Origin of the sequence: Herbidospora cretacea (assembly GCF_001570605.1) — a bacterium.
Lineage (GTDB): Bacteria > Actinomycetota > Actinomycetes > Streptosporangiales > Streptosporangiaceae > Herbidospora > Herbidospora cretacea.
Window position 1 is genome coordinate 1 of the sequence record NZ_BBXG01000024.1, and the last position, 57671, is coordinate 57671.

50 protein-coding genes, 3 tRNA genes, 1 rRNA gene and 1 pseudogene (1 of these 55 running past the window's edge) are annotated in these 57671 nt (G+C 70.2%); 32 read left to right on the forward strand and 23 right to left on the reverse strand.

Features of this window, described 5'->3' with window-relative positions; translation table 11 throughout:
• Positions 1 to 259 (reverse strand): 16S ribosomal RNA (locus AW270_RS32700); the annotation flags it as partial.
• Between the two features lie 429 nt (positions 260 to 688).
• Between AW270_RS32700 and AW270_RS32705 the strand changes: the two genes are divergently transcribed.
• Positions 689 to 2740 (forward strand): S9 family peptidase, encoded by a 2052-nt coding sequence (locus AW270_RS32705; protein ID WP_061300004.1) that lies wholly within the window; start codon positions 689 to 691, stop codon positions 2738 to 2740.
• Positions 2737 to 3762: an L-glyceraldehyde 3-phosphate reductase gene (gene mgrA / locus AW270_RS32710; protein WP_061300005.1), complete on the forward strand. Its 1026-nt coding sequence runs from the start codon at positions 2737 to 2739 to the stop codon at positions 3760 to 3762. The genes AW270_RS32705 and mgrA overlap by 4 nt, the downstream gene beginning before the upstream one ends.
• Here the strand turns inward: mgrA and AW270_RS32715 are convergent.
• Positions 3759 to 6164 (reverse strand): lysylphosphatidylglycerol synthase transmembrane domain-containing protein, encoded by a 2406-nt coding sequence (locus AW270_RS32715; RefSeq protein ID WP_245674979.1) that lies wholly within the window; start codon positions 6162 to 6164, stop codon positions 3759 to 3761. The genes mgrA and AW270_RS32715 overlap by 4 nt on opposite strands.
• 210 nt (positions 6165 to 6374) lie before the next feature.
• Here AW270_RS32715 and AW270_RS32720 point away from each other — a divergent pair, with 210 nt between their 5' ends.
• Together AW270_RS32720 and AW270_RS32725 are read left to right on the forward strand one after the other, a co-directional pair.
• Positions 6375 to 7652, forward strand: coding sequence for a M20/M25/M40 family metallo-hydrolase (locus AW270_RS32720; protein ID WP_157522963.1), 1278 nt, complete (start codon positions 6375 to 6377; stop codon positions 7650 to 7652).
• Between the two features lie 4 nt (positions 7653 to 7656).
• Positions 7657 to 9666 carry a molybdopterin-containing oxidoreductase family protein gene (locus tag AW270_RS32725; protein WP_061300007.1) on the forward strand — a complete coding sequence of 670 codons (2010 nt, stop codon included), beginning with the start codon at positions 7657 to 7659 and terminating at the stop codon, positions 9664 to 9666.
• On the opposite strand, the gene AW270_RS32730 is transcribed toward AW270_RS32725, so the two are convergent.
• On the reverse strand, positions 9653 to 10111 hold the full coding sequence (locus tag AW270_RS32730) for a GNAT family N-acetyltransferase (protein ID WP_061300008.1): 459 nt from the start codon (positions 10109 to 10111) through the stop codon (positions 9653 to 9655). The two genes, AW270_RS32725 and AW270_RS32730, sit on opposite strands and share 14 nt — an antisense overlap.
• A gap of 88 nt (positions 10112 to 10199) precedes the next feature.
• On the opposite strand from AW270_RS32730, the gene AW270_RS32735 reads away from it, so the two are divergent.
• Together AW270_RS32735 and AW270_RS32740 are read left to right on the forward strand one after the other, a co-directional pair.
• A complete protein-coding gene (locus AW270_RS32735) occupies positions 10200 to 10646 on the forward strand; it encodes a hypothetical protein (protein ID WP_061300009.1) in 447 nt (148 codons plus the stop codon).
• A gap of 125 nt (positions 10647 to 10771) precedes the next feature.
• On the forward strand, positions 10772 to 12589 hold the full coding sequence (locus tag AW270_RS32740) for an acyl-CoA dehydrogenase (protein WP_061300010.1): 1818 nt from the start codon (positions 10772 to 10774) through the stop codon (positions 12587 to 12589).
• On the opposite strand, the gene AW270_RS32745 is transcribed toward AW270_RS32740, so the two are convergent.
• The 5 genes from AW270_RS32745 to pdhA all read right to left on the reverse strand — a co-directional run bounded on the left by AW270_RS32745 (position 12586) and on the right by pdhA (position 17159).
• Complete coding sequence (locus AW270_RS32745; protein WP_061300011.1) at positions 12586 to 12882, reverse strand: Dabb family protein; 297 nt, start codon at positions 12880 to 12882, stop codon at positions 12586 to 12588. The genes AW270_RS32740 and AW270_RS32745 overlap by 4 nt on opposite strands.
• 10 nt (positions 12883 to 12892) lie before the next feature.
• Positions 12893 to 13630, reverse strand: coding sequence for a hypothetical protein (locus AW270_RS32750; protein ID WP_061300012.1), 738 nt, complete (start codon positions 13628 to 13630; stop codon positions 12893 to 12895).
• 189 nt (positions 13631 to 13819) lie between these two features.
• Positions 13820 to 15094 (reverse strand): dihydrolipoamide acetyltransferase family protein, encoded by a 1275-nt coding sequence (locus tag AW270_RS32755; RefSeq protein WP_061300013.1) that lies wholly within the window; start codon positions 15092 to 15094, stop codon positions 13820 to 13822.
• Positions 15095 to 15105: 11 nt separating this feature from the next.
• Positions 15106 to 16080, reverse strand: a complete 975-nt coding sequence (locus AW270_RS32760) for an alpha-ketoacid dehydrogenase subunit beta (protein WP_082802015.1) — start codon at positions 16078 to 16080, stop codon at positions 15106 to 15108.
• Positions 16077 to 17159 carry a pyruvate dehydrogenase (acetyl-transferring) E1 component subunit alpha gene (gene pdhA / locus AW270_RS32765; protein WP_061300014.1) on the reverse strand — a complete coding sequence of 361 codons (1083 nt, stop codon included), beginning with the start codon at positions 17157 to 17159 and terminating at the stop codon, positions 16077 to 16079. The genes AW270_RS32760 and pdhA overlap by 4 nt, the downstream gene beginning before the upstream one ends.
• A gap of 310 nt (positions 17160 to 17469) precedes the next feature.
• Between pdhA and purS the strand changes: the two genes are divergently transcribed.
• From purS to AW270_RS32800, 7 genes are all read left to right on the forward strand, one after another.
• Positions 17470 to 17715 (forward strand): phosphoribosylformylglycinamidine synthase subunit PurS, encoded by a 246-nt coding sequence (gene purS / locus AW270_RS32770; protein ID WP_061300015.1) that lies wholly within the window; start codon positions 17470 to 17472, stop codon positions 17713 to 17715.
• A 223-nt stretch (positions 17716 to 17938) separates the two neighbouring features.
• The gene (locus AW270_RS32775) at positions 17939 to 18337 is read left to right on the forward strand and encodes an ATP-binding protein (protein ID WP_051760628.1); all 399 of its coding nucleotides are present in this window, start codon (positions 17939 to 17941) and stop codon (positions 18335 to 18337) included.
• A gap of 118 nt (positions 18338 to 18455) precedes the next feature.
• Positions 18456 to 19130 carry a phosphoribosylformylglycinamidine synthase subunit PurQ gene (gene purQ / locus AW270_RS32780; RefSeq protein ID WP_061300016.1) on the forward strand — a complete coding sequence of 225 codons (675 nt, stop codon included), beginning with the start codon at positions 18456 to 18458 and terminating at the stop codon, positions 19128 to 19130.
• Positions 19127 to 21382: a phosphoribosylformylglycinamidine synthase subunit PurL gene (gene purL / locus AW270_RS32785; RefSeq protein WP_061300017.1), complete on the forward strand. Its 2256-nt coding sequence runs from the start codon at positions 19127 to 19129 to the stop codon at positions 21380 to 21382. Before purQ ends, purL begins: the two co-directional genes overlap by 4 nt.
• Positions 21383 to 21671: 289 nt before the next feature.
• Positions 21672 to 23768: an adenylate/guanylate cyclase domain-containing protein gene (locus AW270_RS32790; protein WP_061300018.1), complete on the forward strand. Its 2097-nt coding sequence runs from the start codon at positions 21672 to 21674 to the stop codon at positions 23766 to 23768.
• Between the two features lie 26 nt (positions 23769 to 23794).
• Positions 23795 to 24460: a Crp/Fnr family transcriptional regulator gene (locus tag AW270_RS41585; RefSeq protein WP_061300099.1), complete on the forward strand. Its 666-nt coding sequence runs from the start codon at positions 23795 to 23797 to the stop codon at positions 24458 to 24460.
• The gene (locus tag AW270_RS32800; RefSeq protein ID WP_061300019.1) at positions 24457 to 25842 is read left to right on the forward strand and encodes an MFS transporter; all 1386 of its coding nucleotides are present in this window, start codon (positions 24457 to 24459) and stop codon (positions 25840 to 25842) included. Before AW270_RS41585 ends, AW270_RS32800 begins: the two co-directional genes overlap by 4 nt.
• On the opposite strand, the gene AW270_RS32805 is transcribed toward AW270_RS32800, so the two are convergent.
• Complete coding sequence (locus AW270_RS32805; protein ID WP_157522966.1) at positions 25781 to 26461, reverse strand: TetR/AcrR family transcriptional regulator; 681 nt, start codon at positions 26459 to 26461, stop codon at positions 25781 to 25783. The two genes, AW270_RS32800 and AW270_RS32805, sit on opposite strands and share 62 nt — an antisense overlap.
• Before the next feature lie 81 nt (positions 26462 to 26542).
• Here AW270_RS32805 and AW270_RS32810 point away from each other — a divergent pair, with 81 nt between their 5' ends.
• Positions 26543 to 27946, forward strand: a complete 1404-nt coding sequence (locus AW270_RS32810) for an MFS transporter (protein ID WP_061300020.1) — start codon at positions 26543 to 26545, stop codon at positions 27944 to 27946.
• Here AW270_RS32810 and AW270_RS32815 read toward each other — a convergent pair.
• Positions 27943 to 30033: a PhoX family protein gene (locus AW270_RS32815; RefSeq protein WP_061300021.1), complete on the reverse strand. Its 2091-nt coding sequence runs from the start codon at positions 30031 to 30033 to the stop codon at positions 27943 to 27945. The two genes, AW270_RS32810 and AW270_RS32815, sit on opposite strands and share 4 nt — an antisense overlap.
• A 127-nt stretch (positions 30034 to 30160) precedes the next feature.
• Here AW270_RS32815 and AW270_RS32820 point away from each other — a divergent pair, with 127 nt between their 5' ends.
• The gene (locus AW270_RS32820; protein ID WP_061300022.1) at positions 30161 to 30616 is read left to right on the forward strand and encodes a sterol carrier family protein; all 456 of its coding nucleotides are present in this window, start codon (positions 30161 to 30163) and stop codon (positions 30614 to 30616) included.
• Here the strand turns inward: AW270_RS32820 and AW270_RS32825 are convergent.
• Positions 30599 to 30961, reverse strand: coding sequence for a hypothetical protein (locus tag AW270_RS32825; RefSeq protein WP_061300023.1), 363 nt, complete (start codon positions 30959 to 30961; stop codon positions 30599 to 30601). The genes AW270_RS32820 and AW270_RS32825 overlap by 18 nt on opposite strands.
• Positions 30962 to 31653: 692 nt before the next feature.
• Here AW270_RS32825 and purF point away from each other — a divergent pair.
• Positions 31654 to 33090, forward strand: coding sequence for an amidophosphoribosyltransferase (gene purF / locus AW270_RS32830; RefSeq protein WP_061300024.1), 1437 nt, complete (start codon positions 31654 to 31656; stop codon positions 33088 to 33090).
• Positions 33087 to 34112, forward strand: coding sequence for a phosphoribosylformylglycinamidine cyclo-ligase (purM, locus tag AW270_RS32835; RefSeq protein ID WP_061300025.1), 1026 nt, complete (start codon positions 33087 to 33089; stop codon positions 34110 to 34112). The genes purF and purM overlap by 4 nt, the downstream gene beginning before the upstream one ends.
• Positions 34113 to 34340: 228 nt before the next feature.
• On the opposite strand, the gene AW270_RS32840 is transcribed toward purM, so the two are convergent.
• Positions 34341 to 34571 (reverse strand): DUF3073 domain-containing protein, encoded by a 231-nt coding sequence (locus tag AW270_RS32840; RefSeq protein ID WP_061300026.1) that lies wholly within the window; start codon positions 34569 to 34571, stop codon positions 34341 to 34343.
• A 151-nt stretch (positions 34572 to 34722) separates the two neighbouring features.
• Positions 34723 to 35808 (reverse strand): Leu/Phe/Val dehydrogenase, encoded by a 1086-nt coding sequence (locus AW270_RS32845; protein ID WP_061300027.1) that lies wholly within the window; start codon positions 35806 to 35808, stop codon positions 34723 to 34725.
• A gap of 128 nt (positions 35809 to 35936) precedes the next feature.
• On the opposite strand from AW270_RS32845, the gene AW270_RS32850 reads away from it, so the two are divergent.
• The 6 genes from AW270_RS32850 to AW270_RS32875 all read left to right on the forward strand — a co-directional run bounded on the left by AW270_RS32850 (position 35937) and on the right by AW270_RS32875 (position 41514).
• On the forward strand, positions 35937 to 36800 hold the full coding sequence (locus AW270_RS32850; protein ID WP_061300028.1) for a DUF8083 family protein: 864 nt from the start codon (positions 35937 to 35939) through the stop codon (positions 36798 to 36800).
• 321 nt (positions 36801 to 37121) lie between these two features.
• Positions 37122 to 37325, forward strand: a complete 204-nt coding sequence (gene bldC, locus AW270_RS32855; RefSeq protein WP_013133571.1) for a developmental transcriptional regulator BldC — start codon at positions 37122 to 37124, stop codon at positions 37323 to 37325.
• Between the two features lie 247 nt (positions 37326 to 37572).
• Positions 37573 to 38670, forward strand: coding sequence for a LacI family DNA-binding transcriptional regulator (locus AW270_RS32860; RefSeq protein ID WP_061300029.1), 1098 nt, complete (start codon positions 37573 to 37575; stop codon positions 38668 to 38670).
• Between the two features lie 79 nt (positions 38671 to 38749).
• Complete coding sequence (locus tag AW270_RS32865) at positions 38750 to 38995, forward strand: hypothetical protein (protein ID WP_061300030.1); 246 nt, start codon at positions 38750 to 38752, stop codon at positions 38993 to 38995.
• A 104-nt stretch (positions 38996 to 39099) separates the two neighbouring features.
• Entirely contained in the window at positions 39100 to 39927 is an 828-nt protein-coding gene (locus tag AW270_RS32870) for an N-acetylmuramoyl-L-alanine amidase (protein WP_061300031.1), read from the forward strand.
• A 15-nt stretch (positions 39928 to 39942) separates the two neighbouring features.
• Entirely contained in the window at positions 39943 to 41514 is a 1572-nt protein-coding gene (locus AW270_RS32875) for a beta-N-acetylhexosaminidase (protein ID WP_061300101.1), read from the forward strand.
• On the opposite strand, the gene AW270_RS32880 is transcribed toward AW270_RS32875, so the two are convergent.
• The 4 genes and pseudogenes from AW270_RS32880 to AW270_RS32890 all read right to left on the reverse strand — a co-directional run bounded on the left by AW270_RS32880 (position 41485) and on the right by AW270_RS32890 (position 43948).
• Positions 41485 to 42549, reverse strand: a complete 1065-nt coding sequence (locus tag AW270_RS32880; protein ID WP_061300032.1) for a quinone-dependent dihydroorotate dehydrogenase — start codon at positions 42547 to 42549, stop codon at positions 41485 to 41487. The genes AW270_RS32875 and AW270_RS32880 overlap by 30 nt on opposite strands.
• Before the next feature lie 34 nt (positions 42550 to 42583).
• Positions 42584 to 42859 (reverse strand): annotated as a pseudogene (locus AW270_RS42205) (STAS domain-containing protein); the annotation flags it as partial.
• Positions 42834 to 43553: a GAF and ANTAR domain-containing protein gene (locus AW270_RS32885; RefSeq protein WP_061300033.1), complete on the reverse strand. Its 720-nt coding sequence runs from the start codon at positions 43551 to 43553 to the stop codon at positions 42834 to 42836. The pseudogene AW270_RS42205 and the gene AW270_RS32885, both read right to left, overlap by 26 nt.
• Before the next feature lie 62 nt (positions 43554 to 43615).
• Positions 43616 to 43948, reverse strand: coding sequence for a GAF domain-containing protein (locus AW270_RS32890; RefSeq protein ID WP_061300034.1), 333 nt, complete (start codon positions 43946 to 43948; stop codon positions 43616 to 43618).
• 180 nt (positions 43949 to 44128) lie between these two features.
• Here AW270_RS32890 and AW270_RS32895 point away from each other — a divergent pair, with 180 nt between their 5' ends.
• Positions 44129 to 44734 carry a hypothetical protein gene (locus AW270_RS32895; RefSeq protein WP_061300035.1) on the forward strand — a complete coding sequence of 202 codons (606 nt, stop codon included), beginning with the start codon at positions 44129 to 44131 and terminating at the stop codon, positions 44732 to 44734.
• Here the strand turns inward: AW270_RS32895 and AW270_RS32900 are convergent.
• The gene (locus tag AW270_RS32900) at positions 44688 to 45482 is read right to left on the reverse strand and encodes an SDR family NAD(P)-dependent oxidoreductase (RefSeq protein WP_061300036.1); all 795 of its coding nucleotides are present in this window, start codon (positions 45480 to 45482) and stop codon (positions 44688 to 44690) included. The two genes, AW270_RS32895 and AW270_RS32900, sit on opposite strands and share 47 nt — an antisense overlap.
• Positions 45483 to 45563: 81 nt before the next feature.
• Entirely contained in the window at positions 45564 to 47243 is a 1680-nt protein-coding gene (locus AW270_RS32905) for a polysaccharide lyase 8 family protein (protein ID WP_061300037.1), read from the reverse strand.
• A gap of 22 nt (positions 47244 to 47265) precedes the next feature.
• On the opposite strand from AW270_RS32905, the gene AW270_RS32910 reads away from it, so the two are divergent.
• From AW270_RS32910 to AW270_RS32935, 6 genes are all read left to right on the forward strand, one after another.
• Positions 47266 to 47901 carry an alpha/beta fold hydrolase gene (locus tag AW270_RS32910; RefSeq protein ID WP_061300038.1) on the forward strand — a complete coding sequence of 212 codons (636 nt, stop codon included), beginning with the start codon at positions 47266 to 47268 and terminating at the stop codon, positions 47899 to 47901.
• A 72-nt stretch (positions 47902 to 47973) separates the two neighbouring features.
• Positions 47974 to 48726 (forward strand): neutral zinc metallopeptidase, encoded by a 753-nt coding sequence (locus tag AW270_RS32915; RefSeq protein ID WP_157522969.1) that lies wholly within the window; start codon positions 47974 to 47976, stop codon positions 48724 to 48726.
• A gap of 1 nt (position 48727) precedes the next feature.
• On the forward strand, positions 48728 to 49471 hold the full coding sequence (locus AW270_RS32920) for a neutral zinc metallopeptidase (protein WP_061300040.1): 744 nt from the start codon (positions 48728 to 48730) through the stop codon (positions 49469 to 49471).
• Entirely contained in the window at positions 49472 to 50218 is a 747-nt protein-coding gene (locus tag AW270_RS32925) for a neutral zinc metallopeptidase (protein ID WP_061300041.1), read from the forward strand.
• A gap of 16 nt (positions 50219 to 50234) precedes the next feature.
• Complete coding sequence (locus tag AW270_RS32930; protein ID WP_061300042.1) at positions 50235 to 53945, forward strand: nSTAND1 domain-containing NTPase; 3711 nt, start codon at positions 50235 to 50237, stop codon at positions 53943 to 53945.
• A gap of 278 nt (positions 53946 to 54223) precedes the next feature.
• Complete coding sequence (locus AW270_RS32935; RefSeq protein WP_061300043.1) at positions 54224 to 54625, forward strand: hypothetical protein; 402 nt, start codon at positions 54224 to 54226, stop codon at positions 54623 to 54625.
• Between the two features lie 71 nt (positions 54626 to 54696).
• Here the strand turns inward: AW270_RS32935 and AW270_RS32940 are convergent.
• The 4 genes from AW270_RS32940 to AW270_RS32955 all read right to left on the reverse strand — a co-directional run bounded on the left by AW270_RS32940 (position 54697) and on the right by AW270_RS32955 (position 56558).
• Positions 54697 to 54770: transfer RNA gene (locus AW270_RS32940), tRNA-Phe, on the reverse strand.
• A gap of 4 nt (positions 54771 to 54774) precedes the next feature.
• Positions 54775 to 54849, reverse strand: a tRNA-Asp gene (locus AW270_RS32945).
• A 98-nt stretch (positions 54850 to 54947) separates the two neighbouring features.
• Positions 54948 to 55020 (reverse strand) — tRNA-Glu (locus AW270_RS32950).
• Between the two features lie 20 nt (positions 55021 to 55040).
• Positions 55041 to 56558, reverse strand: a complete 1518-nt coding sequence (locus tag AW270_RS32955; protein ID WP_245674980.1) for a metallophosphoesterase family protein — start codon at positions 56556 to 56558, stop codon at positions 55041 to 55043.
• 124 nt (positions 56559 to 56682) lie between these two features.
• On the opposite strand from AW270_RS32955, the gene AW270_RS32960 reads away from it, so the two are divergent.
• Together AW270_RS32960 and AW270_RS32965 are read left to right on the forward strand one after the other, a co-directional pair.
• Positions 56683 to 57024: a metallopeptidase family protein gene (locus tag AW270_RS32960; protein WP_061300044.1), complete on the forward strand. Its 342-nt coding sequence runs from the start codon at positions 56683 to 56685 to the stop codon at positions 57022 to 57024.
• Between the two features lie 91 nt (positions 57025 to 57115).
• Positions 57116 to 57671 carry the 5' end (the start) of an MFS transporter gene (locus tag AW270_RS32965; protein ID WP_061300045.1) on the forward strand. The gene runs 731 nt beyond the window's last position, so only the first 556 of its 1287 coding nucleotides appear in the window; its start codon is at positions 57116 to 57118; its stop codon lies off the right edge, out of view.

A 57671-nucleotide genomic window follows, 5' to 3' on the forward strand; every position in this document is an offset into this window, starting at 1 on the left:
CCACTACCCCACCAACAAGCTGATAGGCCGCGAGCCCATCCCTGACCGAAAAAACTTTCCACACCCATCCGATGCCGGAAGATGTCGTATCCGGTATTAGACCCAGTTTCCCAGGCTTATCCCAGAGTCAGGGGCAGGTTACTCACGTGTTACTCACCCGTTCGCCGCTCGAGTACCCCGAAGGGCCTTTCCGCTCGACTTGCATGTGTTAAGCACGCCGCCAGCGTTCGTCCTGAGCCAGGATCAAACTCTCCAAAAGATGTCTTCAGAGATGTTCTCCCAGCCAACATTCGTCATGAATGTCAACCAAAGGAATCCGTCATCAAATGACGGGGTTGTGCATCATGCACTGGCTTTTAGCACACTGTTGAGTTCTCAAGAAACGGTCTTGCTTTTTAAGATTGTGTTTCGTGTTGCTGTTGTGCCTTTAGCTTTTCAGCGTTTCCCGCTAGTGTCAAACTGGCACTTTTTGCGGTTCCTGCCGAAGAGCAACCCCTCTAACTTACCCGCATCCCCGGCGATGTCAAATCGCCCGGTTCCCCGGGTGGTGTTGGAGGGGGTTCGCCGGGGGCGTCCCCGACTCCTCAAGATTAGCAGCCCCTCAGGGGCCGTCGAACCGTTTTCAACGACGACACCGCCCGGCGCATTCCCACGGGAGATCAAAGTATGGGTGCCTAGACTCGACCGCGTGAGTAGTGAGCAGCCACCGACGGCGAAGAAGGACCCTGTTGAGCGTACGCATCACGGCGACACCGTGATCGACGAATACGCCTGGCTCGCGAAGAAGGACGACCCCGGCGTCGTCGCCCATCTGGAGGCCGAGAACGTCTTCACCCAGCAGGTCACCGGACGCCTCAAGCCCCTGGCCGACAGCATCTTCCAGGAGATCAAGGGCCGCACCCAGGAGACCGACCTCTCGGTCCCGACGCGGCTCGGGGCCTGGTGGTACTACTCCCGTACCGAGGAAGGGAAGCAGTACGGCATCCAGTGCCGCGTACCGGCCGAGGGAGAGGACCCCCCGACGGTCGAGCCCGGCAGCAAGCTCGACGACGAGCAGGTCGTGCTCGACGGGAACGAGCTGGCCGGCGACAGTCCCTATTTCAGCCTCGGGGTGAGCAGGGTCAGCCCTGACGGCACGATGCTGGCGTACTCGACGGACTTCGCGGGGGACGAGCGGTTCACCCTGCGCTTCAAGAACCTGGCGACCGGCGAGCTGCTGGCCGACGAGATCACCGGGATCTTCTACGGCGGCGCCTGGTCGAAGGACGGCGGCACGTTCTTCTACACGACGGTCGACGACGCCTGGCGCCCTGACCGCGTGCACCGCCACACGCTGGGCGAATCGGAGGACCACGAGGTCTTCCACGAGGCCGACGAGCGCTTCTGGGTCGGCATCGGCCTGTCCCGCAGTGAGCGCTACCTGCTGCTGAACGCGCACAGCAAGATCACCAGCGAGGTCTGGTTCCTCGACGCGCTCGACCCGTCGGGCGAGTTCCAGGTGGTCCGCCCCCGCGAGAAGGGGCTGGAATACCACCTCGACCACCAGGGCGAGCGCTTCCTGATCCTGCACAACGAGAACGCCGAGAACTTCGAGCTCGCGAGCGCGCCGGTCTCCGACCCCTCGGCGTGGACGCCGCTCATCCCCCACCAGGAGACCACCCGGCTGCTCGACGTCGACGCCTTCGCCTCCCACCTGGTCGTCCACTTCCGCAGGGAGGGGCTGACCGGCATCCGCATCCTGCCGGACGGGCAGGACCCGTACGAGATCGAGTTCCCCGAGCCGCTCTACGACGTGGCCCCGAGCGGGAACGGCGAGTTCGTCACCAACCGGCTGCGCCTCGGCTACACGTCGATGATCACGCCTCCTTCCGTGTACGACTACGACCTCCGGTCCCGCGAACTGATCCTGCTGCGCCGGCGGCCGGTCCTCGGCGGCTACGACCCCGGCGACTACGAGCAGTTCCGCGAGTGGGCCGTCGCCGACGACGGCACGAAGATCCCCATCTCGCTCGTGGTGAGGAAGGGCACGCCCGACCGGGCGCCGACGCTCCTCTACGGCTACGGCAGCTACGAGACCTCGATCGACCCCTACTTCTCGGTCGCCCGGCTGTCCCTGCTGGACCGGGGCCTGGTCTTCGCGGTCGCGCACGTGCGGGGCGGCGGCGAGATGGGCCGCCGGTGGTACGAGGACGGCAAGTTCTTCGCGAAGAAGAACACCTTCACCGACTTCGTGGCCGTGGCGCGGCACCTGAAGACCACCCGGTCCAGCGCGATCGTGGCGCGGGGCGGCAGCGCCGGCGGGCTGCTGATGGGCGCGGTGGCCAACCTCGCCCCCGGCGAGTTCGCCGGGGTCCTCGCCGAGGTGCCGTTCGTCGACGCGCTCAACACGATCCTCGACCCGTCGCTCCCGCTGACCGTCATCGAGTGGGACGAGTGGGGCGACCCGCTGCACAACCCCGAGGTGTACGAGTACATGAAGTCGTACTCGCCCTACGAGAATGTGCGTGACGTGACGTATCCGCCGATACTCGCGATCACCTCGTTCAACGACACCCGGGTCTTCTACCACGAGCCGGCCAAGTGGATCGCGCGGCTGCGCGACACCGCGAAGGGCGGGCCGTTCCTGCTGAAGACCGAGATGGGGGCCGGGCACGGTGGTCGCAGCGGGCGCTACGACGCGTGGCACGAGGAGGCGTTCGCGCTGTCCTGGATTCTCGACCGACTTGGAGTGACCGCATGACGTATGTCGCCGCCGCCGACCGCTATGGGCCGATGCCCTACAACCGGACCGGGCGCAGTGGGCTGAAGTTGCCGGCGGTGTCGCTGGGGCTGTGGCACAACTTCGGTGACGACAAGCCGATCGAGTCGCAGCGGGCGATCCTGCGCCGCGCGTTCGACCGCGGGGTGACCCACTTCGACCTGGCCAACAACTACGGCCCGCCCTACGGCTCGGCGGAGAAGAACTTCGGCACGATCTTCGCCCAGGACTTCCGGCCGTACCGCGACGAGCTGATCCTGTCGACCAAGGCCGGCTACGACATGTGGCCGGGGCCCTATGGCGAGTGGGGTTCGCGCAAATACGTGCTGGCCAGCCTCGACCAGTCGCTGAAGCGGATGGGCGTCGACTACGTCGACATCTTCTACAGCCACCGGTTCGACCCGGAGACCCCTCTTGAGGAGACGATGGGCGCGCTCGACACGGCCGTCCGGTCGGGGCGGGCGCTGTACGCGGGCATCTCGTCCTACTCCCCGGAGAGGACCGTGGAGGCGTACGAGATCCTGAAGTCGCTCGGCACGCCGCTGCTGATCCACCAGCCGTCCTACTCGATGCTCAACCGGTGGATCGAGGGCGGGCTGCTCGACAGCCTCGGTGACCTGGGTGTCGGGTGCATCGCGTTCTCCCCGCTGGCGCAGGGCATGCTGACCGACCGCTACCTGAACGGCGTGCCCGAGGGGTCGCGGGCCTCGCAGGGCAAGTCGCTCAGCCCCGACCTCCTCACCGAGGAGACGCTGCGGCACATCCGTACACTCAACGATCTGGCCAAGGAGCGCGGCCAGACGCTGGCGCAGATGGCCCTGGCCTGGGCGCAGCGCGACGAGCGGGTGACCTCGGTGCTGATCGGGGCGAGCAGCGTCAAGCAGCTCGACGACAGCCTCGACTCGGTCAAGAACCTGCGGTTCACCGACGCGGAGCTCGACGCGATCGACAAGGACGCGGTCGAGGCCGGCATCAACCTGTGGAAGCGCAGCAGCGACGGCTAGAGCTGGTCGTTGCGCTGGAGCCAGGTGAACGAGGCCCACCCCGGGAGGACCGGGAGCCAGAAGGTCATCAGGCGGAACAGCAGCACGGCCGAGGCGGCCACCGGCTGGGGCAGCCCGGCGACGGTGAGACCCGCCGTGAGGGACAGTTCGACCGCGCCGAGGCCACCGGGCGTCGGCGCGGCCGAGCCGATGGCGTTCCCGGCGAGGAAGACGACGGCGACGGCGGTGATGCTCAGCTCACCGCCGAACGCCTTCACGCAGGCGGCCAGGCAGATGACGAAAGAGACCGTGACCAACACTGTCCCGGTCACGGCCTCGATGATCTTCGCAGGCGATTGGAGCACGTCGAGCAGCCGGGGCACCACGCCGCTGAACAGCGACCTGACCCGCGTCGAGAGCATCCGCCGCAGCGGCGGCACGGCCAGGATGATCACCATCACGACGGCGGCGGCGAGCAGGGAGATCAGGATCCCGCGTGACGGGGTGAGCGAGGGCGCCGCCTGGGTGCCGGTCAGATATCCCGACAGCACCAGCAGCAGGATGTGGGAGGCCAGCCCGATGAGCTGCGAGGCGCCCACGCTGGCCACCGCCTGCCCGGCGGGGATTCCGCGTTTCTGCAGGTAGCGCGTGTTGATCGCGACACCGCCGACGGCGGCGGGCGCGACCAGCTTGACGAACGACGAGGCGAGCTGGACCAGCACCGTGCGCCCGAAGGGCAGCTGCTCGGGCACGAACCCGCGCAGCATCGAGGCGGCGGCCAGGTAGCTGGCCGCGGCGGCGACCAGGGCGACCCCGCCCCAGCCCCAGTGGGCGCTGGTGATCACCGTGATCAGGTTGACCTGGCTGAGCTGCGACAGCACCAGATAGGCGGCGATGGCGCTGGCGATGATCGTGACGAGGGTCCGGGGCCGGAACCGTTCGAGCCGGACCTCCTCGACGGCGGCCTGCGGCTTGAGCGCGACGATCTGCTCGCGCAGGGCGGGCAGCAGGTTCTTGTGCTTGCGGGCGGCGGTCCGGGTCTCGCGGGCGAGCGCGATGCGCTGGAGCAGCGGCAGCGCCGAGGCGACGGTGTCGGCGCCGAGCACGGCCGCGCCGGTCTTGACGGCCCGTTCGGGGCCGACCCGCAGGCCCAGGTAGGCCAGCAGCTGCGCGACGTCGAGGCGCAGCAGCAGGTCACCGGCGGCGATCTCGCCCGACCGGGCGTCGACGAGCACGATGCGGCCGTCGGCCGACAGGTGGATCGACTCGCCGGTCAGGTGGCGGTGGGCCAGCCGGCGGGCGTGCAGCAGGCGTACCTGCTCCCACATCTCGGCCAGGAGTTCGTCGCCGAGGTCCTCGTCGGGGAGGTCTTCGATCGGGCGGCTCTCGACGTGTTCGTAGGCCAGCAGGGCGGCCTCGGTGCCGATCTCGCTGGTGCCGAGCAGTTTGGGGGTGCTGGCCCCGGCGGCCTGGGCGGCGTACGCCATCAGGGCCTCGCGCTCCAGCTCGGCCCGCAGCGACCGGATGGCCCTTCTGCGGGTCTCGCTGTTGAGCCGCAGCCGCCGCCAGAGGCGGTAGACGACCCCGGCGACCTGCCGGTCGCGGTCGAGGACGGTCACCGACAGGCGGCTGGTGTCGGCCGTGCCGACGATGTAGCGGCGGCTGCCGGAGCTGTCGTCGTCGATCCGGCGGGCGCTGACGATCGAGAAGCCGAGACGCCTGAGCGCGGCCACGACGGCGCTGCCGGGCGGCCGGGTGTTGGCGCTGCCGACGCCGTAGAGGGTGGCGAAGCCGACGAACAGCCCCACCAGGTAGGTCACGATCGCGCCCAGCACGGTGATCTTCGCGGACGTGAACAGCGCGAAGAAGTCGAGGATCAGGGCGACCCACATCAGCGCCCGCCAGCGTGGCCGCCGGGACATCCGCACGGCCGTGGCGTAGGCGATCGCCGGGGTGAGGACCGTGTTGAGCGGCTCCACGTCGCGGTTGCCGGTGAGGAGCTGGCGCAGCTCGACCGGGCCGGAGTTGACCACCCACTCGCCGAGCGCGTAGGAGAGCAGCAGGGCCAGGATCGCCGCGATCAGCCCCTGGGCGACCCGCATGCCGTCGCGGTGGAAGACCCGTTCGACGGCGAAGGCGACCGGCACGGCCAGCACGGCGACGCCGCCCAGCAGCCCGGCGATCGAGGAGATCCACTCGGGCGCCCGGCCGGTGCCCGCCTGGACGTCGTTCTCCAGCCCGTTGAGCGTCCGCTGGGCGACCAGGGCGAGCAGCACGACCGCCGTGATCGCCAGCAGCGTCATCAACAGCCGGAGCAGGTCGGACGGCCGGCGGATGCGCTGCGGCAGCAGGGGCTCGACGACGAGGACGACCCCGGAATCCGGGGACGTCAGCGAGTCGTCCTTTTCTTTGATGCCCCTCACCACCGTGATTGTCTGCGATCTTTGTTGCCAGTGTCCACAATCGGATGTCACGGCTCAGCGACCTGACCCCCCGAGTCCCCCCGAGGACGAGTCTATGGATCGGGGCCCGTTTCGCGCCGACGCGCCGTAACCCCGGAACCTGGCCGGAAACATTGTGCGACTGCCAGTCTGGTGCCGCCTTCCCCCGGCCCGTTCGTCAAGGGGGAAACTGTGCGCATTGTGGTGACTGCGGCTCTGGTGCTGACAACGACCGGTCTGTCGGCCGATCCGGGGCTGGACGAGGCGGTCACCGAGCCGAACGTCTTCGCCCACGTTCAGGCCCTGGCCGAAATAGGCGAGCTGCACGGCAACCGGGCGGTCGGCAGCGCAGGTTACGAGGCCTCGGCCCAGTACGTCGAGCGCGTGCTCCGCGCGGCCGGCTACCAGGTGACCTCGCAGACGTTCACGCTGCCGCACTACCGCGAGGTGAGCCCGGCGGTGGTGACCGCGGCCGGTGTCCCGGTCACCGCGGCGACCTTCGCCTATTCCCCGTCGGGCCGGGTCTCGGGGCCCGCGCAGGCCGCCGGGACCGGCTGCCACGAGGCCGACTGGGCCGGGTTCCGGCGCGGCTCGATCGCGGTGACCAACCGGGGCGGCTGCCCGTTCCGGGTGAAGGCCGACTGGGCCGTCTGGGCCGAGGCGGGCGCGCTGATCGTGGTCAACTCCAAGCCCGGTGAGCTGAAGGGGTCGCTGAGCGAGCCGGGCGTGACGCTCCCGGTCGTGGGCGTGGCCCCCGAGGCGCGCTTCGAGGGGACGGTGACGGTGGAGACCAGCACCGCCTCCTCCACCAAGTCCACCCGGAACGTGATCGCGCAGACCACCCAGGGCGACCCCGACGACGTGCTGGTCCTCGGGGCGCATCTCGACTCGGTGGAGGCCGGGCCGGGGATCAACGACAACGGCTCCGGGGTCGCGGTCGTGCTGGAGATCGCCACCCAGATGGCCCGGATGCGGCCCGAGCGGGCGGTCCGGTTCGCGTTCTGGGGGGCCGAGGAGGTCGGCCTGATCGGGTCGACCCACTACGTGAAGGGCCTGTCGCCGCAGGAGAAGGCCAAGATCGCCGGTTACGTCAACCTCGACATGGTCGCCACCAAGAACCACGCCAACGGGATCTACGACAGCGACAACGCGATCGAGGACGCCGCCAGGGAGTTCTACGAGCGGCGCGGGCTGCCCGCCGAGGAGGTCGCGTTCGACGGCCGGTCGGACTACGGGCCGTTCATGAAGGCCGGGATCCCGGCGGGCGGCATCTTCACCGGCGCGGAGGACATCAAGACCCCGGAACAGGCCCAGCGATACGGCGGCTCCGGGAACCAGGCGTACGACCCGTGCTACCACAAGCTCTGCGACACGATCGAGAACGTGAACCGGCAGGTCCTCGACGTGAGCGGCGACGCCGTGGCCTCCATGGTGGAGAAGCTCGCCTTCGACAGGGGCCCCGTACGATGACGAGATGGAATTGCGGGTTCTGGGGGCATGTCCTCTTGATTGTCCGGATACGTGCTCGTGGGTGGTGACCGTCCGGGACGGTGAGGCCACCTCGTTGCGGGGCAACAAGGAGCAGCCCTACACGCGGGGCGCGCTCTGCGTGAAGGTGAACCGCTACCTGGAACACGCCGCCTCGCCCGAGCGGATCCTCCACCCGATGAAGCGAGTCGGGCCGAAGGGCTCCGGGGAGTTCGAGCGCATCAGCTGGGACGAGGCGCTCGACATCCTCGCCACGAAGCTGCGGGAGATCGTCGACGAGCACGGGGGCGAGGCCATCTGGCCCTACCAGGGCACCGGCACGCTCGGTTTCGTCCAGGGCGAGTCGGGCCTGGCCGGGCGGCGCTTCTGGAACGCCCTCGGGGCCTCCTTCCACGACATGAACATCTGCTCGCGGGCTGGGAACGACGGCCTCCGGCTGACCATGGGCACCCCCGGCGGCATGGACCCCGAGACGTTCGCGCTGTCGAAGCTGATCCTCCTGTGGGGCACCAACACCCTGACCTCGGGCCACCACCTGTGGAAGTTCATTCAGGACGCCCGCGCGAACGGCGCCCACATCGTCGCGATCGACCCCATCCGCACCCGCACCGCCGAGCAGGCCGACGAGCACCTGCCCATCGCGCCGGGCACCGACGGGGCGCTGGCGCTGGGTCTGCTGCACGTCGTCCTCGAAGAGGGCGCCGAGGACCACGACTACCTGGAGAACCACACACTCGGCTGGGACGAGTTCCGCGCCGAGATCCTCCAGTACCCCCCGTCGCGGGTCGCCGAGATCACCGGCCTGCCCGAAGAGGACATCCGCGCCCTGGGCCGGCGGCTCGCGCACACCCGCCCGACCGGCATCCGCGCCACGATGGGCATCCAGCGCCACGAGGGCGGCGGCTCGGCCATGCGGCTGATCGCCTGCATCCCCGGCGTGACCGGCGACTGGCGCCACCCCGGCGGCGGCGTGGCCTTCTCGACCTCGGCCCACGTGCCGCTGAAAGTGGACCACCGCCCCGAGCTGCTCCCCCACCCGGTGCGCAGCCTCACGATGACCCGCCTCGCCGACAGCCTCGACGACTCGGTCAAATGCCTCTGGGTGTACGGCGCCAACCCGATGGGCTCCACCTCCGACCAGAACCGGATCAGGCAGAGGCTGCTCCGCGACGACCTGTTCACCGTGGTCATGGAGCAGTTCCCCACCGACACCGTCGACTACGCCGACGTCGTGCTCCCGGCCACCATGCAGATCGAGCACCTGGACCTGCACGAGGGCTACGGCCACATGTATCTGATGTGGAACGAACCGGCCGTCGCCCCCGCCGGGGAGGCGCTGTCGACCACGGAGACCTTCCGCCGCCTGGCCGCGAAGATGGGCCTGACCCATCCCGCGCTGCACGCCACCGACCTGGAGATCGCCGCCGAGCTCCTGGAGGGCACTCCCACGATCCACCTCGACGAGCTGCGCAAACGCGGCTGGGCCCGGCTCGACGTGGCCGACCCCTTCGTGCCCTTCACCGACGGCTTCCCCACCCCGAGCGGCCGGCTGGAGTTCGTCTCCGACCTGGCCGGGAAGGCGGGCCTGCCCCGGGTCGCCACCTACGTGCCGTCCCTGAGCGCCCGCTCGCGCGAGGACGGCCGGCTGACGCTGATCACCCCGGCCTCCCACACCTTCCTCAACACGATCTTCGCCAACAACCCCGAGCTGCTCAGACGCTCGAAGGGCCCGACCGTGGTCGTCCACCCACAGGACGCCGAGCGCCGGGGCCTGGTCCCGGGGTCGCGGGTCAGGGTCTCCAACCGGTTCGGCGCGTTCGAGGGGTCGCTGGAGGTCTCCGACAAGGTCCGTCCGGGCGTGGCGGCCTCTCCGAAGGGCCACTGGCCCAAGCTGAGCGGCGGCGCGAACGCCAACGCGGTCGTCGAGGAACGCGACGCCGACCTGGGCCGGGGCGCCGTCTACCACGACAACCTGGTCGAGATCACCCCAGCTTGAAGCCCTCGTGGCTGGCGGTGAACCCGAGCGAGGCGTAGAAGCGGTGCGCGTCGTGCCGCCGCTTGTCGGTCGTGAGCTGGACGATGCCGCACCCCCGCGCGCGGGCCCGCTCGACCGCCCAGGTCATGAAGGCCCGGCCGAGCCCGCGCCCCCGATGGTCGGCCGCGACCCGGACCGCCTCGACCTGGGCCCGCTCCGCGCCGTCCCGGGACAGTCCGGGGATGTACGTGAGCTGCATCGTCCCCACCACCACACCGCCGACCTCGGCGACCACCAGCTCGTTGCGCGGATCGGCCTCGATCGCGTCGTAGGCGGCCCAGTGGCCCTCGCCCACGGGCGAGACGTGACCACGGGAGCGGGAGATCGCGTCGTCGGCGAGCAGGTCAACGATGCGCGGCACGTCGGCCCTGGTCGCCACGCGGAAGATCGCGGAGCTCGGTCCCATGGGCTCCAGAATGCCCCAAGGGTGCCTCAGGGAGCGCTCAGGGGCTTCCCCGATGCGGACAGACCCTCCGATTCCGCACTCTTGATACATGAACGAACTGACTCGACGCGACGAGATGTCGCTCGCCGGCGCGGCCCTGCGTGGCGCGCCCTGGAAGGCCGCGGCCGTCACCGGCGGAGCGGTCGCGACGACCAGCATCCTGCTGGGGCTCATCACGGGGTCGGCCGACCTGGCCTGGGCCCTCGGTGTGGGTGTCACCCTGTTCACCCTGGTCGCGTCCATCGGCGCGATCTCCAAGCCGAACGTCGGCGACCGGGTCACCCAGCAGGCCCGCAACTGGTCGCTGCGCCACCCGTGGCGGTTCGCGCTCTACCCGGCGGCCGGCTCGGCGATCCTGATCTACCCGATCCAGCTCGTGCTCGACGGCGAGGGCGTCTTCGGCGCCGCGTGGGACGCGCTCTGGGGCGGCGCGTGGATCTACCTGCTGACCGGCATCGTGGCCATGACCATGCGGGGGCGGGCGGCCCAGAGGTAGCGGAGGCTCGAAGGCTCGCCGGGTGACGCACGTCACCCGGCGAAATAACCGCTTATGGGGGGTTACTGACGGGTAGCATTCCGGTAGAGTTACTCATCAGTAGCACTCATATCGGAGGAGCGGTGATGGGCCACTACAAGAGCAACATCCGCGATCTGGAGTTCAACCTCTTCGAGGTCTTCAACCGGGGTGAACTCTTCGGCTCCGGGCCGTTCGCCGAGATCGACGAGGAGACCGCCCACGCGATCCTCGACGAGGTCGCCAAGCTGGCCGAAGGGCCGATCGCCGCGTCGTTCACCGACGCCGACCGCAACCCCCCGGTCTTCGACCCCGCCACGAGCAGCGTGACGATGCCGAAGAGCTTCGTGGAGTCGTACAACGCCTGGGTCGAGGCCGAATGGTGGCGGCTGGAACTCCAGCCTGAGCTGGGCGGCACCCCCGGACCGCGGTCCCTGAGCTGGGCCATCGCCGAGATGGTGCTGGGCGCCAACCCGGCCGTGTGGATGTTCGCGTGCGGGCCGCAGTTCGCCCACGTGCTCCACACTCTGGGCAACGACGACCAGAAGAGGTTCGCCCAGCTGGCCGTCGACCGCCGCTGGGGCTCCACGATGGTGCTGACCGAGCCCGACGCCGGCTCCGACGTCGGCGCCGGCCGCAGCAAGGCGGTCGAGCAGCCCGACGGCACCTGGCACATCGAGGGCGTCAAGCGCTTCATCACCAGCGCCGAGCACGACATGGCGGAGAACATCTTCCACCTGGTCCTGGCCCGCCCCGAAGGCCACGGCCCCGGCACCAAGGGCCTGTCGCTGTTCCTGGTGCCCAAGTTCCTGGTCGACCTGGACACCGGCGAGCTCAAAGAGCGCAACGGCGTCTACGTCACCAACGTCGAGAAGAAGATGGGCCTCAAGGTCTCCACGACCTGCGAACTCACCTTCGGCGACCGGCACCCCGCGATCGGCTACCTGGTCGGCGACAGCCACGAGGGCATCAAGCAGATGTTCACGGTGATCGAGAACGCCCGCATGATGGTCGGCACCAAGGCCATCGCCACGCTCTCCACCGGCTACCTCAACGCCCTCGACTACGCCAAGAACCGTCTCCAGGGCGCCGACCTGACCAAGATGGCCGACAAGACGGCCCCCCGGGTCCCGATCACCGCCCACCCCGACGTCCGCCGCGAGCTGATGCTCCAGAAGTCCTACGTCGAGGGCATGCGCGCGCTGGTCCTCTACACGGCCACCTTCCAGGACGCCGTCCAGGTCGCCCAGTCGGAGGGCCGCCGCGACGAGATGGCCGAGGCGGTCAACGACCTGCTGCTCCCGATCGTCAAGGGCGTCGGCTCCGAGCGGTCCTACGAGCTGCTCGCCCGCTCGCTCCAGACCCTCGGCGGGTCGGGCTTCCTGCAGGACTACCCGATCGAGCAGTACATCCGGGACGCCAAGATCGACTCCCTCTACGAGGGCACCACGGCGATCCAGGGCCTGGACCTGTTCTTCCGCAAGGTGCTGCGCAACCAGGGCGCCGCGCTGGGCGAGATCCTCGGCCAGATCAAGGCGTTCGCCGCCTCCGACGCCGGCAACGGCCGCCTCAAGGTCGAGCGCGGCCTGCTCGGCGACGCCGCCGACGAGGTCAAGGCGATGGCCGACACGATGGCCGGCTGGGCGATCTCGTCGCTGGAGTCGCCGAAGGAGGTCTACAAGGTCGGCCTCAACACCACCCGGTTCCTGATGGCGCTCGGCGACGTGATCATCGGATGGCTGCTGCTCCGGCAGGCCGAGATCGCGCTGAAGAACCTCGCCGACCACGACGACGACTTCTACGCCGGCAAGGTCACCGCGGCGACCTTCTTCGCCGCCAACGTGCTGCCCCGCATCGAGTCGGAGCGGCGCATGCTGGCGGCGACCACGCAGGAGCTGATGGACCTGCCGGAGAGCGCCTTCTAACCGAGCGGGAACTGCACGGCCGCCCGGCCCGCCAGGATCGGCTTGATGACGTCGTCGATCAGTTTCAGGTGGACCGGGTGGTCGCGGTAGACGACGTAGTCGTCGGCCGAGTCGAAGTCGGCCACGATGCCGAGGTCGAAGGTGCCTTCGCTGACCTTGGCGTCGGTACCGATGACGTATTTCCTGACCTCGGGGATGGCGACCGGGAGCGTCTCCAGCCCCGCGACGACGGCGGCCTTCTGCTCGTCGGTGGCCTCGTCGATCCAGCGCAGCAGCACAATGTGACGGAACATGGGCGTCAGCCTAGGACGTCGTCCAGTGCCACTCGATGGAGGCCCGCTCCCGGCGGGCCGTCAGCCACTCCCCGAACGCCGCCCGCCCGGCCATCGCCAGTGTCTCGGAGTCGGCGCCGGCGGCCCGGCGCTCCAGCACCAGGCCGGTGAGATAGCCCCTCTCGAAGGCCACCGGGCCCACCAGCGTGTCGCGCGGCGCGTGCCGCAGCGGGGCCGGCAGGTCGCGGGCCAGGCGGGTGCCGACGACGACGGCCGCCTCGGGGCAGCCGAGCAGCCCGCCGAGGCCGCGCAGGATCTCCCCGTTCACCGGGTGGGCGCTGGTCACCCACATGGCCCTGACCTGGTCGAAGTCGTCTTGATGGTGGGCCAGATAGCCGGGCGCGAGCTCGGCCTCCTTGCGGCGGCGGAACCGGCGGCGGCGGGCGATCAGGGTGATGAACCCCTCGAACTGGCCTCCGCTCATGCCCATCTCGGCCACCCACGCCAGGGTCTCGGCCCGGTCGCGCAGGGGGACGCCGTCGCGGAACTCCTCGGCGGCGGCGCGCAGGTCGTCCTCGGTCAGCGGTTCGACGTCGGCCCGCACCTCGGCCCTGATCAGGCAGTGGTCGACGATCTCGTCGTGGATCGCGCGGTCACGGTGGGAGAGCTGGCGGACCATCGTGACGGCCTCGGCGATCGGCAGGTGGACGTCGTCCACCCGGACGAGGCAGTCCGCGACGCGATGGGAGGCCGTGGACTCCGTGATCACTGACTCCTGCTCCTCTCGGACAGCGTTCCCGACGCCGTGCCGCGCGGCGAGGCCCGTTTCCGAGGGGGCCCGGCACCGCCTCGCCGCGCGACGGTCAGCGGGTTCCGTCCGGGAACCCGCCTCCGACGGTAGAAGGAGTCACTTGGGGATCACTGGTGCCGACTTGCAGGCCTCTTGCGTCACGACCCGTCACGACCACGCCAGCATGCGGAGCGGATCCTCCAGCATGGCGCCGACGTCGCGGAGCACGTAGGAGCCCAGCTCGCCGTCGATCACCCGGTGGTCGAACGACAGCGCGAGCGTGGTGACCTTGCGGACCACGATCTGCCCGTCGACCACCCACGGCATGTCCCTGATCTGGCCGAACGCCAGGATCGCCGACTCGCCGGGGTTGAGGATCGGGGTGCCCGCGTCGATGCCGAAGACGCCGACATTGGTGATCGTGACGGTGCCGCCGGACATCTCGGCCGGGGTGCTCTTCCCGGCCCTGGCCCGCTCGGTCAGGTCCCTGAGCGCCGTGGCGAGCTCCGGCAGGGTGAGCGCCTGCGCGTCCTTGATGTTCGGGACGACCAGGCCGCGCGGGGTCGCCGCCGCGATGCCCAGGTTGACCTGCTTCTTGAGGATGATCGCCTCGTCGGTCCAGGTCGAGTTGGCCTGCGGATACCGCTTCATCGCGGTGACCAGGGCCCTGGCCACCAGCAGCAGCGGCGAGACCTTGACGTCGGCGAAGTCGGGCAGCTCGCGGAGCCGCCGCACCGCGTTCATCGTCTCGGTGACGTCGACCTGCAGGAACTCGGTCACGTGAGGCGCGGTGAACGCGCTCGACACCATCGCTGCGGCGGTGGCCTTGCGCACCCCGCGTACCGGAATGAAATCCTGCTCCGCCGCCGCCACCGCGGCGACCGCGGGGGCGGCGGGCGCGGCCTGCGCGGCGAGCACGTCGTCGCGGGTGATCGACCCGTTCGGCCCGCTGGGCGCGACGACGGCCAGATCGACCCCGAGGTCCCTGGCCAGCTTCCGGACCGGCGGCTTCGCCAGCACGGCGACGCGACGGTCCGAGCCGTTGGAGAGGGGAACGGGCTCGGCGGCCGGCCTGTCGGGCACCGCCGAGGGGCTCTTGCGGGCCCTGCGCTTGCTCGGGCCCTGCTTCACGCCGTAGCCGACCAGCACCGGCTCCCGCTTCTGGGGCTCCTCGGGGACCAGGCTCTCGGTCAGCGCCTCCTCGGTCGCGTCGTCGACGGTGATGATGACGTTGCCGACGTCGACCGTCTCGCCCTCGGCGGCGAAGAGCGCGGCCACCTCGCCCTCGAACGGCGACGGGAGCTCGACGACCGCCTTGGCGGTCTCGATCTCGACGATGATCTGGTTGACCTTCACGGTGTCGCCCACGGCGACGTGCCAGCGGACGATCTCGGCCTCGGTCAGGCCCTCGCCCACGTCGGGCAGCTTGAAGTCACGTTTCATCCGGACGGCTCCTAGTAACCGAAGACGCGGTCGACGGCCTCGAGGATCCGGTCGAGGTCGGGCAGGTAGTGGTCTTCCAGCCGCGACGGCGGATAGGGCGTGGAGAACCCGCCCACCCGCAGCACCGGCGCCTCCAGGCGGTAGAAGCACTGCTCGGTCACCCGGGCCGCGATCTCACCGCCGAGCCCGTTGAAGACCGGCGCCTCGTGGACGACCACGCAACGCCCGGTGCGGTTGACTGCGTCGCGGACGACCGGCATGTCGAGCGGGTTGAGCGAGCGCAGATCGATGACGCCGACCGAGCGCCCGTCCTCCTCCGCGGCGGCGGCCGCCTCCAGGCAGGTCTTCACCATGGGGCCGTAGGCGACGAGGGTGACGTCGTCGCCCTCGCGGGCCACACGGGCCCGGTCGAGCGGCAGGCCGGGGGCGCCGAACTCGACGTCGGCCTTGTCCCAGTAGCGGCGCTTGGGCTCGAAGAACACCACGGGGTCGTCGCAGCGGACCGCGTCCTGGATCATGGTGTAGGCGTCGACCGGGTTGGAGCAGGCCACCACCCGCAGGCCGGCCGTGTGGGTGAAGTAGGTCTCGGGCGACTCGCTGTGGTGCTCGACGGCGCCGATGCCGCCGCCGCAGGGGATGCGGACGACCACCGGCAGTTTGAGCTTGCCCAGGGAGCGCAGGGGCATCTTGGCGAGCTGGGTGATGATCTGGTCGGCGGCCGGGAAGACGAAGCCGTCGAACTGGATCTCGCAGACCGGGCGGTAGCCCCGCAGCGCCAGGCCGATCGCGGTGCCGATGATGCCCGACTCGGCGAGCGGGGTGTCGATGACCCGGTCTTCGCCGAAGTCCTTCTGCAGGCCGTCGGTGACCCGGAACACGCCGCCGAGCTTGCCGACGTCCTCGCCCATGACGAGCACCTTCGAGTCGGCGTCCATCGCCGCGCGCAGACCCTCGTTGAGGGCCTTGGCCAAGGTCAGAGTGGTCACTGGGCCCCCTCGAAGCCGCTCATGTACGTGGTGAACTGCTCGCGTTCCTCGTCGACGAGGGCGTGGGGCTCGGCGTAGACGTGGTCGAACATCGCGCCGGGCTGCGGGTCGGCGAGGGCCAGGCAGCGGGCCCGCAGGTCGCGGCCGAGCTGGTCGGCCTCGGCCTCGATCTTGTCGAAGAACTCCTGGTCGGCCAGCTGGTTCCTGAACAGGTAGGCCTTGACCCGCTCGATCGGGTCTTTGAGCTTCCACGCCTCCAGCTCGTCGGCGACCCGGTAGCGCGTCGGGTCGTCGGAGGTGGTGTGGGCGCCCATGCGGTAGGTGAACGCCTCGACCAGGGTCGGGCCGTTGCCCTCGCGGGCGTTGCGCAGCGCCGCCCGGGTGACCGCCAGGCACGCGAACACGTCGTTGCCGTCGACCCGGATGCCGGGGAAGCCGAACCCGCTGGCCCGCTTGTAGAGGGGGATCTTCGACTGCTTCTCCAGCGGCTCGGAGATGGCCCACTGGTTGTTCTGGCAGAAGAACACGACCGGCGCGTTGAAGACGGACGCCCAGATGAAGGCCTCGTTCACGTCGCCCTGGGAGGTGGCGCCGTCGCCGAAGTAGACGAGCGAGGCGGCCTCGGCCCCGTCGCGCTGGATGCCCATGGCGTAGCCGACCGCGTGGAGGGTCTGCGAGCCGATGACGATCGTGTAGAGGTGGAAGTTGTGCTCGATCGGGTCCCAGCCGCCGTGGTTGACGCCGCGGAACAGGCCGAGCAGGTGGAGCGGGTCGACCCCGCGGCACCAGGCGACGCCGTGTTCGCGGTAGGTGGGGAAGGCCATGTCGGCGTCGGTCATCGCCCGGCCGGAACCGACCTGGGCGGCCTCCTGGCCGAGCAGCGAGGCCCACAGGCCGAGCTCTCCCTGCCGCTGGAGGGCCACCGCCTCCAGGTCGACCCGCCGGACCAGAACCAGGTCACGGTAGAGCGACCGGATCTCCTCGGCCGTCAGGTCGATGTCGTAATCAGGATGCTCGACCCGTTCGCCCTCGGGTGTGAGGAGCTGAACGAGTTCCGGGGGTGTCGTAGGGGCAGTCATGCGCCACTCCTGGGCATTCGGGGTCGTACACGAATGGGGTCTCCATCGCGTTCTGACCGGTTCTCTACGCTTCCGTCCCGTTTGGTGGTGGAACGTCCGCGCATGCGGACATGGTGGCAGACATCACTCCTGGCCTCCACACCCATTTCCACACCTTTCCGGTTCCCCTCCGACCTGCGGCCACACCATCCACAGCCTGTGGATAAGCTTGTCGCGCTCACTCCCCATCCTTGAGCCGGAGCGAGCCGCTGACGGCACGGCCGGCTGCGGCTCGGGCCGTGAACCCGCCGCACAAGAAGGAGCACCCCAAGTGGCGCGCGTGATCGTCGATGTCATGCTCAAGCCGGAGATCCTCGACCCGCAGGGTCAGGCCATCGCCCGCGCGCTCCCCCGTCTGGGGTTCGCCGGCGTTTCGGACGTGCGCCAGGGTAAGCGGTTCGAGGTCGAAGTCGAAGGACCCGCCGACGAGGCGGCGATCGCCGAGGTCAGGAAGATGGCCGAAACCCTGCTGGCCAATACCGTGATCGAAGACTTCGTCGTCCGCGTCGAGGGGTAAAACAGTACATTCCACTCGACCCGAACTCCGCAAAGGGGCATAAGGGTCGCATGTGGCATCCGTAAACCGGCTCCCTGGTCAGCCTAAATAACAAGAGCGTCATTTTGCGGTTAGCCCTCATCACACAGGGAAGCTCTGCTTAGGTACCGACGACGACCGGGGAGGGAACCCCGTGGACATCGAGTTCTCGCTCGCTCTACCAAGGGATGCGGTAGGCATCCCGATGGTCCGTCGCGTGATCGGAGACGCCCTTCGTTCACTCGGCGTGACGGAGGACTGTGTGTCCGACATCCTCCTCGCCACCTCCGAGGCGTGCGCAAACGCGGTTCGCCACGGCGGGCCCTCCGCCCGCTACCAGGTCGAAGCGGCCATCGACGACGGCCGCTGCGAGCTCCGTGTGGTCGACGGTGGGCGTGGGCTCACCGCGATCCCGCAGCGCTACCCCTCCGGCGAGGTCGAGAACGGACGCGGAATCCTCATCATGCAGGCCGTGGTCGATGAGATCTCCTTCGACATCACCCCTGGCAGCGGCACCACCGTGCGCCTCTGCAAGGAGCTCGACTGGGACCACGACGCCATCGCTCTCTCGATGGCCAAAGACCGCGAGCTCGCCGCCGTCTGAGCCCTGTCAGCCCACCCGACGACCCACTCGACGTGGTCCGATAACCTGAGGCGTACCGCCAACGACCGCCGGCAGTAAAGAGCCGGTGTCTTCGCGCGCGCTTTTGGAGGCTCGGACCATGCGGGTGGGCGTCGTCACCTTTCCCGGAACACTAGACGACCAGGACGCGGCGCGTGCGCTGCGGCTGGCCGGTGCCGAGGCGGTGCCCCTGTGGCACGCCGACCACGACCTCAAGGGGGTGGACGCGGTCTTCCTCCCCGGCGGGTTCTCCTACGGCGACTACCTCCGGTGCGGGGCGATCTCGCGGTTCGCGCCCCTGATGACCGAACTCGTCCCCGCCGCCCAGGCCGGGCTGCCGGTGCTCGGCACCTGCAACGGCTTCCAGATCCTCTGCGAGGCGCAGCTGCTGCCGGGCGCGCTCGTCCGTAACGCGGGCCTCCACTACGTCTGCCGCGACCAGGGCATCCGCGTCGACAACGCGACGACCGCCTGGACCGCCGACTTCTCCGAGGGCCAGGAGATCACCCTCCCGGTCAAACACGGCGAGGGCCGCTACGTCGCCGACGCCGGGACGCTGGCCGAGCTGGAGTCCTCCGGCCGGGTGGTCTTCCGCTACACCGGGTCGAACCCCAACGGCTCGCTCAACGACATCGCCGGCATCACCAACGAGGCCGGCAACGTCGTCGGCCTGATGCCCCACCCCGAACACGCCGTCGAAGAGCTGACCGGCGCCCCCGGGGTCGACGGGCGCGGGTTCTTCTCCTCGATCGTCCGGAAGCTGGTGGACGCATGAATCTCGACACCGTCAAGCGGGCGGAGCAGAGCCCAGACGAGCACATGCCGTTCGCCGAGCTCGGCATGAAGCGCGACGAGTACGACCGGGTGGTGGCGATCCTCGGCCGCCGCCCGACCGGCTCCGAGCTGGCCATCTACTCGGTCATGTGGAGCGAGCACTGCTCCTACAAGTCGTCCAAGGTGCACCTGCGGCAGTTCGGCACCAAGGCCCCCAAGTCCGAGGCGCTGCTGGTCGGCATGGGCGAGAACGCCGGCGTCGTCGACATCGGCGACGGCTGGGCGGCCACCTTCAAGATCGAGTCGCACAACCACCCGTCCTACGTCGAGCCCCACCAGGGCGCGGCCACCGGGGTCGGCGGGATCGTCCGCGACATCATGTCGATGGGCGCGCGGCCGGTCGCGGTGATGGACTCGCTGCGGTTCGGCGGGCTCGACCAGGGCGACACCCGCCGGGTGCTGCCGGGCGTGGTCGAGGGCATCTCCCACTACGGCAACTGCCTGGGCCTGCCCAACATCGGCGGCGAGGTCGTCTTCGACCCCTGCTACATCGGCAACCCGCTGGTCAACGCGCTCTGCGTCGGCCTGCTCCGCAAAGACCAGATCAAGCTGGCCACCGCCCCCGGGCCCGGCAACAAGGTCGTGCTCTTCGGGGCCCGCACCGGCGCCGACGGCATCGGCGGCGCCTCGGTCCTGGCGTCGGCGACCTTCGAGGACGAGTCGCAGGCCAAGCGGCCCGCCGTCCAGGTCGGCGACCCGTTCATGGAGAAGCTGCTGATCGAGTGCTGCCTGGAGCTCTACCAGGCCGACGTGGTCGTCGGCATCCAGGACCTCGGCGCGGCCGGGGTGTCCTGCGCGACCACCGAGCTCGCGGCCAAGGGCACCGGCGGCATGGACGTCGACCTCAACCTCGTCCCGCTGCGCGATCCCACGCTGCGGCCCGAGGAGATCCTCATGAGCGAGTCGCAGGAACGCATGATGGCCGTGGTCACGCCCGGCGACATCGACGCGTTCCTGGCGATCTGCGCGAAGTGGGACGTCCCGGCGACCGTGATCGGCGAGGTGACCGACACCGGCCGCCTGGTGATGACCTGGGACGGCGAGGTGATCGTCGACATCCCGCCGGGCACCGCCGCCGACGACGGCCCCGTCTACGAGCGCCCCTTCCACGAGCCGCTCGGCCAGCACGACCTCAACCTCGACACCCCCGACTCCCTGGAGCGCCCGGCCGACCTGCGGGAGACGCTGCTCCAGCTCGTCGCGTCGCCGAACCTGTCGTCGCGCGAGTGGGTGACCTCCCAGTACGACCGCTACGTGCGCGGCAACACCGTGCTCGCCCAGCCGGCCGACGCCGGGCTGCTGCGGGTCAGCGAGGTCATGCCAGGCGCCGAGGACACCACCCGGGGCATCGCGCTGGCGACCGACGGCAACGGCCGCTACGCCAAGCTCGACCCCTACGCCGGCGCGCAGCTCGCGCTGTCGGAGGCCTACCGCAACGTGGCCGTCACCGGGGCGACCCCGCTGGCGGTGACCAACTGCCTCAACTTCGGCTCGCCGGAGGACCCCGAGGTCATGTGGCAGTTCGCCGAGGCGGTGCGCGGCCTGGCCGACGCCTGCAAGACCCTCGGGGTGCCGGTGACCGGCGGCAACGTGTCGTTCTACAACCAGACCGGCACGGCCGCGATCAACCCGACGCCCGTGGTGGGCGTGCTCGGCGTCATCGACGACGTCGCCAAGCGGGTGAGATCCGGGTTCACCGCCGAGGGGCTGCGCGTGGTGCTGCTGGGCGCGACCTACGACGAGTTCGGCGGGTCGGAGTGGGCCCACATCGCCCACAACCACCTGGGCGGGCTGCCGCCCCGGGTGAACCTGGAGGCCGAGCGCGACCTGGCGTCCGTGCTGACCGAAGCGGCCCGGCAGGGCCTGCTCGAAGGGTCCCACGACCTGTCCGACGGCGGGCTCGGCATCGCGCTCGCCGAGGCGTGCCTGGCCCAGGGCATCGGCGCGACCGTCTCGCTGCCGGGCGGCGACGCGTTCGTCGACCTGTTCTCCGAGTCGGCGGCGCGGGTGCTGGTCTGCCTCAAGCCGGAGAACTTCGAGACGCTGACCGACCTGTGCGCCCGCCTCGACGTCCCCTGCTACGGCCTGGGCGAGACCGGCGGCGACCGCCTGGTCGTCGAGGGTGTGCTGGAGGCCACGGTGGCCGAACTGCGGACCTCTCACGAGGCCACGCTCCCGGGCGTGTTCGGCTGACTGAATCCGTAGGAAAAGAGCCCCTCCGGCGCCGATCCGGAGGGGCTCTGTCATGCGTACGAGCATTGGGGCCCCCACGACCCCAAAGCCTGTGACAGCAGGTGACAGAGAGATAGACGAGCAAGGTGCGCCGTTGGATGTCCGGCGAACATCACGTCTTCGCATCGGTGAACGCGTATTAATCCCTGGTACGCCCTCTTCGCGTTGGCCGCGCTCCCATGCAGCGGAATAATCGGCTCCGTTCGGGATGAACCCGCACTTCACGTCAGGCTGACTCCGGAGGACCTCCGTGGCCTCGAACGACCAAGACCCCTTCCTGCCACCGGCGACGCAGCCGGTCAGAGGGGTCGTCTGGTTCATTCACATGATCGTGCCGATGCTGGGCCTGTGGCTGCTGCTGGCCCATCCCGTGGACGAGGACCCGCACACCGTCGACCTCGACCACGTCTGGCAGCACAACCCGAGCCACTTCTGGCTGGTCCTCGTGGTGGCCGGGGTGAACCTGGTGCTCGGAGTGCTGATCAGCCAGGCGTCGGCGCGGCGCAGGGACGCCCGGCTGCTGCTGGTCTCGCTGGTCTTCCTGAGCAGCGCCGGGTTCTTCACCCTCCACGCGCTGAGCACCCCGGCGGTCATCCTGCCCGGCGCCACGGTCGGCTTCGACCTGGCCCACCCGGTCGGTCTGATGATCGCCTCGGTGTTCGCCTTCCTGTCGGGCCTGCCGCTCGACGACAGGCAGGGCGAGACGGTCCTGCGGCTCCAGCTCCCGCTGCGCGTCGCCGTCGGGCTGCTGCTGGTCGGCTGGGGCGTCGCCTCGCTGGTGCCGGGCCTCACCCCGCTGACCGACAAGCTGCCGCCCGGCGGCATCGGCCTCGGCTACTGGGGGCTGATCGGGGTCTTCCTGTACGTCGCCGCCGCCACCATGATGTACCGCCTGCACCGCAGGCGACCGGCCGCCGTGCTGATCTCCCTGATCACCGCCTACGCCCTGCTGGCCGAGGTGATGATCGCCGGGATCGAGCACCGCAACTGGGCCATCTCGTGGTGGCTGTGGCACGTCCTGCTGACGCTCGCGTTCTTCTTCGTGGCCTACTCGGCGTACATCCAGTTCCGGCGCGAGGGCTCCAGCCGGGGGCTGTTCGACGCGGTGACCCTGTCGGCCACCGCCCGGCGCATCCAGGCCCAGTACGAGGAGGCCCTGGAAGAGCTCGTCGCCCACCTGCGCCGCCGGACCGAGTCGGGGACGCCGGTCGCCACCCGGCTGGCCGGGCGCTTCAAGCTGACCGAGGGCCAGGCGGCGGTGCTCGACCGGGCCGGTGAGGCGCTGGCGAGCGAGCGGGAGCTGTCCGAGCGGCTGGGCGCGCTCGTCGAGATCGGCGGCCGGGCCCGGGTGGGCCTGCCGGAGTCGGAGCTGCTGTCGGTGTCGCTGCAGCGGGTGCGGGAGGCGTACGGGGACGTGCGGGTGAGCCTCATGCGCGACGGCGCGCTGTCCCCGCTCGGCGGGCGGGGCGCCCCGGCGCTGACCTCCGGCGAGCTGGCCGTGCTGACCCGGGGAACCCCGGTGGAGATGTCCGGCTCGGTGGTCCACCCGCTGACGGTGAAGGGCCACCTGGCGGGCGCGCTGGCGGTCCCGGTGGGCCGGACCTCCCACGACGCCGCCCTAGCGGCCACGCTGGCCACCCAGCTGTCCATCACGCTGGAGAACGCCCGCCTGTACGGGGAGCTGGAGACCCTCTTCCGCGCCTACATGTCGCCCGACGTCGCCAAGAGCCTGCTCGCCGACCCCAACAAGGCCGCGCTCGGCGGGTCGCTGACCGAGGTCACCGCCCTGTTCGCCGACCTGCGCGGGTTCACCACGTTCTCCGAGAAGGTCGCGCCCGGCGAGATCGTCGACATGCTCAACCGGTTCCACACGGCGGCGGTGCCGTGCATCCTCGGCAACGGCGGCACGATCGTGCAGTTCGTCGGCGACGCCCTGCTGGCGCTGTTCAACGCGCCCGCCGCGCAGCCCGACCACGCGCTCCGGGCGGCCCAGGCCGGTCTGGAGATGCAGCGGGCCGCCGCCCGGGTGTCGGAGGAGGTGCTGCGCGAGCAGGAGGCCGGGCTGCTGTCGGAGGTCGAGTGGCCCAAGTTCCGGGTGGGCGTCAACACCGGCCAGGCGCTGGTCGGCAACATCGGCAGCCCCGAGTTCCGCGGCTTCAACGCCATGGGCGACGCGGTCAACGTGGCCGCCCGCCTCCAGGCGCTGGCCGAACCGGGCTCGGTGGTGATCGGCCAGGCGACCTACGACCAGATCGGCCGGGCCCGCGTCGTGTCGCTCGGCGACCTGTCGCTCAAGGGCAAGGACAACACCGTCCACGCGTACGTTCTGCGTGAATTGGACGAATGAGCATGTCTGACCCAAGACTTGTGGACATGAATTCACCGGAGCCAGGGGAGTTCCTGGCCCTCCTCACCGCCGAGGAGATCGCCGACCTCCGGGCCGCCGGCCGACCCCGGAAGTGGGATCGCGGCGAGACCGTCATGACCGAGGGCGACACCAACGACTGGGTGATCGTGCTGACCGCGGGGCGGGTGAAGGTGTCGTCCCACACGGCGGGCGGCACCGAAGTCGTCCTGGCGGTACGCGGTCCCGGCGCCCTCCTGGGCGACATGTCGGCCGTCGACGGCGGCCCGAGGTCGGGCACGGTCACCGCGCTGGAGCCCATCGAGGCCATCGTCGTCCGTGACTTCGCGTCCTTCCTGCGCGAACACGGGCGGATCGCCGTGCTGCTCCTCCAGCTCATCACCGGCCGCCTGCGCGACTCCGACCGCAAACGGGTCGAATACGGCGCCTTCGACACCACCGGCCGGGTCGCCACCCGCCTGGTCGAACTCGCCGAACGCTACGGCGAGCAGACCTCCGGCGGCCTCAAGGTGATGCTGCCGCTCTCGCAGGACGAACTGGCCGGGTGGACCGGCGCCTCCCGCGAGGCCGTCAGCAAGGCCCTCAGGAGCCTGCGCGACCGCGGCCTGCTGGAGACCGGCCGCCGCCGCGTGATCATCTACGACCTGGACGGGCTGCGCAAGAGAGCCCGGTGAGGTACGCCTGGCAGGTCTGCCTCGTCACCGGCCTGGGGCTGGTCCTCATCGGAGTGGCGGTCAGCACGCTGAACGTGGCGCTGCCCGTGGTCGTCCGCCACTTCGACGCGCCGCCGTTCGCGGCGAGCTGGATCCTGCTGTCGTTCATGCTGGTCAACACGGCGACCCTGGTGTTCTTCGGCCGGGTGGCCGACCTGTTAGGCAGGCGCGGGGTCTATCTGACCGGGTTCGCGCTGTTCACCGTCGCGTCGGGGCTTGCCGGGCTCGCCCCGAACGTGGAAGTGCTGATCGCGATGCGGGCCGTGCAGGCGCTCGGCGCGTCGATGATCCTGGCCAACGGCACGGTCATCATCACCGACGCCTTCCCGCCCGACCGGCTCGGCCAGGGCATGGGCGTCTACATCGGGACGCTGTCGGTCGCCCAGCTGGCCGGGCCGACGGTGGGCGGGCTGATCGCCGACACGCTCGGGTGGCGGTGGATCTTCTGGGTGAACGTGCCGGCCGGGCTGCTCGCGCTGGTGGCCGGGCTGGTGATCCTGCGGCCGGGACGTCCCGCGCGGAAGGCCCCGGTCGACGCGGCCGGCAACCTGGTGATCTTCGCGCTGCTGTCGGCGGCGCTCTACGCGCTGACCGAGGGCTCCCTCCTCGGTCTGGCCGCCGCGGCGGCCCTGGTCCCGGTGCTGGTCGCCGTCGAGCGGCGGGCCGCCAATCCGGTGCTGAACGGCGCGCTGTTCGCGGCCCCGCTGCTCGTCTTCTCCAACCTGGCGTCGTTCTGCGCGGCGCTGGCGCGGTCGTCGCTGATCCTGCTGGCCGGGCTGTACTTCCAGGCGGCACGCGGGGTCGACGCGCTCCAGGCCGGGCTGGCGATCCTGCCGGTGCCGGCCGGGATGGCCCTCGCGTCGCCGCTGGCGGGGATGCTGGCGCGCCGGTTCGGGGCCTACCCGGTGTCGGTCGGCGGGGCGGTGCTGGCGGCCTGCGGGCTGGGCACGCTGGCGCTGTCGACGGGGGCGTCCTACCCGGTGATCGCGGTCGGGCTGTTCGTGGCAGGGTGTGGCAACGGGGCGTTCCTGACCGGGAGCACGACGCAGATCATGAACGCGCTCCCGCCCGGCAGCCTCGGGGTGGTCAACGGGTTCCGGCTGATGATCCAGAACATCGGCATGGCGCTCAGCGTCGCGGTCGCGCTGGGCCTGCTCACGAGCGCGGTCACGCCGGAGATCCGGGCGCAGGTCTACCAGGCGACCCTGGCGCTGCTCTCCCCCGCCGCCGTCGAGCAGCTGATGGGGGGCTTCCGGACGACGTACGCGGCCATGTTCTGCGTCAGTCTCGTGGGGGCGCTGTGTGCCGCGCTCGCCCGGCCATCGTCTCGACCCCGGCCATGAGCAGGTCGACGCCGTAGGCGTAGTAGGCGGCCACGTCGGCCTCGTCTTCGTAGGTCTTGGCGAACTCCATCAGCATCGGGAAGCGGCCGGCCGGCAGGTTCTCGATCTGCAGGCGCTTGCGCCGCCGCCACTCCCTGGCCTCCGCGCCGCTCAGCGGCTGGGGGCACACCGGCGCGCCGCCGACCAGGCCGATCGCCCCGGACAGCAGGTAGGACGAGACCAGGAACCCCTCCTGGACGGTGAAGCCGCCCTTCCCCAGCAGTTCGAGGGCCATGTTGGTCGCCACGTTGAAGCTGTCGAGACGGGGCTTGTCGACCGTCTGGAGCAGGTCGGCCAGCGCCGGGTGACGGTCGAGCAGGGAGACCAGCCGCTCGACCATCGCGCGCACCTGCGAGTGCCAGTCGGCGTCGGTCACCTCGGCCAGGATCTGGCTCAGCAGGTGGTCGGTGACGCCCGCGAGCAGTTCGTCCTTGTTCTTGAAATGCCAGTAGAGCGCCATCGGCGTGACGCCGAGCACCTGGGCCAGGCGCCGCACGGTGACGGCTTCGAGACCCTCGGCGTCGATCAGGTCGACGGCTCGCTCGACGACTGATTCACGGCTCAGCTTCTCGGATGCCACTTGACAACTATACGACGTACAAGCTGAGCTATGCACTGTACATGTACGCCGTACAAGTACTCCGTATAGGGGGTTCGGGCAATGAGATCACGATGGTGGGTCCTGGCGGCGGTGTCGCTGGCGACGTTCATGACCTATCTCGACAACAACGTGGTCAACGTCGCGCTGCCGACGATCGAGCGGGACCTGGGGCTGACGCTCGCCGGGCTCGAATGGATCGTGAGCGGCTACATCCTGGCCTTCGCCGGGCTGCTGCTGGCGGGCGGGCGGCTGGCCGACGTGTTCGGGCTGCGGGTGATGTTCTTCACCGGCCTGGCCGTGTTCACGGCCGCCTCGGTGGCGGCCGGGCTGGCCGGGTCGCAGGAGGCGCTGATCGCGGCCCGGGTCGTGCAGGGCGTGGGCGCGGCGCTGGTGACGCCGACATCGCTGGCGCTGATCAGGGCCACGTTCGTCGACGCGCGTGAACGCGCCACCGCCGTGGGGATCTGGGGCGCGGTGTCCGCGCTCGCGCTGGCCGTCGGGCCGCTGACCGGCGGGGTGCTCAGCGAGAACATCAGCTGGGGCTGGATCTTCCTGATCAACGCGCCCATCGCCGTCGTGGTGGCCGTGATCGCCGCCATGAGCCTGCCCGCCAGCGTCCGCCTGCGGGGCGTCCGGATCGACGTGCCCGGTGTGCTCACCTCGTCGCTGGCGCTGTTCGCGCTGACCTTCGCGCTCATCGAGGGCGAGGGCGAGGGCTGGACCTCCGGGCTCATCCTCGGCTCGTTCGCGGTGGCCGCCGTGTCGTTCACGACGTTCCTGGTGATCGAGTCGCGCAGCCGTCAGCCGATGATCGACCTCGGCCTGTTCCGCTCGCGGGTGTTCAGCGGCGGCCTGCTGTCGATGGGCATGTGGGCGTTCGGCGTCTTCGGCATCTACTTCTTCACCGCGATCTACCTGCAGAGCGCGCTCGGCTTCAGCCCGACCGAGGCCGGGGCGGGGTTCGTGCCGATGGCCCTGCTCATGGCCGCCGTCGCGGTCTTCTCGCCGCAATTCGCCCGGCGGATCGGCACCGGCCCGTCGGTCGCCGCCGGCCTGGCGCTGATGGTCGTCGCCATGGTCGGCCTGTCGAGCACCGGCCTCGGGTCGGCCTATCTCGACCTGCTGCCGTGGTTCCTCGTCTTCGGCGCGGGCGGCGGCATGCTCGTCCCGCTGACCGACGTGATCATCGGCGCGGTCCCCGCCGAGCGGGCCGGGGTCGCCTCGGGCACGCTCAACGTCTCCCGCGAGGTCTTCGGGCTGCTCGGGATCACCATCCTCGGCGCGATCCTGAACGCCCGCCAGACCGCCCCGACGATGACGGCGTTCCTGGACGCCTACCAGTTCACCCTGCTCATCGCCGCGGCGATCGTCGCGGCCGGGGTCCCGATCGCCCTGTACGCCCTCCGCAGGGAGACGACCGCCGAGACGGTCGCCCAGGAGGAGCGGGACCCCGCGCTGGTCTAGCTGCCGATCTTCCTGCCCTGCTTGTGCCAGGCCACCACGACCGACGGACGGGGCTGCGAGGTCCCGCCGTCGGGGAAGTGGGAGATCGGGGAGGCCGGCGAGGCGCCGGTGCCCTCACCCGGGTGCTGCACGGCGACGAAGACCGACTTCTGGTCCTCCGACACCAGCGGACCGCAGCACTCGGCGCCCTTGGGCATGGTGAGGAACTGGCGGACGTGACCCTTGTCCTTGCCCCGCACCGGAACGGCGAACAGGCCGTCGTGGGTCCCCAGGGCGTTGCCGTCCGTGGAGATCCAGAGGTTGCCGTCCTTGTCGAAGGTGACGTTGTCGGGGCAGGAGATCGGCGAGACCTTGGTCTTGTCGAAGCCGCCGAAGTAGGTGCCCGGGTCGGCCGGGTCGCCGCAGACCAGCGGCAGGTTCCAGGCGAAGGTCAGCGCCGCGGCGTCGTCGCGGTTCTCGGCGATCTCCAGGATGTGGCCGTGCTTGTTGTTCAGGCGGGGGTTGGCCTCGTCGGGGCCGGAGGAGCGCGCGGTGTTGTTGGTCAGGGCGACGAACACGGTGCCGGTGACCGGGTTGCGCTCCATGTCCTCCGGACGGTCCATCTTGGTCGCGCCGACCTTGTCGGCGGCCAGCCGGGTGAAGACCAGGACCTCCTCGGCGGTCATGCCGGAGACGAACGAGCGGGTGCCGCTGACCAGCGGGATCCACTTGCCGACGCCGTCGAACGCCTTGTCCTTGGGCAGCTTGCCGGTGCCGTCGATCTCGGCGGCGGGGCTGTCACCGGTGAACTGGGCGACGTAGAGGGTGCCGTTGTCGAGCAGCGTCCGGTTGTGGCGGTCGTTGCCGGGCCGGTAGCGGTCCTTGGACACGAACTTGTAGATGTACTCGAACCGCGAGTCGTCGCCCATGTACGCGACCAGGCGGCCGTCGCGGCTGATGGTCGTGGTGGCCGCCTCGTGGGCCATGCGGCCGAGGGCGGTGCGCTTGATCGGCGTGGAGGCGGGGTCGGTCGGGTCGATCTCGACGATCCAGCCGAAGCGGTTGGCCTCGTTGGGGTTCTTCGCCAGGTCGAAGCGCTCGTCGACGCGGTCCCAGCGACGGCCGCCGAGAGCGGCGGGCATGGCGTAGCGGGTCAGCCCGGCCTGCGCCTCGGCGGGGGCCTTGGCGGCGTTCACGAAGTACTGGTTGAAGTTCTCCTCGGCGGTCAGCACGGTGCCCCAGGGGGTCGTGCCGCCCGCGCAGTTGTTCAGCATGCCCTTGACGACGCGGCCGCTCGGGTCGGCGGCGGTCTTCAGGTAGCTCGAACCGGCGGCCGGGCCGCTGAACCGCATCTCGGTGTGGGCCGTGATGCGGCGGTTGTAGCGGCGCGGGCCGGAGGTGACGAGCTCCCAGCGGCCGCTGTCGCCACTCCGCCTGACCTCGACGACCGAACCGCCGTGGGCGTTCATCGCGATGGCGATCTGGGCGGGGGTGGCGTTGTCGCCGTTGGTGTAGCCGCGGAACATCAGCTCTTCGTTGGTGTACTCGTGGTTCACCCACAGCAGCCCGCGGTCACGGCCGAGCTGGAACAGCGTCACGAAGTCGCAGTTGTAGCCGAACTGCCTGGCCTGCGCGTCGGCCGTCTGCGCCTCGAAGTCGAAAGCGGGCGCGCCCGGGACGACCGGGTCGCCCCAGCGGACCACCACGGCCGACTGGTAGCCGTTCGGCACCGTGACCTGGTCGTTGGTGTTGGGCGCGACGGGGGTGAAGCTCAGACCGCCCCGGTAGGGGTGGGAGCCGCCGTTGTCCCAGTTGCCCCCCTTGTTCCACCAGTCGAGGGTGAACTTGTCGTCGGCGGCGGCCGGGGTCGCGGCGGCCGCGGCAACCGCGCCGGCCGACAGGACCAGGGCGCCCAGCGCACCGGCGCGCAGCGCGCCGCGGCGGGACATGTCGGTCACGACGTCGCCGAAGTAGGCGTTGTCACTGGTGTTGGGGACCTCGTGGAAACAGGCGTCGCCACAGCGGTACTTGCACGTCATGGCGCTGCGGCCACCCTGGTGGGCGGGCGTGAGCAGCGGCAGGGATCGACGCGGTGACGGGTTCGTCACAGCTCCTCCAAAGGGTCGCGGGGGGAACGGCGTGAGTCCCCGCCGGGACCGTATTGTCGGCGCCCGAAGTGAGGGTGAACATCATCCGCCTCGATGGTGAACGATGCGCTCGCGTCACAATGGGCACATGCCACCCCGCCGCCAGGACCCTTCGCGCGTTCGCGCAGCTCTCGACATCCAGTTGGCAGATCTGGGCCTGCCGCCGTTCGACGGGCCCGACAGCGCCGCGGGTCCCGCCGTGGTGGCCGCCGTGCTGTCCGTGTACGACCGGGGCGCCACCCCCGGGCGGGAGGCGCTGCGCGCGGCCGTGCGGTTCCTGCTCGACGAACTCGTGGCCAGGGCGCCCGGCCGGACCGTGGAGGTGCGGGTGCCGCCGTTCGCCGCCGTCCAGTGCGTCGAGGGCCCCCGGCACACCCGGGGCACGCCCCCCAACGTCGTCGAGACCGACCCCCGCACGTGGATCGCGCTGGCCACCGGCCGGGAGGACTGGCCGGCCGCGCTGGCCGACGGGCGGGTCAGGGCGAGCGGCGGCCGGGCCGACCTGTCGCCCTACCTTCCGGTCTCGCTAGTAACCCCCCTCTGAGACCGGGGCGTTGATCTTCCGCTGGACGCACTGCTGCGACGCCTCCTGGGTCGGGTACAGCCGGGTGTCGAAGCACTCCGCGAGGTTGTTCTTGTTGGCCCAGTTGACGACCACCCCGATGATGATCGCCCCGATCACCAGCGTCAGGATGCTCAGGATCAGGCCGACGACCGCACGCCCCTTGTTGGACCTCTTCGAGATCGCGACGATCCCGACGATGATCCCCGCGATCGCCACCAGCAGCCCGAGCCCGCAGACCAGCAGCAGCACGATCGCCACGATGCCCAGCACCAGCGCGGCCGTCCCCAGCCCGCCCTTGGCCGGCGGCTTCTCCCCGTAGGGCATCTGCGGATAGGACCCCTGCGGATACGAGGTGGGCTGATAGGCACCCTGCCCGGACGCCGGCCCCTGCGGGTACGCGCCCTGACCGGACGAGCCGGATGGGTACGCGCTTTGGCTGGACGAGCCGGAGGGGTACGCGCCCTGGCCGGACGAGCCCGGCTCAGAGGGGACCGGCTGAGCGGGCGGGCCCGGATACGGCGGCGGATACTCCCCCTCGCCCGGCGACCCACTCTCCTGCCCGCCAGAGGCCCCGCCGTGGCGCCCGCCTGGGTATTCGCCCTGCTGCCCGCTCTGGGCCCCGCCCTGCTGACCGCTCTGGGCCCCGCCGTGGTGCCCGCTCGGAGGCTCGCCCTGGCGGCCGGTCTGCGGGCCGGTTTGCGGGCCGGTTTGCGGCTGTTGCCCGGTGGGGCCGTACGGGTTCTCGGGCCGTGGGTATGGCTCCTGGGCGCTGAAGACAGCCGTGTCCTCGGCGTCCGGCGACGGCCTGCCAGGGGCCTGTTCGGGCGGCACGTCCCAGGGCATGCGCCGCTTGGGCTGGTCGTCCCTCGGCTCGTCTGGAGTCGTCATGTTCCTGTCACTTCCCCTGTGGGGCCGGGGGTACGGCGGCCGACACGGCAAAGCGCTGGTGATCATTTCCTCGGGTATCCACCACCCGGGGGTCCGAGCAGCCAAGAGGCCGAAATAGACTCAAGCATGTGCTGAAGGGCGACGGCCATCTGAGCCATGACCTTGACCCCCTCGACCAGGGCCCCAAAGACGCCTGCGGTGTCTTCGGCGTCTGGGCTCCAGGGGAGGACGTCTCGAAACTCACCTACTACGGGCTGTACGCGTTGCAGCACCGCGGCCAGGAGTCCGCGGGCATCGCGGTCAGCGAGGGCAGCCGCATCCTCGTCTACAAGGACATGGGCCTGGTGGCCCAGGTCTTCGACGAGTCGATCCTCGGCACCCTCAAGGGTCACCTGGCGATCGGTCACTGCCGCTACTCCACCACCGGTTCGAGTGTGTGGGAGAACGCGCAGCCGACGCTGAGCTCGACCGACGTGGGCGGCCTCGCGCTGGCCCACAACGGCAACCTGATCAACACGAGCGAGCTCGCCGAACGGGTGGCCCCCGGAACCATCCGGGCGACCACCGACAGCGAGATCCTCACCGCGATCCTGGCCAAAGACCGGTCCGAGCCGATCGACGAGGCGGCGGCCCGCCTGCTGCCGAAGGTCCAGGGCGCCTACTCACTCGTCTTCATGGACGAGAAGACGCTCTACGCCGCCAGAGACCCCCAGGGCATCCGTCCGCTCGTCCTGGGCCGTCTGACGACCGGCTGGGTGGTGGCCTCCGAGACCGCCGCCCTCGACATCGTGGGCGCGACGTTCGTGCGCGAGGTCGAGCCGGGCGAGCTCCTCACCATCGACGAGCGCGGCGTCACGTCGCAGCGGTTCGCCCCGGCCGACCCCAAGGGCTGCCTGTTCGAATACGTCTACCTGGCCCGCCCCGACACCACGATCGCCGGGCGCGGCGTCCAGGCGACCCGGGTCGAGGTCGGCCGCCGGCTGGCCCGCGAACACCCGGTCGACGCCGACCTGGTGATCCCGACCCCCGAGTCGGGCACCCCCGCCGCGATCGGCTACGCCGAGCAGAGCGGGATCCCCTACGGCCAGGGCCTGGTGAAGAACTCCTACGTCGGGCGGACCTTCATCCAGCCGTCCCAGACGATCCGCCAGCTCGGCATCCGGCTGAAGCTGAACCCGCTGAAGGAGATCGTCCAGGGCAAGCGCCTGGTGGTGGTCGACGACACGATCGTGCGCGGCAACACCCAGCGGGCGATCGTGAAGATGCTGCGCGAGGCCGGGGCGACCGAGGTCCACGTGCGCATCTCGGCCCCGCCGGTGGCCTGGCCGTGCTTCTACGGCATCGACTTCGCCACCCGCGCCGAGCTGCTGGCCGGTTCGATGGACGTCGAGGAGATCCGCGAGCACCTGGGCGCCGACTCCCTCGGCTACATCTCGATGGAGGGCCTCACCGAGGCCACCACGATCCCGGCGAACAAGCTCTGCCGGGCCTGCTTCGACGGCTCCTACCCCATCCCGATCGACCAGGACAAGGTCGGCAAGTACGTCCTGGAGGCCCGCGCATGACCTCGTACGCCGCCGCCGGTGTCGACATCGAGGCCGGTGACCGCGCCGTCGAGCTGATGAAGTCGAAGGTGGCCCGGTCCCGGCGTCCCGAGGTGGTCGACGACGCCAGCGGCTTCGCGGGCCTGTTCGACGTGTCGGCGCTGCTGAAGTTCCGCCGGCCGCTGCTGGCGACCTCGACCGACGGGGTCGGCACCAAGGTCATGCTCGCCGCCCAGCTGGGCAAGCACGACACGATCGGCATCGACCTGGTCGGCATGGTCGTCGACGACCTGGTGGTCTGCGGCGCCGAGCCGCTGTTCATGACCGACTACATCGCCTGCGGCAAGGTGGTGCCCGAGCGCATCGCCGAGATCGTCGGCGGCGTCGCCGAGGGCTGCCGCCAGGCGGGCTGCGCCCTGGTCGGCGGCGAGACCGCCGAACACCCGGGCGCGATGTGCCCCGACGACTACGACCTGGCGGGCGCCGGAACGGGCGTCGTGGAGGCCGACGAGCTTCTCGGCCCCGACCGGGTCCGCGCGGGTGACGTGGTTCTGGCCATGGCGTCATCCGGGGTCCACTCGAACGGCTACTCTCTGGTCCGCCACATCATCAAGACCGCTGGCCTGAGCCTGGAATCCCAGATCCCCGAGCTGTCCCGGACCCTCGGTGAGGAACTCCTCGAACCGACCCGGATCTACTCACTCGACTGCCTGGCCCTGACGCGCCACGTCCCGGTGCGGGCCTACGCCCACATCACGGGCGGCGGCCTGACGGCCAATCTGGCCCGCTCGCTTCCCGGGAGTGTCGACGCGGTCCTCGACCGCGGGTCCTGGACGCCCCCGGCGATCTTCTCCGTCCTCGGCGAGGCCGGGAAGGTCGAGCGGGCCGAGCTCGACAAGACCTTCAACCTGGGCGTCGGCATGGCCGCGATCGTCCCGGCGGACGACGCCGACCGGGCGCTGGAACTGCTGGAGACCCGCGGCGTGCCGTCGTGGGTGCTGGGCGAGATCGTGCCCGGCACGGGCGAGGCGCGCTACCGCTGATCGTGGGCCCGGCGGCTTTCCCGTCGCCGGGCCCAGATCAGGCCCGGTCAAGCCCGCGGAAGCACGAAAGGCCGCCTGGGGTCGCCCCCCGGCGGCACATTCGGGCTCGTATGGAAATGGCTGTATGCACTCCGGTCACCCGGAGTGCGAGACCCTCACGAGGTCGCGCGGAAAACGCCCGGCGTGGCGAACCTCGCCGGGCGTGATCAACGCAAAATCAGGTGCCGCTCAACGACGGCCCCCAGATGAGGAGTCGTCCTCATCGTCCTCGTCATCGACGTAGTCGGCGTACCGCTCGGCCAACTCGTCATAAGGGTCGGGTTCGTCACTGCGGCCGGAATCGACAGGCTCCTCGACTCCGAGCTCCGCGCGCAGGCGCTCAAGATCGGTGCCGCCGCTGTTGTACTTCAGCTGGCGGGCAACCTTGACCTGCTTGGCCTTGGCTCGGCCGCGCCCCATTGGCTCGACCCCCTCATGCGGGGTCGTACCCGACCCCTCGTCGCTAACGCACCACGCACTGACGTCACCTGACTTTGGACGTCAGCCATTCGTTCGCCTACAACCGTACCTGTTTTGCGCCCCGCTCGGTACGCCGTATGCGCGTCGGCGGTCACCGGCCTAGCCAAATACCCCTAAGCCGCCCGACTTCCGACATTCTGCGCTCCGCCAGCCTATCTGCTGCGACCGCAGGTGGAACGCCTTCGTCGTCGGCGATGACGAAGATTTTCAGGGTGGTGTCGAAGATCTGAGCCGCTCTTGCCCTCGCCCTGTCCATGTCGAATCCGGCGATCTCATCGGCGACCTGGATGACTCCACCCGAATTCACCACGTAGTCGGGCGCGTACAGGATGCCGCGATCGGCGAGTTGCTTCTCGACCCCTGGGTGGGCGAGCTGGTTGTTGGCCCCGCCGCAGACGATCCTGGCCCGGAGTTCGGCGACGGCCGTGTCGTCGAGGGCGCCGCCGAGGGCGCAGGGGGCGTACACGTCGATGTCGCCGCGCTTGAGGGTCGCCGCGTCGGCGACCGCCTCGACCTCCGGGTGCTCCTGGCGGATCCGGCCGACCGCGAGCTCGTCGACGTCGCAGACGACGACCTCGCCGCCGTCCGCGAGAATGTGTTCCACCAGACGCCTGCCGACCTTGCCGACCCCCTCGACGCCGACCCGGCGGCCGCGCAGGGAGGTCTCGCCGAAGGCGTGCCCGGCGGCGGCCCGCATGCCCTGGTAGACGCCGTAGGCGGTGAGGATGGAGCTGTCGCCGGCGCCGCCGTTGGCCACCGTGCGGCCGGTGACGTAGGAGGACTCCCGGGCGATGACGTCCATGTCCTCGCTGTAGGTGCCCACGTCACAAGCGGTGTAGTAGCGCCCGCCGAGCGACTGGACGAACTTCCCGTAGGCCCGGAGGAGGGCCTCGGTCTTGTCCTTGACGGGGTCGCCGATGATCACGGCCTTGCCGCCGCCGTGGTCGAGCCCGGCCAGCGCGTTCTTGTACGCCATCGCGCGCGACAGGTTCAGCACGTCGGCCAGCGCGGCGGATTCGTCCGGGTAGGGATAGAAACGTGTTCCACCCAGGCCGGGGCCGAGGGCGGTGTTGTGGATGGCGATGATCGCGTAGAGGCCGGACTTGTCGTCGGCGCAGAACACGACCTGTTCGTGACGGGTCTGATCCTTGTGGGAGAGCCCGAAGACGTCGGTCACTTTGGTGACTCCTGATCGTCCCTGACCACCGCTCCGTTGCGGCGGTACCACCTTCCAGCGTAGCGACGATCATGAATAACGGAACGCCGCCCGCTGCGTGACGCCGCCTGGCATGGCACGATGCCGTTGTGCTGCCCTACGCCGCGTACCTCCGCGTCTATGAGCCGCTGAGCGCCTTCTCCGAGCAGGATCGCCTTCGGTGGAACGCCTATGCCCAGAATCCGCGGCGGCCCCGGCGCGCGGGCGCGCTCGAGGTGGAACACGAGGAGGCGGTGCGCCGGCTCCTGCGGGTGCCGCCCGTGCCTGCCCCGGCGGCGGAGAGTCACAACGCCTATCTGCGCCGGGTCGACGGCGTCCTCTACGTGTGCCCGTGGCAGAGCCGGCTGCGGTCGTGGCTGGCGTTCGCCTCCTTCCGGGGCAGCCTGCCGACCAAACTGGCCAACCGCTTCGTCCCCGCGCCGGTCGCCGAGGCGACGGCCGACGAGTTCGACGCCTTCAAGCGCGGCGAGCCCTCGCTGCGCATGCACATCATGACCAGCACCTGGCACGTCCCCACGCCGTGGTTCGTGCCGTTCGACTCCGCCGAGCGCTGGCTCGTCCTGCGCGGGGAGCAGCCCGAGGCCGGCACCGGCGTCACCATGGCCCCGGCCAGGAACATGCTCTACGTCACCTCGATGGCCCAGGCCAGGAAGCGGGTGGCCCGCGCCCTGGTCGTCATCCGACGTCACGTGGGCGACATCGACACGCTCACCGACGTCGAAGAGGTGGGCCGCTGGCTGGAGGAGTTCCACCCCCACTCCCTCGTCGAGCTCGACTACGGCGGCATCGTCCACCTCATGGACGACGAGACCCTCCAGGCCGACCAGTCCGTGGCCGAGCTGGCCGCCGCTCTGACGGGTTTGGACAACGGTCAGGAAGAACTTGCCTTCGCCATGTACCAGCGAGTGATCCTCCGCTGGCGGTCAGTCCAGAGCCTCGAATCGGCCAACTGACCCTATTGCCTCCTGGCTGACCTGCAACGTTGGGTCAGGAGATGCACGAGCTCACAACTGCGAACTGAGTAGTTTGCCGTTTTCACTGCGATACCACGAAACGTGTCGCTAGAATCACCGAGCGTGACAACAACACGTGGTCGAGACGTTGTGCCCAGAGGGCTCGCCAATCGCGCTACGTGGCTGTATGGTCACATCGGGTGATGCCGCAAATGGTCCATGAAACCGCACGTTATGGATCTTTGAGGGACATCCGTGACAAGCGCCAACATAAGTCGCAGGATCGCTGTCGCCGGTCCACACGGAGGAGAGGCCGCACAAATGTCAGCTCGTACACCCGAGGCAGAGCCACTGCTCACCCCGGCGGAGGTCGCAACGATGTTCCGGGTCGACCCCAAGACCGTCACGCGGTGGGCGAAGGCCGGCAAGTTGACGTCCATCCGCACGCTCGGTGGGCACCGGCGTTACCGGGAGACCGAGGTGAGGGCGCTGCTCGCGGGGATTCCGCAGCAGCGTTCGGAGTAACGCAGCGGGGGGTCGCAACCACGAGGGGGACGGCGCGCTCGCGTCAGTGAGCGCGTCCAACAGCCGCACACCTGCAGTAGGGGTGTGGATCAGGCGCCGCCCGCCCGGCGCCGCCCCCACCGGTTCCGTGGCCCCGCCCGCTTCGTCCTGACTGCTTTCTCAAGGATCGAGACAACTCACCCGTACCTTATTCGGCTCTCGATCGTTCTTCTTGGCAGGTGCACATCCGCGCATCGTGGGGAGAACCATGTCAGGACCGTCCATGCAGACCACTGCCCGGCGCGACATCGCGGTACCCGGACCTACCGGACTCGACGGATTCAGTCCACGGCCACGGCCGACGATTCGCAACGTAGCCGAGCGCGCGGGCGTCTCTAAGTCCCTGGTCTCGCTGGTCCTTCGCGGCTCACCTCACGTGAGCGAGCATCGCCGGGAGGCGGTCCTCCAGGCGGCCAGGGAGCTGGGATACCGGCCCAACGCCGTCGCCCGCAGCCTTGTCGAAGGCCGCACCCATCTGGTCGGCGCCCTCGTCGCCGACCTGCACAACCCCTTCTACGCCGAGTTCCTCGACGGCCTTCAGGAGAGCCTCCACGGTGAGGGCCTGCGGCTGCTCATCGGATCCGGCCGCTGGGACCCCGCCTTCGAGGACGAGGCCGTGGAGGCCTTCCTCGAACTGCGCGTCGACGGCCTGGTGCTCCTGGGAGTCGCCCCGTCGAGCGACACCCTCGCCGAGGCCGCCGCCTACACGCCCACCGTCGTCGTCGGGGAACGCGACGTCGACCTCGAGAGCGTGGACATCGTCGTCGACGACGACCAGCTCGGCGCGCGTCTGGCGGTCGACCATCTCGTGGAGCTCGGACACCGCCGGATCGCCCACATCGAGGGCACTCCGTCGTCCGCGGCGCGGTGCCGGTGCGAGGGTTACCTGGTCGCCATGCGCCGTCACGCGCTGGCTCCGTACATCATGGTCGAGCACGGCGACTTCACCGAGGAGGGTGGCCGCCGCGCGGCGATGGCCCTGCTGGAGCGCGACCCCCGGCCGACCGCGATCTTCGCGGCCAACGACGTCGTCGCTCTCGGTGTGCTCACCGCCGCCAGCGAGCTCGGGCTCCGGGTTCCGGAGGACCTGTCGGTCGTCGGCTACGACAACACCCACCTGGCCGCCGTCCACCACATCTCGCTCACCTCGGTCGACCAGCCGCGCCGCGCGATGGGCCGTTCGGCCGCCGCGCTGCTCAGCGACCGGATCTCCGAGCCCGGCAAGAACTCGCGCCTGCGCCAGGTCACGCCGCAGCTCATCACCCGCCGCAGCACGGGCCCCGCGCCAACAGATTCCCAAAGCTAGGTCAACCGGTCCGGCGTCGGGTCACGGTCCGTGTTGACTCGGGCCACGACGCCGGACGGTACAGATCTGGGGGAATTCCATGCGTGATCCTGAGTTGGTCTCCTGCGCCCAGCGTGCGGCGGCCGAACTCGAACGGGCCTGGGGCGAGTGGCGCCATTCCCGTGGCCGCGGCGAGGCGGGCGACGAGTCGGTGGCCAGCTATGTGGCCCATTCGATCGACCATCCGTGGGGCCGTCCCCGGGTCGTCCTGGGCCTCGACGCCGAGGAGGCCCGCGAGCTGGCGGCCCTGCTGCAGCGCCAGGAGTTGGCCGAGCCCGCCTGGTAAAGCCGGGCGGAATCCATCCTTTACTCACATAACGGCCAGGTCACGGCCAGGGAACGCGTAGGTTGGGTGCTTGTAAGTGCCCGCCTGCGAGAGGAACCACCGTGATGAAGACTCGTCCGGCGCTCACCGCCGCCGCTCTGGCCGTGATCGGTCTGGGGACCGCCGCGTGCGGTGGCGGGGTGGCCGCGGGTGCCGAGTCTGCCCCGGCCGCCGTCTCAGCGACCACCGGTTCCAACGCGGTCGCGGCGCCCGCTCAGGCCGAGGCGCCGGCGAAGCCCCTCAAGGGCAAAGTCATCGTGATCGACCCGGGCCACAACGGCGGCAACTACAAGCGCCCCGACGTGATCAACAAGCAGGTCGACGTGCTGACGCAGAAGAAGGCCTGCGACACCACCGGCACCGCGACCAACGACGGCTACTCCGAGGCCGCGTTCACCTGGGACGTCTCGGTCCGCCTGGCCAAGCTGCTGCGCGCCGAGGGCGCCACGGTCAAGATGACCCGGGACAACAACACGGGCGTGGGGCCGTGCATCACCCAGCGCGCCGCGATCGGCAACAAGGCCAAGGCCGACCTGGCGATCTCGATCCACGCCGACGGGGCCGGCGCGACCAGCCACGGCTTCCACGTCATCATGCCGAAGAAGATCAATGGGCCGGTCGACCCGGTGGTCGCGAAGTCGGCCAAGCTCGGTCTGGCCGTGCGCAATGCGGTGAAGAAGCAGACCGGCATGCCCTACGCCAACTACATCGGCAAGAGCGCCCTCGACTACCGCTCCGACCTGGGCGGGCTGAACCTGTCGACGGTCCCGAAGATCTTCATCGAGTCGGGCAACATGCGCAACGCCGGCGACGCGGCCAAGATGAAGAGCTCGGCCTGGCGGCAGGAGCTCGCCGAGGCCCTGGCGGGCAGCTTCCAGACCTACCTGAAGTAATCCATGATCGAGGGCATGCACCGCTTCCTGCCTGCCCCCCGGTCCGTCGAGTTCCTGCCGGGCGCGTTCCCGCTGACGCCCGGCTTCGGCGTCGCCGGAGAGCTCGCCGGCCCGGTCCGGCGGGCGCTCGCGGCTCTCGGCCCCGTCGCCGGTGACCACCCGGTCTCGGTACGCCGCCACGGCGCCCCCGAGTCCGCCACCCTCACCGTGACGGCCGACGGCGTCGAGATCGTGGCGGGCGACGCCGCGGGAGCCTTCTACGCCGCGCAGACATTGCGCCAGTTGCTCCCTCACGACGCCTTCCGCGCGGTTTCCCCGCTTTCCGCATATGACGTCCCGTGCGTCCGTGTGGAGGACGCTCCGGCGCTCTCGTGGCGCGGCGCGCACCTGGACGTCTCCCGGCACTTCCTGCCCAAGCACGACGTGCTGCGGATGATCGACCTGCTGGCGGTGCACAAGCTCAACCGGCTGCACCTCCACCTGGCCGACGACCAGGGCTGGCGGGTCGAGTCGCGGGCCTACCCGCGCCTGCACGAGATCGGCTCCCACCGCGCCCAGACGATCACCTCGCGCAAGGGCGAGCCGGACGCCTACGACGGAATCCCCCACGGCGGCTTCTACACGCTCGACGATCTGCGGGAGATCGCGGCCTACGCCCGGCAGCGGGCGGTCACGATGGTGCCGGAGATCGACGTGCCGGGCCACGCGTCGGCGATCCTGGCCGCCTACCCGGAGTTCGGCGCCGACCCGGCGCGGCGGCACACGGTCCTGGAGCGGTGGGGCATCTCCCCCGCGATCCTCGCCCCGCTGCCGAAGACGATCGGCTTTCTGGCCACCGTCTTCGACGAGATCCTCGGCGCGCTCGGCGAGACCCCGTTCTTCCACATCGGCGGCGACGAGTGCGTGCTCGACGCCTGGGCCGCCTCCACCGAGATCACCGCCTTCCAGCGGTCCCAGGGCCTGGCCACGCCGGGAGACCTGCACGCCTGGTTCCTGCGGCAGCTGGCCGACCTGCTGGCCGGGCGGGGCAGCCGGGCGGTCGTCTGGGACGAGGCGTTCGTCAGCGGGATGCTGCGCCAGGACACGATCGTGATGCCGTGGCGCGGCATGAACGTCGCCCGCCGGGCCGCCGCCGCGGGCCACGACGTGGTGCTCACGCCGGTGTTCCCGCTCTACTTCGACTACGCCGAGGCGGCCTCGGCGGACGAACCGGCCGCGCTGGGCGAGACGATCACGGTGGCCGACGTCGCCGCCTTCGACGTCTCGGGCCATCTGGGCGCGCAGTTCCAGCTCTGGTCGGAGCACATCCCCGACGCCCGCACCCTCGACTACAAGGCCTGGCCCCGGGGCTGCGCCATGGCCGAGACCGCCTGGACGGGCCGCCCGGCGGCCCCCGACTTCACCGGCCGCCTGGAACACCATCTCGGCCGGCTCGACGCCCTGGGCGTCAACTACCGCCCGCTCGACGGCCCGAGGCCCTGGCAGCGGTCACGGCCGCACACCCCGGGCCGGTTCGACGTGGCCGCCGTCATGCGCCACCTCGACGAGCTGACGCTGTCAGCCGACTCGACCCGCCCGAGCATGTAGGTCGCCCACCGACGAGAGACCGTGGCGCTTCAGGCGGCGGGAGAGCTGCCGGTTGATGCCGTGGGCCCACAGCGGGCCGCCGTAGATCAGGCCGGTGTAGCCCTGGACCAGGGTCGCGCCGGCCAGCAGGCGCTCCCAGACGTCGTCGACGTCTTCCACGCCGCCGACGGACACGATCACCAGCCGGTCGCCGACCTTGGCGTGGAGGCGGCGCAGCACGTCCAGCGAACGGTCTTTCAGCGGGCGGCCGGACAGGCCGCCCGTCTCGTCGCTGGAGACGCCGGCGCGGCTGATCGTGGTGTTGGTCGCGATGATCCCGGCCAGGCCCAGCTCGGCGGCGAGTTCGGCGACCTCGTCGATGTCCTCGTCGGCCAGGTCGGGGGCGATCTTCACCAGCAGCGGGGTGCGGCCCGCGACCGTCTTGACCTCGCTCAGCAGCGGGCGCAGCAGCTCGACCGCCTGGAGGTTGCGCAGGCCGGGAGTGTTGGGCGAGGAGACGTTCACGACCAGGTAGTCGGCCAGCCCGGCGAGGATCCTGGCGCTGGCGACATAGTCGCGGGCCGCCTCCTCCTCGGGGACGACCTTGGTCTTGCCGATGTTCACGCCGACGACCGCGGGCACGCCGCGGACCCGCTTCAACCGCCGGGCCGCCGCCTTGGCGCCCTCGTTGTTGAAGCCCATCCGGTTGATGATCGCGTGGTCGCCGACCAGGCGGAAAAGCCGGGGCCGGGCGTTGCCGGGCTGGGCGTGCGCGGTGATCGTGCCGACCTCGACGTGGCCGAAGCCGAGCGCGGCCAGGGCCGGCACGCACTCGGCGTTCTTGTCGAAGCCGGCCGCGAGCCCGAACGGCGAGGGGAAGTGGACCCCGAACGCCCTGACCCGCAGCGCTTCGTCACGCGGGGCCAGCCAGGCGTGGAGGATCCGCTTCACGACCGGCAGGACCGACAGGGTCGCCAGCAGTCGGATCGTCAAATGGTGGATCTTCTCCGCGTCGGTTCGGCGCAGGACCCACGTGAAGAGCATTCGGTACGACATCACCGGCCAGCGTATCCACTCCCAGGTACCGGTCGAATTCCAGGAGCCGGAGCAGTCGCAGAACCTCGGCGGACGGGTTCACGATCGACACCCGTCCCAGCGTTCGGCGGTAGGCCCAGACGAGCGTCCGGGCCCCCGCGACGTCGATGAACGTCACCAGGGCTAGGTCGAGCCGCAGATGCGCGGCCCGACCGGCCCTCCAGACGGCGCGGCGGAGTTCCACCGCGCCGAAGACGTCGAGATCACCTCTGAGTGTGATCGTCACATGTATCCCAAAAGGGGTGTCAGATCGCGTGGTCCGGATCTCCACGGCCCTGTTCCCCGAGTAGTTCGGCGGCCAGATCGGCGACTCTCCGGCGGCTGTCCCTGGCCTGCTTGCGCAGGCCGGTGAAGGCCTGGCTGGCGGTCAGGTCGTGCTTGCCCATGAGATAGCCGATGGCCCGTTCGATGACCACGCGGTAGTCGAGCGCGTATTGAAGCTGGTCGGCGAGCTGCGACTTCTCCTCCGCCTCCACAGCGGCCGCGATGACCTGCTCGATCACGTGGGCGTAGGCGTGCAGCGCCTCGGTGTCGGACTCCTCCCAGTCGTGGGTGGTGTCCTGGTAGACGTTCAGCGTCCCGACGGGCTCTCCGCCGAGACGTACCGGAACGCCCGCGACGGCCCGCACATCCGGGTGGAGCAGCGGCGCGAGGTCCGGCCAGCGGTCGTCCTTGCGGACGTCGAACGTGGTCACGGCGCTGTCGGTCATGTACGCGGCCACGCAGGGCCCCGCCATCACCTTCGCCTGGGCGTGTTCCAGGCTGCGGCCCGCCTCGTCGGTGGCGAACAGGTATCGCAAGGTGCGATCGGGATCGGCGAACATCAGGCCGGCCCCGGAATATCCGAAGATCCGGTCGACGACCTGGACGATCCGCTCAAGGTGGTGCACGATCCCGGTCGCCGGAGCGGCCTTCTGCAACCGTCGCAGGCTCGCGACGAGCGCTTCTGGATCGATATGGGTCATTCCGTATCCTCCCGTGAACCTCACCTGTGCGCCGGCGCGGTCGTGGAGAGGTAGCTTCGTGGTCATCTCACCTGCCCAGAGGCGGAGGACTCAGTCCTGCCCCCGGCCATGGCTTCCAGGGCGACGACGACGATCTCGCCCAGCCGCGCGCCTTTCTCCACTTCGGAGCGGCTCCACCTGTGACGAGCGTGCGTGTAAAGACTGAGCACCCCGATGACCTCACGGCCCTCGACCAGGGGCACCGACAGGACCGAGCCGCTCAGGGGCGCCGCGTCGCGCGCCAGAACCCAGCCGTCCTCGTCGGTGGCCCCGATCATGCGGAGCCGGTCGGAGTCGTCGAGCAGGCGAAGGGCGGCCCCGTCGACCCCGGAGAGGTCGGCGACACCACGCAACACATTGGCAAGCAGAAGCTCAACGCCGGGCCCCGACACGTAGCCACCCCAATGAAATGAGAAAAGGCCCGCGGACACACGGCGGATTCACTGCTGGCCAAGCCTAGTGGCCCGTCTTGATCGCGACTAGCCAAACCCCGGTTTTCGCCCGAACCGATAGGTAACGGGGTGCGTCTTACCGGTATGTGGCGTCGCCTCCTCCTCGCGCTCGCGATCGTGGCGGGCACGGTCGTGCTCCACCCGGACCCGGCCCAGGCGTGCAGTTGCGCCCCGCTGACCACCGGCCAGCGGATGGGTTCCTCGGCCGTGGTGTTCACCGGCACGGTCACCCGGCTCGACGCCCCGGTCGAGCTCTTCTCCCCGGATTTCCCGAACGTCTTCACGTTCCATGTGGACCACGCGTACAAGGGCGCGCCGACCGCCGCACTGGAGGTGACCTCGCACACCCAGGGACCCGCCTGCGGCATGCGGTTCGAGCCCGGCTCCCGCTGGCTGATCTTCGCCCGGTCCGAGGACGGCAGCCTGGAGACCGGGCTGTGCAGCGGGAACGTGCCGATCGCCAAGGGCGGGAAGCCGCTCACCGCGGGCGACCTGCCCGCCGGAAAGGACGCCGCGCTGATCGCGGCGCTCGGCCCGGCCCGGCAGGTCGCGGTGAGCCCGCCCGAGCCGGCCGTAGTGTCGCGGCGGCTCCCCCCGGGCCTGCTTCTCGGGGTGGCCGGGGTGGTGGGCCTGATCGCGCTGGTCAGCTGGGGAACATACCGCCGGTCACGTTCACGAACGACGCGGTGATCCCGGCCGCCTGGTCGGAGGCGAGGAACGCGATCGTCGAGGCGACCTCGGCCAGCTTCGGCGACCGCTTCAGCATCCGCATCTGGGCCATCCCCGCCAGCAGGCCCTCCAGGCCCGCCTCGTCGACGACCATGTCGGGGTTGACGGCGGCCAGCTTCTCGGGGGTGAACGTCTCGGGGATGCCGGCCACCCAGATCCCCAGCACCCGCACCCCGTCGCCGCCGATCTCGAAGGCCAGGTTGCGGACGAAGGTGTCGATCGCGGCGTCGGCCGGGCCGGTGCCGCCCATCATCGGGCTGTTCACGCCGGAGCCGCTGCCGCTGTCGAGGGTGAGGATCACGCCGCGCCCGCGGCCTGTCATGTGGCGGGCGGCGGCCCGCGCGGTGATGAACGTCGTGCGCAGCCCGTTCTCCACCGGCTTGAGCAGGTCGTCGACGGACATGTCGATGAGCGGCGTGCCCTGGACGTCGCCGCGCGGCACCAGGTTGAGCGAGACGTCGATGCCGCCCCGCGCGGCCACCTCGGCGGCGTGGGCGTCGACGGCCGCCTCGTCGAACGCGTCGACCACCGCGACCTCGGCCCGGTCGCCGGTGGTCTTGGCTCTGATGGTCTCGGCCAGGGCGTCGAGCGGCTCGCGGGTGCGGCCGGTGAGGAACACCCGGGCGCCCTGGCGGGCGAACTCCTCGGCCACCGCCGAACCGATCATGCCGCCGGCGCCGTAGATGATCGCGTTCTTGTCCTGGAGCATGTCCTTCTCCTTGTCAGTTAGGCCTTTCACTGACGCGTCGCCCGGCGGAGCGCGGATTCGACATCGGCTCGGCGGATTTCTCTACGAGTTCTGCGGCTCGGCGACCAGGGTGTGTCCCGGCCGGTAGAGGACGGCCGACGGCTCGTCGACCGTGATGCCGGCGACCGTGCCGGGACGCCAGAAGTTCACGGCGGTGAGGCCGCCCGCGGTGACGGCCTGGCAGTCGGGCGTGTTGGCCACGACGGCGACCCGGGCCGCCTTCGTGGTGGCCAGGTCGGCGTTGGGCAGCAGCGCGTAGAAGTAGCTCGCGCCGGCCGGGTCGGTGCCGTGGTCGAGCCAGAGCGTGGTGTACTCGCCCTGCTCCACGTGGAGGGCGCCGTCGAAGACGTAGCCGCCGTGGCCCTCCAGGTGGGCCCAGCCGTCGCCGACGGTGAGCCGGGCGCGGGTGCGGCGGTTGTCGACGATCGTCTCGACCGGGACGCCGTCGCGGCAGGTGATGCCGGCGCCGAGGCAGACCACCATGTCGTCGAGGAAGACCCACGACTTGCGGGCCTCCAGAGTGCTCTCCAGGCCGAAGAGGTGCTGGCCGACGGTGGCGTACGTCCCGTCGGAGGCGCCGCCGACCCATCGGGCGGGCGGGCAGTTCTCGCCCCAGGCGCCGCCCGCGCCGTCGGGGAGGCGTTTGGTCGAGACGGTCGTGCCGGGCAGCCGGTAGGGGTCGACGGTGTGCCAGAAGTCGCCCGAGTAGTGGGCGCCGTGGCCCTCGCCCCACCAATAGAGCATCCCGGCGCCGGTGTGCCAGCCGCGCGGGTTCTCGCCGTTGCCGTGTTCGTAGTGGGCGACGCGGTCGGAGGCCATGCTGAGCGCGGCCACCCAGGTCGGGCGGCGGTGGACCGCGCGGGCGCTGGCCCGCATGAGCCGGTGGCCGACCGGCTGGGGGCGGGCCGGGACGCCGAGGAGGTCGATCGCGTCGGCGAAGGCCTGGCCCCTTCTCCGGTCGCCGTCCGGCCTGCGGGAGATGGCCCGCCCGCTGACCAGGTCCATCATCCGGCCCTCGTGGAGGAAGGGCAGGAAGGAGTGTCCGACGCTGTCGACGACGTTCTGGAGGGCGGGGTCGGTGATCTCCCAGGGGGTGTTCCGCACCGTCGCGCGGATCGCGCCGATGCCGTGGAGCATCGAGACCCCGTAGGTGCCCTGGTAGGGGACGGTCGAATGCTGGATGAAGCTGCCGTCGCGATAGAGGCCGTCGCCCTCGGTGACGTAGCGGAAGACGGGCGAGAGCGCCTCGACGGCCCGCCCGATCTTGGCGGGGTCCCGCGACAGGATGCCGTTGAGCAGCGTGACCAGGCACAGGTCGGTGCGGTTGGCGCCCGTGCTGGTGCCCGAGTAGAACCACAGCCGCCACGGCGGGACGAAGTGGTCGACCGCCGCGATCAGGTCGTCGCTGCGGTGGCCGACGAGGATCGCGACGTCGAGCAGCCGCTTGGGCAGCCCGATCTCCCAGTTCCACCAGTTCCCGGTCTTGGCCGCCCCGGCGTGGTAGGCCACGCGGACCGCCCGGTCGACGGCCTCGCCGACCTTCCGGGCGAGCGCCGGATCGCCGGTCTGCCGGAACTCCCGCGCCATCGCGTGTTCCGGCCAGAGCACCTGGCCCCGGGACGAAACGGACACCCAGTTGCGCTCCAGCGCCCTCCAGACGTCGTTCGGCCTGCCGGACGCCGCCAGCAGAGCCCCGGCCACGAATTCCCGCCGCGAGAGCACGATCTCAGCCTAGGGTAGGAACATGCGTACTTACGTTCTAATACCCGGCGGCGGCTGCGGCCCCGGTTACTGGGATCGGCTGGCGCCCCTGCTCGACGGCGAGGTCATCGCCCTCGACCTGCCCACCGCAGACGAGTCGGCCGGCCTGACCGAATACGCCGACGTGGCCGTGAAGGCGATCGGCGACCGCGACGACGTGGTCGTGGTGGCCCACTCGCTGGGCGGCCTGACCGCTCCCCTGGTCGCCGCCCGGGTCCCGGTGCGCGAGATCGTCTTCATCACCGCGATGATCCCCAAGCCCGGCGAGAAGGGCGGCGACTGGTGGGAGCGCAGCGGCTACTCCGCGCTCGGCGTCGACATGAGCGACGAGAACGCCACCTTCTACAACGGCGTCGACCCCGAGGGCATCGCGCTCGCCAACGCGGCCGTCCGCGACCAGTCGGGCGGCCCGATGGTCGAGCCGTGGCCGCTGGAGGCGCTGCCCGACGTCCCTATGAGGTTCCTGTTCTGCACGGAGGACCGCTTCTTCCCCCTCGACTTCATGCGCCGCATGGTCGCCGACCGCCTCCCGGGCGCGGTCACCGGCGAGGTCCCGGCCGGTCACATGCCCATGCTCAGCCACCCGAAAGAGGTGGCCGACTTCCTCAACCGGTCCTGACCGAGAACAAATGGGATCCCGACGGCAAATTCCACCTCAATCAGAGCGTGTCACCCGCCTAGGATCGCCTGTGTGCGTTTAACCCCATTCGTCACTGCCCTCGTCTTGCTGCTGGTCATGGGGGCGGCCCCGGCGAGCGCCTACCCGATCGACAATCGCGTCCTGTCCCACAACGCGCTCTACCGGACCGGCCAGCTCGCCTTGGCCGACTGCCCGGAACCCCCGTTACGCGACGGCGACGCGGCCTCGGCCCGCCGCTACGCGACGGCGGTGACGAACTGCCTCAACGAGGCCTGGGGTACGCACTTCCGCAGGAACGGGCTGCCGTTCGTCCCGGTCAAGATCAGCTTCCAGGCGAGGCCGAAGGCGTTCTGCGGCCGGAAGTGGGGGGACGCCGCCGGACGCTACTGCGACGGCGAGCGGCGGTTCATGCTCCTGCTCGACAAAGGCGCGCTGGCCGACTCCTCCAACCTCTACCTCTACCTGGTCATCGCCCACGAGTTCGGCCACCACCTGCAGAACCTGACGGGCATGTCGGAGGCGTACCGGACGCACCCCTACCACTCCAAGGCCGAGCTCTACCAGCAGATCCGCCGCAACGAACTCCAGGCCGAGTGCCTGGCCGGAGTGTTCTTCGGGGCGGTGTGGCCGTCGCTGGGCCGCAGCGACGCCGACTGGCAGTATCTGCGCGAGCTCGACGGCACCGGCCACAGCCGCACCCATGGCCGGGGCAAGAACGTGCTGAGGTGGCTCGACGGCGGCTTCGCCACCCGGAAGCCCGGGACGTGCAACACCTGGACCGCCAGATCGGCGAAGGTCGCCTGAGGTGTTACTCCACCTGGCGCTCGCGCTGGCGGTCGGAACCGCCCACCCCATCCTCGACCGGACGCTCGTCGACAACCCGCTCTACCGGGCGGGCAAGATGGCCAAGGTCACCTGCCGGGAGAAGCCGATCTCCTCGATGAACCGGCCCCAGGCCAGGAAGTACGTCGAGGCGCTGAACGCCTGCCTCAACAAGGCCTGGCGGGCCCACCTGAAGAAGATCGGCCTGCCGCTGACGGACGCGGGCGTCGGCTTCATCAACAGCCGGAAGACCTACTGCGGGTCGCGGTGGGAGGCGAGCATCGCCGGCAAGTACTGCAACCGGGAGTTCGGCTACGTCATCCTCCTCGACCGGAACCTGCTCCAGTACCCCGGCAGCCTCTTCATCTTCCACTTGGTCGGCCACGAGTACGGCCACCACATCCAGAAGACCACGGGTCTCCTCGACGCCTTCCAGGCGTATCCGAGCGGCGGCGACCGCGAGACCGAGGAGCAGACCCGGCGATCAGAGCTCCAGGCCACGTGCCTGTCGGGCGTGTTCATGGGCAGCGCCTTCGGCTCGCTCGGCAGGCCGGCGAGCGACGTGACCGAACTGAAGGACATCATCCGCGGCAGCGGCGACGACTACTGGAAGACCCACGACCACGGCACAGGCAAGAACCAGGTGAGCTGGTTCACCCGGGGATTCGACTCCCGCGATCCGAAGTCATGCAACACCTGGACCTCCAAGCCCGGCAAGGTGGCATAGATGCACGCGCTCCTCGTCTCCCTCCTGCTGGTGGGCGGCACGGCCTACCCCGTCGACGACCCGGTCCTGACCGGCAACCTGCTCTACCGGGCCGGGCAGATGGCCGAGATCGACTGCCCGGAGAAACGCGTCGCCCCCGGCAACCGCGACCTGGCCAGGAAGTACGTGCGGTCGATCGTGGACTGCCTGAACACCGCCTGGGCCGACCACATGGCCAGGGTCGGGGTGCCGATGCCGCCGGCGGGCGTCGGGTTCGTCAACCGGCCCGAGGTCCGGTGTGGGGTGATGTGGCGGCAGAACATCCAGGGCCAGTACTGCCCGGCCGACCGCCGCTTCGACGTCCTGCTCGACCAGCGCCTGCTGGCCACGCCCCACGACCTGAGCACGTTCCTGCTCGCCGCCCACGAGTACGCCCACCACGTCCAGCACATGACCGGGATCCTGTGGGCGGAGGTCAACCTCCCGACCTCCGGCCAGGCCGAGGAGCTGGAGCGTTCCCGCCGGATCGAGCTCCAGGCGGAGTGTCTGGCCGGGGTGTTCATGGGGAGCACCTGGAAATCGCTGCGCCGGCCCGACTCCGACGTGCGGGATCTGCGCCGCATGATGGCCCTCGACGACGACGGCGCCGGGATCAACGGCAGCCACGGCTCGCCGCGCAACCGGGAGACGTGGTTCACGCGCGGGTTCGAGTCGCGGGACGCCAAGTCGTGCAACACCTTCAATGCAAGCGAACCGAGGGTGGGCTGACGCCTACGCTGAGCACGTGGACACCCGGCGCGGCGAGGACGCCAGGGCGCGGCTCGCCGCGCGGCTGCGTGAACTGAAGGAAGCGACCGGCCTGACGCTCAAGCAACTGGAGATCGCCAGCTCCAGGACGCCCCGGCGGCAGCCCGGCCAGGACCCGCTCCGGGTCGCGCACAGCACGATCGGCGACATGATCAGCCTCACCGGCCGCCACGTGCCGAAACGTCCCCACTTCGAGGTCGTCGTCGACACCTGCCTCCGGCTGGTCAGGCAGAGCGGGCGGCCCCTCCCGGCGGGCCTCGACGACCTGAGCGCCTGGGACGCCGTCTATCGAGCCGCTCTGGACGAGGCCGCGGACGCGCCGCCGCCCCGTCCGGCCGCGCGACCGCCCAGGACCCCCGAGCCGCCCTACCGGGGGCTGGAGTCGTTCCGGCCCGCCGACGCGCGCTATTTCTTCGGGCGGGACGAACTGGTCGGCACCCTCCTGGACCGCGCGGGCGACGGCGGGATCCTGGTGGTCACCGGCGCGTCGGGGTCGGGCAAGTCGTCGGTGCTGCGGGCGGGGCTGCTGCCCGCGCTGGCCCGGGGGTCCGGCCCGCCCGGCGTGATCCTCGATCCGGGGGCCGATCCGGACCGCTCCGGGCTGGCGGGCCGGGTGGTGATCGTCGACCAGTTCGAGGAGGTGTTCGCCGCCCCGGAGGAGCGGCGCCGCGACTTCATCGCGTTCCTCGGCGAGCTCGCCGACGGCGTGGCGCAAGTGGTCGTCCTGGGCCTGCGGGCCGACTTCTTCGGCCACTGCGCCGCCCACCCCGTGCTGCTCCCGGCGCTGGAACGCCCCGTGGTCGTGGCGCCGATGGACCGCCCGGCCCTGCTGGAGGTGATCGAGGCGCCCGCCCGCGTCGCCGGGCTCACCCTGCAGGACGGCCTGGCCGACCTGCTCCTCGACGACCTGCGCAGCGACCGCGACCACGCCGAGGCGGTCGGCGTGCTGCCCCTGCTGTCCCACGCCCTGCGAGAGACGTGGAACCACCGCGAGGACACCACCCTGACCCTGGCGGGCTACCGCGCCACCGGCGGCATCAGCCGCTCGCTCGCCCAGACCGCCGACGCCGTCGTCGACCACCTCGGCCCGGCCGACCGGCGGGTCGCACGGAACCTGCTGACCCGGCTGGTCCAGGTCGGGTCCGACACTCCGGACACCGCCCGGCGCATCCCCCTGTCCGGCCTGGTGGCCGAGGAGGGCGAGGGGCGGGTGCTCGACCATCTCGTCCGGGCCAGGCTGGTGACCGTCGACGCGGAGAGCGTGCAGATCGCCCACGAGGCCCTGATCCGGGGCTGGCCGCGATTACGGATCTGGCTGGAGGAAGACCGGGCCGACCTGCTGGCCCTCCAGGAACTCACCGCCGACGCCGCCGACTGGGACCGCAACGGCCGCGACCCCGCCTACCTCTACTCGGGGACCCGCCTGGCGAACGCCCCCGCCCGCGCCGCCACCACCGTCACCGCCGAGTTCCTGGCCGCCGGCCGCCGCGCGGCGTCGGCCCGCCGCCGTCTCCGCCGCACCCTCACGACCGTGCTGGCGGCCCTGCTGGTCATCTCGCTGATCACCTCCGTGACGGCGGTCCGGTTCTTCCTCGACGCCACCGACCAGGCCGACGCGGCCCTGTCGGGCCGGCTCGCGGCGGAGTCCGTATCCGCCGCCGAGATCGATCCGGCCACCGCCCTGCGCCTGGCCGCGACGGCGTGGCATGTCGCACCGACCGAAGAGGCCCGGCTGGCCATGCTCAACGTGCTGGCGAACCCGATGAGAGCGGTGCTGACGGGACACATCTACTGGGTCCGCGCCGTGGCCTTCGCCCCGGGAGGCCGGATCATGGCCACGGCCGGCGACACCCGGATCATGCTCTGGGACACCACCACCCACGATCCGGTCGGCCAGCCCTTGCCCGGCGAGGCGAACCTCACCTCGGTCGTCTTCAGCAGTGACGGCGGCACGCTGGCCGCAGGTGACGAGCAGGGCAAGGCCTGGCTGTGGAACGCGGCGACCGGCCAGCCGGCGGGCGAGCCGATCGTCACGGGATCGGAGAGCGTCAACTCGGTCGCGCTGACCCCCGGCGGCGAGACCCTGGCCACCGCCGGCGACGACGGCGTGGTCCGGCTGTGGAGCACCTCCACCCGCGCCGAGGTCGGCACCCTCGACCAGGGCGCCTCGGTGTCAGGGGTGGACTTCGGCGGGAACGGCCAGATCCTCGCCGCGTCGGCCGACGACGGCACCACCCGGGTGTGGGACGTGGCCCGAGGCAGCATGGTCGCCGAACTGCGCGCCGGACCGGACCGAGCCGCCACGGCGGTCGACATCAGTCCCGGCGGCGACCTGGTGGCCACCGCCCACGCGGACGGCACCACCGGCCTCTGGAACGCCCGCACCGGCGACCTGGTCGCCGCATTCCGCGGAAACGGAGCCGCCCTCAACGCCGTCGCCTTCAGCCCGGACGGCGAACTCCTGGTGACCGGCGGAAGCGACGGAACGGCCCGCCTGTGGAACGTCGACACCCACGAGGAGGCCGGCCAGCCACTCAGCGGGCACAACGACCAGATCTTCGGCGTCGCGTTCGGCGCCGACGGCCGCACCGTGGCCACGGCCGGGGCGGACCAGATCACCCGGGTGTGGGACGTGTCCCTGCCACGGCAGGTCGCCCAGTCGTTCGGCGACGGCTCCGCCCCGGTCAACGACCTCGACTTCACCAGCGACGGCGGCACGCTGGCGAGCGCCGGCCAGGACGGCGGCGTCCGGCTGTGGAACGTCGCCTCTCGGAAGCTGACCGGCCCTCCCCTCGTCCTCCCCTGGGAGATCACCGGCGTCGACATCAGCCCCGACGACCGGCTCGTCGCCGCGAGCGCGGGAGAACGCCAGTACGGGGCGACCGGCTGGCTGCCCGGCGACGGCCAGGGCGTGGCGAAGATCTGGGACCTCGGCACCCGGAAGCAGATAGGGCCGGACCTGGCCGCTCAGGGCCCGGTCGTCTCCGCGGTCGCGTTCAGCCCGGACAGCCGGACCCTGGCCACGGCCGGTTTCGACAGGCTGGCCCACCTCTGGGACGTCGACACCGGACGGGAGATCAGGCGGTTCACCGGCCACACGTCCTGGGTCGACACGGTCGCGTTCACTCCCGGCGGTGAGACCGTCGTCACCACCGCCCTCGACAACACCATCCGGTTGTGGCGCACCGCCACGGGCGACCCGGTCGGCCGGCCCATCACCGGCCACACCAACTGGGTCAAGGGCCTCGCGATCAGCCCCGACGGGAAGACCATCGCCACGGTCGCCGACGACAAGACGGGCCGTCTGTGGTCGCCGGCCACCCAGCGGCAGCGCGGCCGGCCCCTCATCGGCCACGAGAACATCTACCTGAACGACGTGGCCTTCAGCCGTGACGGCGCCTTCCTCGCCACCGCGAGCGCCGACAGGACGGTCCGGGTGTGGGACGTCGCCACCCAGAAGCAGCTCGGCCCGCCCATCCGGCACCCCGCCGTCGTCAGATCGGTGGCCTTCAGCCCCGACGGCGCCACCCTGGCCACCGGCGCCGAGGACGGACAGATCCGCCTGTGGAACGCGACCTTCCCGACCGACCCCTTCCGCTCGGTCTGCGAGGCCGCGGGCCGCTCGTTCACCCTTGACGATTGGGCCGGGGACCTGCCCGATGACCGGGCCCACCAGAAGATCTGCTGACCGAACCGCCGACTGACGACGGCCCCGGTTCCCTGCCGGAAGTTCACCGGCGATCTGCGCCTGGTGCGGCAGACCATCCGACGCCGTCGGACAGCTCGTAGCCGACCGGAAGGGCCTCTCACCTGCGGTTACGCGGCGGCTCGGCGTAGCCGTCCGACAGGGGCTGCCCGGATGGACGCCGGCCCCCGAACGTGGGTGACGTGAAAGCCGGAAGCCACCAGAAAGCGAGTGATCCCTCGATGCCCTCGACCGCACCTCTCCGACGCACGGCCTTAGCCGTGGTCGCCGCCCTCGCCCTGGCCCTGACGTTCCTCCAGCCGCCCGCCCCGGCCGCCGCCGGCACCGCGACCCAGTTCGCCGCCGCCTCCGGGCGGGTGCAGTGCGCGGGGCTGACCTGCCGGTACTACTTCAGCCAGGCCAGGACCGCGAAGATGAAGACCACCCTCGACGCCCGGGAGTGGACCGCCTCGGCCGCGCTGCAGATCATCTGCTTCCGCATCCCGCACAAGGTCGTCGCAGGGGCCTGCGTGCTGGCCTTCTCCTGGGTGTACGACCGGGCCAGGGCCGAACTCGTCAACGCCTACGAGATGGGCGGCTGCCTGGTCGTCCAGGCCCGGGTCAGTCTGCGGAGGTCGGTGACGTTCGCCAGCGCTCCCCCGTCGGACAGCCGCTGCTTCTGACCTGCCTCGCCTGAGAAATGAGAAAAGCCCCGGCACGATGTGTCGGGGCATTTTCGCTGGAGCAAGAGATGTGGTCAGGGGCGGGGTCGAACCGCCGACCTACCGCTTTTCAGGCGGTCGCTCGTACCAACTGAGCTACCTGACCCAAGCGGTCCTGACGGGACTTGAACCCGCGACCTCCACCTTGACAGGGTGGCGAGCACTCCAAACTGCTCTACAGGACCTTGCTTTGCTACTCGGCTTCCGGCGTTTCGCTTTCGGCTTTTGTAGCTTACCAGTTCTTCGGAGGTCTTCGACCTGCGTTTTCCTGGCCTTACTGCAGTGCCCCCAACGGGATTCGAACCCGTGCCGCCGCCTTGAAAGGGCGGTGTCCTAGGCCGCTAGACGATGGGGGCGCAGAGATTGCTCTCTGTCCTTACCGCGCTCCGTCGGGGACTTCTGAAGCATAGAGGACGTTTGCCCTCCGTGCCAAAGCGACCGGCGACGGGGTGTCGGAGATCGTTCCCGATGGTGATGGGACGTTCCCCGGCTCCGGGAAAATTGTACGACCTGGATCGGCCTCGATTTCACGCCGGATGTCGATTCGTTGCTCTCCGAACCCTCCGACGGTCACGTCGTCCCAGGCCTGAAGCCTGCGAGTGTCCTTGCTGAAGTACAGAACAGAAGCCTGGAGAGGGGTCGGATCCTCGTGTTCGAGGCCCCGCAGACCGGCTCCGCCGGTCGAACCCTGGATCATCAGCCGGGTCCCGGTAGGCGAGAGTTCGGTCGAACGCGCGTGGACGTGACCGGCCAGCACCAGCGACACCGACCCGTAGAAGGACCGCCCGATGGTCGGGTCGTGGACGGCCACCAGATCCACCGGGGAACGCTGCGGCGCCGTGGTGGACGACGAGCGGGGCCATTCGGGCGGGGCGACGCCCGCGGCCTTCTCGCGGCCGAGGGCGGCCAGGGACGCCGGGTCTTCGTCGCCCTCGACCGACTTGTCGGGGGTGAAGCGGGGGTCGCCGATGCCGTAGATGCGCAGGCCCGCCACCTCGGCCACCCGGTCGTCGAGGACGATCGCGTTCTTCTGCTGCTCGACCGCCTTCTGGGTCGCCATGGAGTCGTGGTTGCCGCGCACGAACACGTAGGGGATGCCCAGGTCGCCGATCTCCTCGACGTAGGTGTTCTCGATCTTGGTGCCGTGGTCGCTGATGTCGCCCGTGTCGATGACCAGGTTGATCTTGAACTGGTCGATCAGCGACCGGACCACGTTCCAGCTCGGCGGGTAGATGTGCAGGTCGGAGATGTGCAGGACCCTGATGGTGTCGGGGTCGGGGTTGTAGATGGGGAGGGTCGAGCCGGCTTCGTACAGGCGGCTGATGTTCGTGACGAGCTTGGCCAGCTGGCCCCGGTATTCGGAGAACTTGGTGACGATCGACTGGGCGTTGCCGACCAGGGAAGGGACACCGGTCAGCAGTCCCGTGTAGCGGGGTTCGGCGATCGCCTGGGGGTTGAAGCTCATCGCGGCCGTGACGGCCATCGCGGCGACCACGACGATCGCGCCCAGCGCGCTCCACAGGCCCTGGAAGAAGTCGCGGAAGACGATCAGCCCGGCCACGAACCCGGCGACGACGGCGCAGATCACGGCCCTGATCAGCAGGTCCTGTACGCCGCCCATCAGGTCGGTCTCGATGGTCTCGGGCAGCCGGTCGGCCCATCGCGGGTTCTGCAGGATCTCCTCGGCGGCCTCGGGATGGACCGCCTCGATGCTCAGATTGAGCTGCACCGGCCCGGAGTGGGTGTCGAACCGGAGCGTCCCCAGCGGCCGCACGTCGACGACCGTGCCCCCGTCGAGGGAGGGGCGCAGGGCCATGTTGATGTCGGCGGGCCCGATGGGCGTCTGCACGGCCGCGCCGAACAAAAGCCCCAGCCACGCTCCGGCCAGGGCCACCACGATGATTGTCAGAATCCGGACGAAACGGCCCCTTAGGAACCGGATCACGGACTCCCCCCACTTCGGCAAATCCACGTTCCTTCCTGTCTACCCGAAAACCACGGGGAAGTAGATTTGACGTGTGATCGACGTCTCGAGGAGCAAATTCGAGGAACTCGTGGCCGAGGCACTCGACCTGATCCCACCTGATCTGGCCAAAGTCATGGACAACGTCGTGGTCGTGGTCGTGGACGATCCGCCGGAACAGGGCCTCCTCGGTCTCTACACGGGCATTCCGCTGACGGAGCGGGGCGAGTGGTACTCAGGGGTGCTTCCCGACCGCATTGAGATCTACCGGAATCCGACCTTGGCAATCTGTGAAACCGAGGCTGACGTGGTGGAGGAGGTGCAGATCACGGTCGTCCACGAGATCGCCCACCACTTCGGCATCGACGACGACCGGCTCCACGAACTCGGATGGTAGTCGCAGGGTTGCCATTCGCGAGCGCGATAGGCACTGTAGGTGACATACTGAACACAGTCTGTCAGCTATGGCCTGAGCTCAGCGGAGAGAAATGGCGGCCACGAAGCCCGGAAAACTGCCGGGGAAACACCGCCGTCCAGCGGAGCGCCAAGCGACTTACGGCGAAGTCATCGCGATCAAGGAGTTCCGGGCCCTGTGGCTCGGACAAGGGCTGTCGCTGCTCGGCGACCAGCTCGCCCAGGTCGCCCTTGCGGTGCTCGTCTACAACCGCACCCAGTCGGCGCTGGCCACGGCGGCCGTCTACGCGCTGACCTATCTGCCGCCGATCCTCGGCGGCCCCCTGCTGGCCGGCCTCGCCGACCGCTATCCGCGCCGGCGGGTCATGCTCGTCTGCGACGTCGTGCGGGCGCTGATGGTCGCGATCATGGCGATCCCGGGCACCCCGTTCGCGGCGCTGTGCGTGCTGGTCTTCATGGTCGTCCTGCTCAGCGCGCCGTTCTCGGCCGCGCGGGCGGCGCTGCTGCCGGAGATCCTCGAAGGCGATCGTTACGTCGCGGGCAGCGCCCTGCAGAACATGACGAACCAGGCCGTCCAGATGCTCGGGTTCGCCGCGGGCGGCGCGGTCATCGCGGGTCTGGGGCCCTATC

Excerpts from the sequence above, each read along its gene's own strand:
- AW270_RS32820 (WP_061300022.1), top strand. The coding sequence starts at position 30,161 with ATGCCACCCCGCCGCCAGGACCCTTCGCGCGTTCGCGCAGCTCTCGAC.
- AW270_RS32895 (WP_061300035.1), top strand. The coding sequence starts at position 44,129 with ATGTGGCGTCGCCTCCTCCTCGCGCTCGCGATCGTGGCGGGCACGGTC.
- purM (WP_061300025.1), top strand. The coding sequence starts at position 33,087 with ATGACCTCGTACGCCGCCGCCGGTGTCGACATCGAGGCCGGTGACCGC.
- AW270_RS32870 (WP_061300031.1), top strand. The coding sequence starts at position 39,100 with ATGAAGACTCGTCCGGCGCTCACCGCCGCCGCTCTGGCCGTGATCGGT.
- purL (WP_061300017.1), top strand. The coding sequence starts at position 19,127 with ATGAATCTCGACACCGTCAAGCGGGCGGAGCAGAGCCCAGACGAGCAC.
- AW270_RS41585 (WP_061300099.1), top strand. The coding sequence starts at position 23,795 with ATGAATTCACCGGAGCCAGGGGAGTTCCTGGCCCTCCTCACCGCCGAG.
- AW270_RS32880 (WP_061300032.1), bottom strand. The coding sequence starts at position 42,549 with ATGTCGTACCGAATGCTCTTCACGTGGGTCCTGCGCCGAACCGACGCG.
- pdhA (WP_061300014.1), bottom strand. The coding sequence starts at position 17,159 with ATGACTGCCCCTACGACACCCCCGGAACTCGTTCAGCTCCTCACACCC.
- AW270_RS32875 (WP_061300101.1), top strand. The coding sequence starts at position 39,943 with ATGCACCGCTTCCTGCCTGCCCCCCGGTCCGTCGAGTTCCTGCCGGGC.
- AW270_RS32925 (WP_061300041.1), top strand. The coding sequence starts at position 49,472 with ATGCACGCGCTCCTCGTCTCCCTCCTGCTGGTGGGCGGCACGGCCTAC.
- AW270_RS32900 (WP_061300036.1), bottom strand. The coding sequence starts at position 45,482 with ATGCTCCAGGACAAGAACGCGATCATCTACGGCGCCGGCGGCATGATC.
- AW270_RS32740 (WP_061300010.1), top strand. The coding sequence starts at position 10,772 with ATGGGCCACTACAAGAGCAACATCCGCGATCTGGAGTTCAACCTCTTC.
- AW270_RS32860 (WP_061300029.1), top strand. The coding sequence starts at position 37,573 with ATGTCAGGACCGTCCATGCAGACCACTGCCCGGCGCGACATCGCGGTA.
- AW270_RS32735 (WP_061300009.1), top strand. The coding sequence starts at position 10,200 with ATGAACGAACTGACTCGACGCGACGAGATGTCGCTCGCCGGCGCGGCC.
- AW270_RS32840 (WP_061300026.1), bottom strand. The coding sequence starts at position 34,571 with ATGGGGCGCGGCCGAGCCAAGGCCAAGCAGGTCAAGGTTGCCCGCCAG.
- AW270_RS32775 (WP_051760628.1), top strand. The coding sequence starts at position 17,939 with ATGGTCCGTCGCGTGATCGGAGACGCCCTTCGTTCACTCGGCGTGACG.
- AW270_RS32825 (WP_061300023.1), bottom strand. The coding sequence starts at position 30,961 with ATGCCCTACGGGGAGAAGCCGCCGGCCAAGGGCGGGCTGGGGACGGCC.
- AW270_RS32885 (WP_061300033.1), bottom strand. The coding sequence starts at position 43,553 with ATGACCCATATCGATCCAGAAGCGCTCGTCGCGAGCCTGCGACGGTTG.
- AW270_RS32725 (WP_061300007.1), top strand. The coding sequence starts at position 7,657 with ATGGAATTGCGGGTTCTGGGGGCATGTCCTCTTGATTGTCCGGATACG.
- AW270_RS32810 (WP_061300020.1), top strand. The coding sequence starts at position 26,543 with ATGAGATCACGATGGTGGGTCCTGGCGGCGGTGTCGCTGGCGACGTTC.
- mgrA (WP_061300005.1), top strand. The coding sequence starts at position 2,737 with ATGACGTATGTCGCCGCCGCCGACCGCTATGGGCCGATGCCCTACAAC.
- bldC (WP_013133571.1), top strand. The coding sequence starts at position 37,122 with ATGTCAGCTCGTACACCCGAGGCAGAGCCACTGCTCACCCCGGCGGAG.
- AW270_RS32865 (WP_061300030.1), top strand. The coding sequence starts at position 38,750 with ATGCGTGATCCTGAGTTGGTCTCCTGCGCCCAGCGTGCGGCGGCCGAA.
- AW270_RS32730 (WP_061300008.1), bottom strand. The coding sequence starts at position 10,111 with ATGGGACCGAGCTCCGCGATCTTCCGCGTGGCGACCAGGGCCGACGTG.
- purQ (WP_061300016.1), top strand. The coding sequence starts at position 18,456 with ATGCGGGTGGGCGTCGTCACCTTTCCCGGAACACTAGACGACCAGGAC.
- AW270_RS32755 (WP_061300013.1), bottom strand. The coding sequence starts at position 15,094 with ATGAAACGTGACTTCAAGCTGCCCGACGTGGGCGAGGGCCTGACCGAG.
- AW270_RS32910 (WP_061300038.1), top strand. The coding sequence starts at position 47,266 with ATGCGTACTTACGTTCTAATACCCGGCGGCGGCTGCGGCCCCGGTTAC.
- AW270_RS32745 (WP_061300011.1), bottom strand. The coding sequence starts at position 12,882 with ATGTTCCGTCACATTGTGCTGCTGCGCTGGATCGACGAGGCCACCGAC.